Here is a 57,671-nt window from a genome sequence, read left to right on the forward strand (position 1 = left end):
ATTTCACTTATCCAGGACCCATTCCTTTTTCAAAAGAAACGGCAATTCTGATGATGTGTGATGCTTGTGAAGCGGCATCGAAGAGTATAAAGGATCCAACGGCTATTTTGATTGATAATCTTGTTGAAAAGATTATTAACGGACAAATGAGTAATGGGCAGTATATGAATTCTGATATTACTTTTAAAGAGATACAGACTATCAAAAAAGTGATCAAGAAGAAATTGAATAATATATACCATCTCCGAATTGAATACCCTGAATAGTTCAATTCATTAATTTAATATTTGATAATGGATAAGCTGAAATCGACATTTTTATTTCTCGTGTTTTTTTGTGCTGATATGTTTCTTTTTGCTCAGGATATTGAAATCCCGTCAGACACAACTGTAGTAACAAATCATAATGTTACGATTAAAGGGCAAAAAGTGAGTTATACAGCCACCACTGGTACACAACCTGTTTGGGATGAAAATGGAAAAGCTATTGCCACCTTATTTTACACGTATTACAAGAGAAGTGATGCGGGTAATGCTGCTAAAAGACCCTTGGTCATATCTTTTAATGGCGGCCCTGGTTCAGCATCTGTATGGATGCATGTGGCTTATACCGGACCCAAAGTATTAAACATTGATGAGGAAGGCTATCCTCAACAGCCTTATGGGGTTCATGATAACCAACATTCAATATTGGATGTAGCTGATATTGTCTATGTAAACCCAGTTAATACCGCCTATTCCAGAACGATACCATCAAGTGGAGAAGAGGTGAAAAAGGAAACATTTTTTGGTATCAATGCGGATATTAAATATTTAGCTTCGTGGTTAAACACCTTTGTAAATAGACATAATAGATGGTTGTCGCCTAAGTTTCTAATAGGGGAAAGTTATGGAGGGACAAGAGTTTCTGGCCTTGCATTAGAACTTCAGGAAATGCAGTGGATGTATTTAAATGGTGTAATTCTCGTATCACCTGCAGATTATAAGTTTTTTGAATCAGATCCTGCCATTTCATCAGCCTTGAATCTTCCGTATTTTACGGCAGCAGCCTGGTATCATAAGATGCTTCCTGAGGCATTACAACAGAAAGATTTGTTAGAGGTGCTTCCTGAGTCTGAAGACTATGCATTGAATCAACTTATGCCAGCATTGGCCAAAGGAGGTTCATTGAGCCGAGAAGAGAAGGAGCAGGTAGCTCAAAAGATGTCCTATTTTTCAGGTTTGTCAGAGAAATCAATAATGGAGCATAATTTGAATGTGCCAACGAGTTTCTTCTGGAAAGATTTGTTGAAAGAATCTTCAGGTAAAACAATAGGGAGATTGGATTCTAGGTATTTAGGAATTGATAAAAAGCTGGCCGGTACCAGTCCGGATTATTCTCCAGAGCTGACCTCATGGCTGCACTCCTTTACACCGGCCATAAATTATTATATACGAGAGCATTTGAAATTCAAGACAGACATTAAGTATAATATGTTTGGAAATGTTCATCCATGGGATAGAAGAGACAATAAAACACGTGAGGGGCTGAGAAAAGCAATGGCTCAGAATCCTTATCTGAATGTTTTGTTTCAATCAGGCTATTACGATGGGGCTACTACCTATTTCAATGCAAAATATACCATGTGGCAATTGGATCCAAGCGGAGTTTTGCAAGACAGAATGAGCTTTAAAGGATACCGAAGCGGGCATATGATGTATTTGAGAAAAGAAGATTTAGCATCTGCCAATCAAGATTTAAGAGATTTTATTGAAAAATCTTCTCCCAAAGGTAAAGCGGCTAAATATTAAGCTCTTTCCGGTTATTTGAGTCTTCCTAAACGGATTAGTTAGAAAGAAATAGAATTCTTATGAGCTCAATATTATGTATGGATCAAAATGGGTTGGTTCATTTTTTTTATATTTAGGCTATTGTAAACTAGTATGATGAAAAAATTATTATTTGTTCTATTTATTATTTCTTTGAACTTTGTAGCATGTGAACCTGATAAACCTGAGCTGGTTATATTGAATCCATTGGAAGTAAGAGCAGAGTTTTCAGAATTCCTTGATTCTTATTATGATGGGAGCCTGGCTTTAGATCCTTTGAGCGCTACGGCAAAAGGGGATCACAGATTTAATGCCGCATTCCCTGATTACTTATCTAAATCGTATAAAGACAGCAGTATTGCATTTTATAAAAAGTATAAAAAACTGGCTGAGAAATACGATAACCAATATTTGACGGCAAATGATACCATCAGCAAAGCAATTCTATTATGGGATTGCAATGTTAACTTACAAAGTTTAAAATTTCGAAGTGAATTGTTTCCCTTAGACCAAATGTGGACCAGAAACTTTGTGATGGGCCAATTTGCAAGTGGGGTCAGTGCACAGCCGTTTAAGACAGTAGAAGATTATGAAAACTGGTTGCAGCGCATAGACGGATTCGTAATTTGGTTACAATCTGCAGAGAAAAGAATGAAAGAAGGGGCAAGTTTAAGATTCGTTTTGCCTAGTTCACTTATTATAAAGGTTGTTCCTCAAATAAAAGCAATGTGCGTTAGCAATGTTGAAGAGCATTTGTTTTATGCGCCTGTAAAGAATTTTCCAAAATCATTTTCGGAAGAAGACAAAGAGCGTCTTAAGATGGAATATGAAAAGATGCTTTCAGAAAAACTAATACCTGCCTTTATAAACCTCCATGACTATGTAAGCACGGATTATTTGACTGCAGGAAGAAATTCCAGTGGGATTGATGCACTTCCGAATGGCAGAGCTTATTATAATACATCCATTAAAAAGTATACTACAACCAATTTAACAGCAGAAGAGATTCATCAGATTGGTCTGGATGAAGTGGCAAGGATATTGTCTGAAATGAATCAGGTTAAAGAAGAATTGGAATTTGAGGGAGATTTGATGGCGTTTTTTGATCACGTGAGAACATCAAAAGAGTTGATGCCATTTAGCAAACCTGAGCAGGTGATTAATCATTTTGAAGAAATTCATCAAAAATTAAAACCGCATTTAAAAAGACTTTTCAAAGAGACACCGAAGACCGAGTTTGTCGTGAGAAGGACAGAATCATTTAGAGAGTCTTCTGCCAGCGCGCAGTATAATGCAGGTTCGTTAGAAGATAACCGCCCAGGAATATTTTATGTACCCATACCTGACGCCAGCAAGTACAATATTCAAAGAGATGAATCCTTATTTTTACATGAAGCAATTCCAGGTCATCATTATCAAATCGCTTTGGCTCAGGAAAATGATTCCTTGCCAAAGTTCAGAAAGAACCTATGGTTAAGTGCTTATGGAGAAGGTTGGGCACTTTACACTGAGGCGTTAGGTAAAGAAATGGGAATGTATAAGGACCCTTACCAATATTTTGGAATGCTTGGGGCTGAAATGCATCGGGCAGTTCGGCTGGTTGTTGATACCGGGCTACATTCTAAAGGATGGACCAGAGAACAAGCCATTCAATATTCTCTAGATAATGAAGCGCTTTCAAAGGATGTAATTACCAGAGAAGTAGAACGCTATATGGCCAATCCGGGTCAGGCGCTATCCTATAAAATAGGTCAATTAAAGATTCTTGAATTAAGAGCCAAAGCAGAAGTGGAATTAGGAGATGAATTTGATATTAAAGAATTTCATCATATGATTTTAAATAAAGGAAGTCTTCCATTAGCAATTCTAGAAGAATCAATTATGCAGTGGATAAAAGAAAGCAAACAAGTAAATAAAAGCTAAATGTCAAAATCAATTAAAGTTTGGATTACCATACCACTCATGTTTTTTTGCATGGTTATGAGTAGTCAAACCAGTTTTGAGGCAAATGATGCGTATCCTTTTGGTCGCGCTAATCCTGATGCCCCTGAACAGATCAAGGATTTTGAGAAATTGATTGGCCTGTGTGATTGTCTTTCGGAATCAAGAAATCAGGATAAATCTTGGAATGAACCGGTTAAAATGACCTGGAAGTTTAAATATATAATGAATGGAATGGGGGTTCAAGATGAAACTTTTAAAGATGATAAAAGTTATTCAGGAAGTATTAGACAATTTGATTCTGAAACCGAAAAATGGTATGTTCATTATTACTCACATCCGAAAATTTCAAAACAGCTTTCGGTTTGGGTAGGTGGAAAAACAGAAAATGGTGATATCGTATTGTATAGAGATAGTACAGCTCCAAATGGAACAGAGGGATTTTATCGATTGACATTTTATGAAATAAGTGACAGTGGATTCAATTGGGTAGGAGAATGGACTGATAAATCAGAATCAGTCGTATATCCTACATGGAAAATAGCTTGTAAAAAGCGATTGTAATCAATTTTCGAGTCGTATCCACTTAAAAAAATGATATAATCAGCTCATAATTAATGTGCTATCATTATATTTTTTTAAGAGAAATTCAATAAAAATCAATTTTTATCGTTTATAAAGGACGTGTTTTGATTTGGTATTTCAAATATTCACAAGACTGGTTCTAACAAATCAAACTAGTGATTTAAATGCTAAGTCATATTGTATAACGAAAAGACGGGAAAATACTGTGTTAATGTTTTTTGCAGTTTCGATGATTTTTTATACTTTTCCACGTCTTAAAACAGTAACAAAATTTATATGAAAAGGAGTGTTAATATTAAGTATTTTCTACTTATTATTTTCTTTGTGTTTAATAGTTTTAGTGTATCTACTTCGATAAGAGATAGTTCTGATGCAGTTGATACTGAAACTAGTTTAAATCGGGATGTGCCATTGGTATTCTATCCGGAGGAAAACACATTGAAGGTGAATGAGAAATTAGACTCTTTATTTACTCGTTTTAATAAAAGACATGACTTTCACGGCAGTGTAATAGTAGCTCAAAAGGGAAAAGTCATTTTCAAGAACCATTATGGATATGCAGATTTTAAGGCAAAATCTAAGATAGATGATACTTCTGTATTTCAATTAGCCTCAGTTAGTAAGCAATTTACAGCTGCTGCTATTCTTATCCTTTATGAAGAAAACAAGCTTGACCTTGATGATAAAGTAATAAAGTTTTATCCAAATTTTCCATACACAGAAGTGACTATAAGACAATTGTTGAACCACACTTCAGGCCTTCCTAAATATTTTTGGTTAGCTGAACATAAATGGGAACAAGATCATGCACCTTCGAATAAGGAAATGATGGAGATGTTGAGCCAACATGATGTTCAAAGATTCTTTAGTCCGGGAGCAAATTTTGACTATTCTAATACAGGTTATTTTGTACTGGCATCGATAGTTGAAAAAGTTACAGGTACTTATTTTGGTGATTTTGTTGAGAAGCAAATCTTCAAACCGCTTCATATGAAAAACACCTTCGTCTATAGATACGAACAAGATGCTATTAAAGAAGGACAACTTGATGGATACAGGATTTACAGAAGAAGATGGCACGCAAAGATAGGTGGCACTGTTAATGACGCTATCGTAGGAGATAAAAACGTGTACTCAACAACAGAAGATATGTTTAAATGGGTACAGGGCTTGAATTCAGGTAAAATCATTTCGAAAAACACCTTGGATGAAATGTATACTAAAGGTGAAACAAAATATAATAGAGCGGTTCCTTACGGTTTTGGATTCAGAATTAAAGAAGCTGATTCTAAGAAGATCGTATATCACAATGGACGTTGGAATGGATTCAGTACATCTTTAATGCAGTATCCCGAAGAAGAATTAGTTGTGATCACCCTTGAGCATTCAAATTATAATTCAATGAAGACCCTTAATGAAAAGGTTAAAACTATCGTTGATGATAATTTTAACCCTTCGTTAAACTAATATTTTAGATTGAGAATCTATATATCTAAAGTCACTTCAACTTGTTTGTTTAGAATATCTTCAATAGTTTCTCTTTCCCTAATCAGATAATCTTTTCCTTTAAATACTAATACTTCAGCAGGCCTGTAACGAGAGTTGTAATTAGAAGCCATTGAATAGCAATAAGCTCCTGCGTTTTTAAAGCTCAGAATGTCTCCCTCTTTGATTTCACATATTTGACGATTCGTTCCAAATGTATCCGTTTCACAGATATATCCTACCACTGTGTAAAACCGCTTTTTACCTTCAGGATTTGATATGTTTTCGATATGATGATGCGAATCGTAGAACATGGGGCGGATCAAATGGTTTAAGCCGCTGTCTATACTTGCAAATACGGTAGAAGTGGTTTGTTTTACAACATTAACATGAACAAGGAACTGACCTGCTTCAGAAACAAGGTATTTACCTGGTTCGAACATCAATGTTAGATCGCGTCCAAATTCTTTACAAAAATCATTGAAGCGTTTAGACAGTTTTTCTCCTAACTCTTCAATGTCAGTGTGAATATCTCCTTCTTTATAAGGAACCTTAAAGCCACTGCCGAAATCAATATATTCAAGGTTTTTAAACGACGCAGCAACATTAAAGAGAATTTCAGTTGCCCTCAGAAATGCGTCAATATCATAAATGTCAGATCCTGTGTGCATGTGTACACCGTTTATAAGCATGCCTGTATTTTCAACTACTCTGTGGATATGAGGTAATTGGTGAATTGAAATTCCAAATTTTGAATCAATATGACCAACTGATATTTTTTTATTACCACCCGCCATTACATGAGGATTCATTCTGATGCAAACAGGAACTTCAGGATATTTTTGACCAAATTGTTCAAGGATAGAAATATTATCAATATTGATCTGCACACCCAAATGCATGGCTTGTTCAATTTCATCAAGTGAAACGCCATTAGGTGTGAAAATAATATCCTTTGGATCAAAACCAGCTTTTAATCCTAATTGCACTTCTTGAACTGAAACAGTATCCAATCCGGCATTGAGAGAATTAAATATTTTTAAGATGCTGACATTAGATAAGGCTTTTGTCGCATAATTAATTTTCAAATTTTTAACCGATGAAAAGGCATTTGTCAACTTATTATATTGAGAAATTATTCTTTCGGCATCATAGACATATAGAGGGCTCTCATATTTATTGGTCAATGATTTTAGAAATTTGTTCGTCATGGAAATCTGTTTTAAGAAGGCAAAAGTAGTATACTGTTAGGATTATCAAAATTTTTAATAAATAATAACAGATACTTGTATTCCGTGTAATTTTAAAATGCTAGTATTTTTGAGCTGTTAGTTCTGCAATCTTTACAATTACCTTTGAGGCTTTGATCATTGATTCTACTGGAACATATTCATAGCGTCCATGGAAATTATGGCCACCTGCAAAAATATTAGGGCAGGGTAGTCCTTTGTATGATAGCTGAGAGCCATCGGTTCCGCCTCTAATTGCTTTGATCAAAGGTTTTATCCCTAGGTCTTTCATGGCTTGTTCAGCTATATCAACAATATGCATAACTGGTTCAACTTTTTCACGCATATTGAAATACTGATCCTTAATCTCTATTTCTATGGCCTCAGAACCCAATTTGTCATTAATACTTTTAGCTGCAGCCAGCATCTGTAACTTTCTTTGCTCGTATAGTTCCAAGTCATGATCTCTAATAATATACTCAAGCATCGTTTTTTCTACTGAACCTTTTATGTCAGTTAAATGGAAAAAGCCTTCATAACCTTCAGTTTCCTGAGGGATTTCATTTTGAGGTAAAGCAGAAATGAACTCATTGGCAATTAGCATGGAGTTTACCATTTTACCTTTAGCATAGCCTGGATGCACAATTTTTCCATGAACGGTAACTACGGCACCAGCTGCATTAAAATTTTCATATTCTAATTCCCCAACCTGACTTCCATCCATAGTATAGGCCCATTCTGCATTAAACTTATCCACATCAAATTTATGAGCGCCAAGGCCAATTTCCTCATCCGGTGTAAAGCCGATTCTAATTTCACCATGCTTAATTTCAGGATGTTGTATTAAGTATTCCATCGCTGTTACGATTTCAGCAACGCCAGCCTTGTCATCTGCACCTAAGAGGGTGGTGCCATCAGTAGTGATTAGAGTCTGACCTACGTATAACAGTAAATCATCAAAATAGGAAGGTGAGAGCACAATGTCTTGTTCCTTATTCAGAATGATATCCTTGCCATCATAATTCTCGTGAATTTGAGGTTTTACATTGGTAGCGGTGTAATCAGGACTTGTATCAAAATGTGAAATAAACCCGATAACCGGCACTTTGTGCGCCACATTACTTGGCAAGGTGGCCATGATATAGGCATGACTATCTATGCTTATATCTTGTAATCCAATACCTTTCAGCTCTTCAACCAGGTGATTTGCAATATCCCATTGTTTTTTAGTACTTGGTGTTGTATCGCTTGTAGCGTCTGATTGGGTATCAAAGCTTACGTATTTTAAAAATCGATCTGTTATATTTTTCATGTTTGAGTCTTTACTCAAAAATAATTATTCTCAGACAGATGGCTAAAAAAAAAGACTGTTATTTCTAACAATCTTTTTTGGTTTAATGTTTTGGATTAGCGTTTTGGGCAAACCTTGATATGGCTGATAAAATAGCTGACATCATACCACGGAATGTCGGTGATGTTATACGAAGAGGTATTCAATCCACTCAGTGAAAAATCAAAATCTGCATTATCAATTGATTCCCGTCCATTTTGATCTAAGGGATAAGGCGACTCACCGACGAAAAAATTAAACTCCTCTATCATAAGATCCGAATTGGTCAATACGACTTTGATATTAGCATATGGGATCCCATCACCTCCAGAGATATGAATTTGCAAATAACCAACTTCCATGCTGTTTTCAATATCACATTGAAAGGCACTTGCAAAGATTGGATACCTATAAGTGATGCCAAGTGGTTCTGTATGTTGCTCGTTGAAGCCTATGTAATTCGTCCAGCCCCAGCTGTTGAAATCTTCATAAAAACAGATGGCATTTCCTTGGTTCTTTTTGTCAAAGGCATAGGCATCCATGCAGCCATTTGGATCTATCCCATCATTTCCGGACCCAGCAGTATCATTTCCATTAGTATCGGAATTGCCTTCAACTTCGTCGTCAACAATTTCATCGGTTGTTTCTTCATCCTGATCTTCAGAATTTGTTTCATTCTCATCAGATTCACAATCCATATTACAAATATCCAAATACCAGCCCCATCTATTTCCGTCAAATGTGTTGTCTCCCAAGCCAAAGGCGGTTTCATTGGCGGTTTCGCTGCCATCTGAGATGAGTACAACCACAGCGTGTGTTATAACTGAAAAGCAATCATTTAATTCATTCAAGGGTATTCTAAAAGGGTGTTCATTAACAAGGCCATGATCACCATGGTATGGGAAATGACCAATTTTAGGATTTCCGCTATTAGTAAATGGGGCATCATTCATATCTCCCACAAATAAATGGGATTCTTTTAGCTGCCAATCAGTGGATGAGAGGTCATAAGTTATAACGAGTTCCTCATTTTCTTTTCTGATGAGAATTTCTCCAACGTAGATATCCTGGCCAGCCAGAAGGTCTCTTCTTATGGTTTCATCACAATCGATTTCCTCAATTTCCTCTTGATCGAGGACAATATTTAAAGGATCGTTTGCACTTTTAAAGGTTGAATTTTCTGATTCTGTTGATTTGAAAGCACCAATTTGATCTTCTTGTTCACATGAATATATTACAAGGAACAACAATACCAAACCAGCAGTGATACTAGTTTTCTTTTTCATAACTTTTGTTTTATTATTTGTAGGAGAGAATAAAACGACTCATAGCAATAATAAAACGCAAAAAGAAGCTGTTTATTTTAATCCAGAAATTTCATATCACCAAAAATGCTGAAAGAAGCGCATATTCGTTCACTTACAAATTCATCACCATATATTTTTGCAGTAAAAATATAATACTCATCAACTTTGTGTTGTACGTAAACTTCAAGATAGTGCCAGCTTAAATCATCGCCTTTTCCGGTAGCGATATGGTAATAGGCTGGTTGACCTAAATACTCTCCAAAACCAGATTTTACAGGAACTAATTTTAGATTTCTTGTTGCATTTTGCGCCACCCTGACTTCAAAATCTTTGTTGAGAACTAATTCACCTTGTCGCCAGGCTATATCCAAAATAAAAGTTTCCCTGAGTGCTTTGGTTGTGTCTGCTGTATAAAGTGCTGATTGATATTCATCGTAGTAAAGTTCTGTTTTCCAACTTATTGGTACATCAACTTCGAAATGACCCAGAACATCTTTATAGTTTTTCGTTTGGGTGTATATTGAAGGGGTTTCACATTCGAATTCTCTCTCAAACTTACTCTTTTGACAAGAGATGAACAATAGGCTAAAAACTATCGGGGTAAATAAATATTTCATGGATTATTGTAATTTAATCTTAACTATTTTTTCATGGGTTGACAGCCAGGCTGTTTCTTCATTTATAAATCTAAGGCTGTAATATCCTTTTTCTTCAATTTTTTTCCAGGTCTTGGCCATATCATTAGAGAGGTACATACCTTCAGTAGATACTGCCATGATTCTTTTTCCTTTCCCCTTAGGTATAAATTGGACACAGCTAATATAACCAGGAAGTTCACCATCTGCTATTAAGGTCCATGACGCACCACCATTATCGGTCACTGCTTTACTAGCCTTTCCGCTTTTCTTGTTTTCCCAATCTCCCCCCATAATAATACCAGTGTTATTATCGTAAAAATCAGTACTAAAGATTCCTGTCATTTTACCTCCTTGAATTATGGGCGTTTCAACAACATTCCAATTTTTACCGAAGTTATGGGTCTTAAAAACGCGTGCCTTAGCCCCACCGGTAACAATCCATGCATTTTTCTTAAAGGTAGCAATATTCGTATTACTCGCAGCAAAAGCAGCTTCACCTTCAGCTATTTGGGGCAGTTGTTCACAGGGAATTTTTGTCCAATTATTTCCACCGTCATTTGTTAATAGAATAGACAAACATTCATCGGTGGGATCTCCCATGGCTATGCCTTTATCTTGGTCAAAAAAAGTAAGAGTATCATAAAAGACTTTTTTATGAGATTCTTGATAAACTAATTCATATTGGCCTAAAGGCGCGGAGGGATCAATTTTATAAATCAAAGCAGGGTTCTCAATACTTAATAAAAAGATAGCAGTTCCATTATACCCAATAGATCTGAATTCAGGAAATTTCCCTTCATGGCTTATGGAGTCAATTTCCAGTTTTTCATTAATAATTCTACCATATTTGCCTCCAGAGCCTGCAAACCAGAGTGTGTTTTCATTGATAACTTCTATAGCCCTAACACTTGTGTTGGTTATTTTGAATTTGGCTAGAAACGCAACTTCAACCTTATTTTGTGCAATACTTGAATTCAGAATGAATAGTATTAAAACTGATAGATAGATACTTTTTTTCATCAATTTTGGCTTATTTTTTCCAAAAGTAATTTTTTTATATTTATCAAACTATACTAAAAAAAAATAAATGAAGGCATTAGTCATTTCTGGAGGAGGAAGTAAAGGCGCGTTTGCAGGTGGCATTGCTCAATATTTAATAGAAGAAAAGAAACAGAACTACGATCTGTTTGTAGGAACTTCAACCGGTAGTTTAATGCTGACTCACCTTGCGTTGGGAAAACTGGATGAGTTAAAAGATATTTATTCTAATGTGGATCAAAAAACCATATTCAGCAATTGCCCGTTCAAAATAAAAAAATATAAAGGGCATACCATTGTTGGAATAAATCATTTTAATACGGTAATGAGCTTTTTAAAGGGTAGTAGGACTTTTGGCGAAAGTCTTCACTTAAGAGAAATGATCAATAAAACGGTAAAGGATAGTTATCTCAGAAAAGTAAAGGGTCAAAATAAAAGAATATTGGTAACGGTTTCAAATTTAACATTGAATCAAGTAGAATTTAAGGATTTAAATGAGCATTCTTTTGATGATTTCAGAGATTATATATGGGCTTCAAGTAATTTTGTTCCGTTTATGAGTTTACTTGTTAAGAATAATTATGAGTACGCTGATGGTGGCTTTGCAAATTTGGTTCCGATAAGAGAAGCCATCAGGCAGGGGGCAACAGAAATAGATGCCATCATTTTAGAAACTGAAGTGACGCAGCTCAATAGAATGCCATCTAAAAATCCATTTAGTCTTATGATGAACCTGTTTAACTATATGCAGATCCATATTGAGAAATACAATATTTCAATTGGTAAACTTGCGGCTGATAACAAAGATGTGAAGCTCAATTTATATTATACACCTACTGTTCTGACAACAAATACCTTGGTATTTGAAAAGGAGAAAATGCGTAAATGGTGGACAGATGGACTTAAGTATGCCAGAGAAAAGGAAAACTAAATTATTTTTAAATTCCCCATTGAATTTTTAAAATATATGTTTACATTTGTGCCTGATTTTATTAAAATGAGAACAAACACTTTACATCGTCATCATATTCATACTTGCACTCAAGCGAGCTAAATATGTTGTGATTAAAGTCAAAATATTTAAAACCCGTTTGAGCATTCAGGCGGGTTTTTTTATGACCAAATGCGATGCTCAGACATAACTAACAAAAATGGAAAGATTAAAAATAGCAATACAAAAGTCGGGAAGATTAAATGATGATTCCCTTAAGATTCTTAAGGAATGCGGTATTTCAGTCAGTAATGGTCTAGACCAATTAAGGGCAACTGTATCTAATTTTCCAATGGAAATTCTTTATTTAAGAAATAGTGATATTCCACAATATTTAATAGATGGAGTAGTAGATATCGCCATTATTGGCGAGAATTTATTAGTTGAAAAAGACGAAGGAAGTATAGCTGTTTTAGAAAGGCTTTCTTTTTCAAAATGTCGCGTTTCACTGGCAGTTCCTAAATCTTTTGAATATAATTCGATCAGTGATCTGGATGGAAAAAAAATAGCGACTTCGTATCCCAACACCTTGAATCTGTTTTTAAAAGAAAAAGGTATTGAAGCTGAGTTGCACCAAATTTCTGGTTCTGTTGAAATTGCACCTAATATAGGATTGGCTGATGCCATTTGCGATATTGTTAGTAGCGGAAGTACTTTGTTTAAGAACAATTTAAAAGAAGTAGAAGTTATTGCAACCTCTGAAGCAGTTTTAGCGGTTTCTCCAACGATTAGCAAAACCAACCAAGAAACTTTAAAAAAATTAAGATTTAGACTTCAATCGGTATTGAAAGCGAGGAACTTTAAGTATATATTAATGAATGTTCCGAATGAAAATATTGAAGAAGTAATTACTATTTTACCAGGAATGAGAAGCCCAACGGTTCTGCCTTTAGCAGAAAAGGGATGGAGTTCTATACACACGGTAATAGAAAAGAATAAATTTTGGGAGGTTATAGATGAGTTACAGGCGCTTGGTGCAGAAGGTATTTTGGTTGCTCCTATAGAAAAAATGGTCATATAATATTCATGTCATGAAAAAGATATTTGACCCCAAAAGAGCTACTTGGCCTAAAATATTAGAAAGGCCCACCCAAAGTTACAGCGACATAGAGCCAATTGTGAAACAGATTTTTGATGAAGTTTCTGTTGAGGGTGATACTGCTTTAAAAAGGTATATTAAAAAATTTGACGGGGCAGACTTGGATAGTTTGAGCGTCTCACAAATTGAAATTGATCTTGCTAAAGAGAATGTAAGCGAAGAACTAAAGAATGCGATTGCCCTGGCTAAATCGAATATAGAAGCGTTTCACACTTCTCAAGTAGTTCCATCGAAAAAGACAGAAACAACCAAGGGCGTAATTTGTTGGCAAGAAAAGCGTGCGATAGAAAAGGTAGGCCTCTATATACCAGGTGGCACGGCACCCTTATTTTCAACAATCTTAATGTTGGCCGTTCCTGCTCAAATTGCCGGTTGTGAGGAGATCATTATGTGTACTCCAAGTGACGCTAATGGAAATGTTCATCCAGCCGTTTTATACACGGCAGATTTATGCGGGGTTCAAAAAATATTTAAAATTGGTGGAATCCAGGCTATTGCAGCCTTGACATTTGGTACAGAATCGGTTCCTAAAGTATATAAATTATTCGGCCCAGGAAATCAATATGTAACAGTGGCAAAGCAAATGGCACTGAAATTTGACATGAGCATTGACCTGCCTGCCGGACCAAGTGAATTGTTAGTCTATGTGGATGATAGTGCCACAGCGAGTTTTATGGCAGCTGACTTGCTATCACAAGCCGAACATGGCACAGATAGCCAGGTCATATTGGTTTCCAGTTCTGTTACAAAATTGGAGGAAATAGAAAGTGAAGTATATACACAATTGGCTAAACTTCCTAGAAAGGATATAGCCAAGACGGCTGTAGCTAATTCAAAACTGATTTATTGTAGTGTGCAGGATGACGCTATTGATTTGATTAATTCTTATGCGCCGGAACACTTAATTATCAGTACTGTCGACGCGCAGAAAATTTTGCCTAAAATCAAAAATGCCGGTTCAGTTTTTGTGGGAGACTATACACCTGAAAGCGCAGGAGACTATGCTTCAGGGACCAATCATACACTTCCCACAAATGGTTATGCAAAGAATTATAGCGGCGTAAACCTCGATGCGTTTCAAAAATCAGTAAGTTTTCAGGAGATTTCAGAGAATGGTTTATCGCTCATTGGAAATGCTATTGAGATCATGGCCGAAGCTGAAGGGCTTTATGCTCATAAAAATGCGGTAAGTTTGAGACTCGATAAAATTAAAGATAAATCATCCGAATAGCCTTATGTCAAAAAGAGAGTTAGATATTTTGAAAATGGCAAGACCTTCTATAAGGAGTCTGAAACCCTATGCCTCAGCCAAAGATGAATTTAAGGATTTTGATCAGGAATTGATTTATCTGGACGCCAATGAGAATCCTTATGAAAACGGTTTAAATCGTTATCCTGACCCACATCAGTTAGAATTAAAACAAAGAATATCCCAAATTAAAAAAGTTCCTGTTGAAAATATGTTGCTTGGAAACGGCAGTGATGAGATCTTGGACATGATCTACAGAGTGTTTTTTGAACCTGCTCAAGAAAATATCATTATAAACACGCCAACTTTTGGCATGTTTAAAGTCTTAGCTGGTATAAATAATGTGGGTTGTACAGAAGTCTTAATGACTGATGATTTTCAGTTAGATGTGGCATCTATAAAGAAGGCGGTAAATAACGACACCAAAGCAATATTCATATGCTCACCAAATAATCCAACAGGGAATGTGATAGCCGAAACAGCTATATTGGCACTCCTTGAATTAGACGTTCTGGTGGTTGTTGATGAAGCCTATATTGATTTCTCTGACACTTCAAGTTGGTCTTTAAGACTTAAGGACTACAACAACCTCATTGTGACCCAAACTTTTTCTAAAGCCTATGGCTTAGCAGGTATCAGACTTGGTGCATGTTTTGCGAATACTGAGATCATTGAACTCTTGAAAAAAGTAAAAATGCCCTATAATGTAAATGTCTTAACACAAAGGACTGCTTTAAAATATTTGGAAAATGAGAAGTTAAGAGAACAGGAAATATTTGAAATAAAGGAAAATCGGAATAAATTATCCAAAGCTATTTTAAAAATAGGTTTTGTAAAAAAAGTATATGCATCTGACAGTAATTTTATTTTGGTAAAAGTTGATGATGCAAACAAAAGGTATGGTCAATTGATTGATAAGGAGTTGGTTATTAGGAACAGAACCAATCAGCCACTATGTGAAAATTGTATCAGAATTACTGTAGGAACGCCCGAGGAGAATAAGTTTTTATTAAAAAGTATGGCGTATTTAGACGCTGATAAAATGATTGACTAATGAAACGAGTATTATTTATAGACAGAGATGGAACCATGATTAAGGAGCCTGCTGATGAACAAATAGATAGTTTTGCAAAACTTAAATTCTATCCGAAGGCATTGTTTTATTTGTCGAAGATTGCGACAGAGCTTGATTTTGAGTTGGTAATGGTCACAAACCAGGACGGGCTGGGTACAGAAGTTTACCCAGAAGATACTTTTTATCCTGTTCATAATTTTATTATGGAAACTTTTGCTAATGAGGGTGTGGTGTTTGATCAGGTATTTATTGACAGAAGTTATCCTAAAGATAATTCCCCAAACAGGAAGCCTAAAACAGGTTTGTTAGACTCTTTTTTTACCGATGCCTATGATCTTGCAAATAGCTTCGTCATAGGGGATAGAATGACTGATATGGAGTTGGCTAAGAACCTGAATTCAAAGGGTATTTATATCAATGATAAATCGAGTTTAGGTGAAGGAGAAACCACGGTTTCTGACGATGAAATAAGTGCATTTATAGCATTAGAAACAAAAGATTGGAAAGAGATTTATGAATTTTTAGTATTGAGCGAAAGAACAGCTGAGATCTCAAGGAAAACTAAAGAGACAGATATTTATATCAAATTGAATCTGGACGGAACCGGAATCAGTAAGATTGATACAGGCTTGTCATTCTTTGATCACATGCTTGATCAAATTTCAAGGCATGGAAATATGGATCTGGAAATTAAAGTTAAGGGTGATCTTGAAGTAGATGAGCACCATACTATGGAAGATACAGCCATTGTCTTGGGTGAAGCTTTTGCTCAGGCCCTTAGCGATAAGAGGGGTATGGAAAGATATGGGTTCACACTTCCAATGGATGACTGCTTAGCACAAGCAGCTATTGATTTTGGTGGAAGAAACTGGTTGGTTTGGGATGCAGAATTTAAGAGGGAGAAAATAGGTGACATGCCTACTGAAATGTTTTATCATTTCTTTAAGTCTTTTACAGATGGAGCTAAGGCCAATTTGAACATAAAAGCTGAAGGTCAAAATGAGCATCATAAAATTGAAGCGATCTTTAAGGCCTTTGCAAAGGCAATAAAAGTTGCTGTCAAAAGGGATGCAGAAAAAATGATTTTACCAAGTACAAAAGGATTATTATAAAATGAAAATCGTCATCATAGATTATGGAGCAGGCAATGTGAAATCTGTTCAATTTGCGCTTGAAAGACTTGGTTATGAAGCTATTTGTACGAATAATCCAGAGGAAATTATAGCAGCTGATAAGGTGATTTTCCCAGGAGTTGGAGAAGCACAAAGTGCCATGAATGAAATTGTAAAATTTGGTTTGGATACAGTGATTCCAAACTTAAAACAACCGGTTCTGGGTATATGTTTAGGAATGCAATTGATGTGTGACTATTCTGAAGAGAATCACACTGAATGCTTAGGAATTTTTCCTGTTAAGGTGAAGAAGTTTGAAGTTGAATATAAAGTGCCGCATATTGGTTGGAATCAAATTACAGGGCTTAAAAGTGATCTCTTTAACAAAGTAACAGAGAATTCATACATGTACTATGTGCACAGTTATTATGTCCCTGAAAGTGAATACACAATCGCCAGTACTGACTATGGGATTGTCTATGCAGGTGCCATTAAAAAAGATAATTTTTATGCTTGCCAGTTTCATCCTGAAAAGAGTGGGGATATGGGTGAGCAAATATTAAAGAATTTTATAAACATCGTTTAAAATGAGGATCATTCCAGCTATTGATATTATTGATGGAAAATGTGTAAGACTTTCAAAGGGAGATTACTCAACTAAAAAAATATATAATGAACATCCATTAGAAGTGGCTAAAGCTTTTGAAGGAGTAGGGATCAAATATTTACATCTGGTAGATCTAGATGGTGCGAAGAGCAAAGAAATTGTCAATTATAAAATTTTGGAGCAGATAGCAAGCAAAACAAATTTAAAAATTGATTTTGGTGGCGGATTGAAGTCTGATAAAGATTTGAATATCGCCTTTGAATGCGGAGCCAACCAGGTTACCGGTGGCAGCATAGCGGTAAAGGATCCTGAAGTATTCAAATCATGGTTAAAGGTTTATGGAGCAGATAAAATCATTCTTGGAGCCGATGCTCATGATGAGAAAGTGGCTATATCCGGATGGTTAGAGTCTTCAGATAAGGAGCTAATCCCTTTTATCGAAGGCTATAAAAATGAAGGAATCAATTATGTGATTTGCACAGATATATCAAAGGATGGGATGCTAGAGGGCCCGTCATTTGAGCTTTACAAAAGGATTTTAATGCAAATTCCAGAGATTTCATTAATTGCTTCAGGAGGAATTTCGCACTATGATGAATTAGCTAAGTTGGCTGAATTGGGTTGTGAAGGAACCATTATTGGTAAAGCGATTTATGAGAACAGAATTAGTATGCAACAATTGGAAGCGTTTATACTTTCAAGTTGATTAAAATATAAAGCTCATAAGAGCAGTAATAAAAATGGTAAGTAAAAGAATTATTCCTTGTTTGGATATCAAAGACGGACGGACTGTTAAAGGCGTCAACTTCGTTGGATTGCAAGATGCAGGGGATCCTGTAGAATTGGCAGACCGGTATTCAAGAGAAGGTGCAGATGAGCTGGTATTTCTGGATATTACAGCAACTAAGGAAAAAAGAAAGACCCTCTTGAAATTGGTTGAGAAAGTGGCCAAAAAAGTAAATATTCCATTTACTGTAGGGGGAGGGATATCAAGTGTTGAAGATGTCAACATGTTATTACGAGCAGGGGCCGATAAGGTTTCAATCAATTCTTCTGCGGTTAAGAATCCTGAGTTGATCAGAGAACTGGCCAATAAATTTGGGAGCCAATGTATTGTTTTAGCAGTAGACGCTAAATGGATCAAAGGGAAGTGGAAAGTATTTTTGGTAGGTGGCCGTATAGAGACTGAATTAGAGCTGTTTGATTGGGTTAAACAGGGTGTCGAACTTGGTGCAGGAGAGATACTTTTTACATCAATGGATCATGATGGTACGAAAAATGGTTTTGCCAATGAGACATTAAGACAATTATCAGAAATGGTTAAGGTACCAATTATTGCTAGTGGTGGCGCTGGCCAAATCCAGCATTTTTGCGATACTTTTGTTGAAGGGAAGGCTGACGCTGCCTTGGCAGCAAGTGTGTTTCATTATAAAGAAATTGAGATTAAGGATTTGAAGTTAGCATTAAAAAATCAAGGAATAAACGTAAGATTATGACAATTAAATTTGACGAACAAACGGGCTTAGTTCCTGCAATTATTCAGGATGCACAAACAAAAAATGTACTGATGCTGGGCTATATGAATCAAGAATCATATGATAAGACAATTGATTCTAAAATGGTTACATTTTACAGTAGGAGTAAGGGAAGACTTTGGACCAAAGGAGAAGAAAGTGGTAACTTTTTGAAATTGGTCAGTATTAAAAATGACTGTGACAATGATAGTTTGCTGATATCAGTTTTGCCACAAGGGCCAACGTGCCATAAGGGAACAGATACTTGCTGGGCAGAGACAAATGACGCTAATTTTGGGTTCCTGACTACCTTGGAGGCAGTGATCAAAAGCAGAAAGGATAATCCCTCAGATGAGTCTTATGTAGCTTCTCTATTTAAGAAGGGAATGAATAAAATAGCACAAAAGGTTGGAGAAGAAGCTGTAGAAGTCGTGATTGAAGCAAAGGATGATAATGAAAAATTATTCTTGGATGAATCTGCTGACCTATTATTTCATTATTTAATTTTGCTTCAAGCTAAGGGATATACCTTAAGCGATATAGAAAAAGTATTAAAACAAAGGCATAAATAATCGAATGGACCAGCGACCTGTAAAATCAGTTTCATTTACGTACAATTTAAAAGTTGAGGCCCGGCATATTGACACGTTGATGCATGTTAATAATGTGGTGTACCTGCAATGGGTTAATGATATCTCTGAAAAACATTGGGATATATTAGCAAAGAATGGTTTAAAAGAAAAATATGTTTGGGTAGTTTTAAGACATGAACTAGATTATCTTAACGAAGCTGTTTTAGGCGATGAACTTACATTACATACCTATATAGGAGAATCGAAAGGAGTTAAATCGGTTCGTCATGTTGAAATTTCTAAAGGGGAAACCTTGCTTTTAAAAGCCGCATCAACCTGGTGTTTAATCGATGCCAAGACATTGAGGCCAACCAGAATTAAAAACGATATTTTGGATATTTTGAACTTAGATTGACAGGAATTTTCAATTCTATTTTACCGTTTTTGAAGAGATGAGGTCTTGTAGGATGATTTCAACACCTAATTCATTATTGCTTTTTGTTTGAAATCTTGCCGCTTTTTTTACATTGTCATGTGCATTAGACATGGCATAACTAAAAAAGGCCTGATCAATCATTTCAAGGTCGTTGTTGTAATCGCCAAAAACCATCGTTTCATTCTTTGAAATCCCATATTTGTCTTGCAATATCTTTATCGCTCTGCCTTTATTGGCGATAGGATTGGAAATGTCAACCCAGTTTTGACCTGAAATTTTAATCTGAAACTGGTTATCTAAGTGTTTTACTACAGGATATATAAACTTTTCAGAACTTTTGAAATGATATATAGCAACTTTAAATATCTCGTCAATAGGTAGTTGTGAGAAATTTTCAAGTACAGTAAATTGAGTGTAATACTCCTTTAGAATATTGATAAATTTTGTGTCGTTTTGTTCAATATACGCTGCCTTTTTGCCGCATAAGACAGTGTAAAGCCCTTTGGCTTCTTGCACTGCGGGAAGCAATAATTGAACATTTTCATCACTAAGGTATACGGAATCTAATTCTGTTTCCCCTTGTTTAATATAGCCGCCATTCTCCGCAACGATGGTAATTTCCTCAGAGATTGAATTCAACTTGTCTTTAATGCTACTGTATTGTCTTCCACTGGCAGCAACAAACTTTACATTATGAGATTTAAGTTGTTCATAAAGATCAAAAAATTGTCTGCTTACTTCGCTTTTTGCATTGAGAAGGGTACCATCCATATCGGTAACCACCATTTTAACATTAGAAAGATCCATAGTAACTATTAACGATTCAAGTCGCAAAAATAATGCTATCCATTCTTTTACAGGGTAATAAATGATTATTTATTCGCATAAGTTTTTAACGGTGTTTAAAAATTCGATATTGAATTTATATTCGCCCAAATAGCCTGACAATCAAAATAAAGGATTACTTTTGCACTTCCAAAAAAACAGATATGCAATCAATAAGAAATATAGCAATTATCGCCCACGTTGACCACGGAAAAACTACCCTTGTTGACAAGATCATTGATCAGGCAAAAATACTTGATGATAGAAAGGTTCGTACAGACCTTCTATTAGATAATAATGACCTTGAAAGGGAAAGAGGAATTACCATTCTTTCAAAAAACGTTTCAGTGAACTACAAAGGTGTTAAGATCAATGTGATCGATACGCCTGGTCACGCGGATTTTGGTGGAGAAGTAGAGCGGGTTTTGAAAATGGCTGATGGTGTGTTACTTTTAGTAGATGCTTTTGAAGGACCAATGCCACAGACAAGATTTGTATTGAGCAAGGCGCTTGAGCTAGGTTTGATGCCAATTGTTGTTGTGAATAAAGTTGACAAACAGAACTGTACACCTGATTTGGTTCAAGAAAAAGTTTTTGATCTTATGTTTGCGCTTGATGCCACAGAGGAACAATTAGAATTTAATACAATATATGGTTCAGCAAAAAATGGCTGGATGAATACTGACTGGAAAGAAGAAACGGATAATATTATTCCTTTACTGGACGCTATTATTGAAAATATTCCTGAAGCACCTTATAGAGAAGGTACTCCTCAAATGCAAATTACTTCATTAGACTTTTCGTCCTTTACAGGAAGAATTGCTATCGGACGTGTATTTAGAGGCGATCTTGTAGAAGGAAAGGACTATATGCTTTGTAAAGCAAATGGCGTTTCAAAAAAGGTTAGAATTAAAGAATTACACACATTTGAAGGACTTGGAAGGGCGAAGACTGATAAAGTAAGAAGTGGAGACATTTGTGCCATTACCGGTCTTGAAGGATTTGAAATTGGTGATACTATTGCCGACCTTGAAAACCCGGAAGCATTGCCAAGGATTGAGGTTGATAAGCCTACCATGAGTATGCTCTTTACCATTAATAACTCTCCATTCTTTGGAAAGGAAGGTAAATTTGTTACCTCTCGTCACCTAAGAGACAGACTTTTTAAGGAAACAGAAAAGAACCTTGCATTAAGAGTTGAGGAAACTGATACTGAAGATAAATTTATCGTTTTTGGGAGAGGTATTTTACATTTATCGGTTCTTATTGAAACCATGAGAAGAGAAGGCTATGAGCTTCAGGTTGGTAGACCAAAGGTTATTTTTAAAGATATTGACGGCGTTAAAAGTGAACCTTTTGAAACGCTCGTAATTGATGTGCCAGAGGCATTATCGAGTAAGGCTGTTAATTTAGTGACGATTAGAAAAGGAGATCTCCACGTTATGGAACCAAAAGGAGATTTACAACATCTTGAATTTGATATTCCTTCAAGAGGATTAATAGGTTTGAGAAATAAAATTTTAACTGCAACTCAGGGTGAGGCGATTATCAATCACAGATTAAGAGGTTATGATGCTTTTAAAGGTGAGTTTAGTGAAGTTGCCAATGGTGCCATCGTTGCATCTGAACCTGGTAAAGCTACGGCATATGCTATTGACAGACTTCAAGACAGAGGTAAGTTCTTCATAGATGCAAATGATGAGATTTACAAAGGTCAGGTAGTTGGTGAGAACAGCAGACAAGAAGATATGGGTGTGAACCTTATAAAAGGAAAAAAATTGACCAACGTTAGAAAATCTGGAACTGATGAAGCTTCCAAGATATTTCCTAAAGTTGATTTTTCTTTAGAAGAATGTATGGAATATATCAGGGATGATGAATATCTTGAAGTTACACCGTTAAACCTAAGAATGAGAAAAATAGCATTCAAATAAATTAACAAATTTATGGCCCTTCAATAAGAGGTTATTTAATTGTTAAAAAGTGAATCGTTTTTTTCTAAAAAAGTTTAAAATTGTAAATTGCTCAGCAAAAATGATGAGAATGAAATTGAAATATTTGTTCATATTGATCTTAGGGATTGGTATTTTTTCGTGTAGTGACGATGATGATTCAAATGTAGATGATCATGACCCGGTAGCACAAGCTATAATAGATGATGAAATCTTAATCGAATTTTTGAAGACACACTATTATACTCCAGAGAAAGAAATTGATACGATTTTGAATGGAGAGACTCCGTTATATGATATCGTAACAACAGATCAAATGGAGTATAATGAGATTGATTATAAGATGTATTACTTTATTGATCAGCAAGGAGTAGGGCAGCAATCTACCAGAAATGATTCTGTGCAGATTTTGTATCGAGGTTTTTTGTTAGACAGCCTTATGTTTGATCAGAATTTGAGTTATACTGCTACAAAATCATGGTTTTACTTACCTCAAACCATACCTGGGTTTAGATATGGTGCCAGTTATTATAAAGAAGGAGAAAAGGTTATATATCCAGATGAATCTTTTGGTTATGAGAATACTGGAAATGGCGTATTTTTTATGCCTTCCGGATTAGCTTATGCTAATATTGGAACAGTTAGTATTCCACCAAACAGCCCGATTTATTACTTTTTTGATTTGGGTAAGGTGGTTGAGGCCGACGGGGATGGAGATTTGGTTTCAAACAATGATGAGGATGTAGATGGAGATGGTGACGTTTATAACGATGATACCGATGGAGATCTAATTCCTGATTTTCAGGACATTGATGATGATGGTGATGGCGTTGTTACCCTGTTGGAGGATACTGATGGTGATGGTGATCCACGAAATGATGATTTTGATGGCGACGGTATTCCGAATTATTTAGATTCAGATAGTTAAACTATAAAAACAAAGGTTGTGATTTTATCACAACCTTTTTTATTTAGCAATAATTGTACTGAGCTCCTTTATAACCAGATCGACTTCTTTTTTAGTATTGAATCTGCTAAAAGAAAACCTTACAGAAGTGTGTTTGGCTTCATTTTCGTTCAGAATAGCTGCAAGGACGTGTGAACCTTTACTGCTTCCACTTTGACAAGCGCTGCCACCTGAGGTAGCAATTCCTTTTAAATCAAGATTGAACAACAACATGGGTTTGTCAATAGGAAACCTAACGCTTAGAATGTGGGGTGCACTTCTGTCGATATCTGCTGAAAGGCCGTTGAAAGATACTTCAGGTATTTCACGAACTATGCTATTGATAAAATATTCTTTTAATTCTAAAAGTTTCGCTTTATCCTCTTCAAAATGATCCATTGCCAAGGATAAGGCCATGTTTAATCCTGCTATGCTATGCGTATTCTCAGTTCCAGCTCTTGACCCCATTTCTTGCTCTCCACCATGAAGAATAGGTTTAATGATATGACCCTTTTTTACAACAGCAAATCCGACACCTTTCGGCCCGTGAAATTTATGGGCACTGGCAGCTATAAAATCAATAGGTGTTTCTTTTAGATCTAAATTGACATGTCCGATTCCTTGAACCGTATCAGAATGAAAGTAGGCTCCCGCTGCTTTACAAATTTTGCACACACGATCGATATCCAATATATTTCCCAATTCGTTATTGACTTGCATTAAACTGACCAAAGTTTTGGTATTTGAGCTTTTCAGCTTGGTTTCAAGCTCCTCATAACTAATTTCTCCTTCACTGTCAATTGATAAGAATTCTTTCTCAATGCCAAAATCTTTATGTAGCATATCTATGGTATGCAAAACCGCATGATGCTCAATGGAAGAACTTATAATACGTTTTACCCCTAAATTTTTTACAGCATTATACAGAATCAAATTATCAGCCTCACTTCCTCCGGCCGTAAAAATTACTTCAGACGCCTGACAATTTAAATATTTCGCAATGTTTTTTCTGGCTGTTTCTACAACGGCTTTCGCCTTTCTACCAAAATCATGTGTTGAAGATGGGTTTCCAAAGTTATTTTGTAAATGGTCAATCATTGACTTGATAACCTTTGGATCAAGTGGTGTAGTCGCTGCGTTGTCAAAATATATTTTTTGCATGTGACAAAAGTAATTATTTTCTTAGTTCTAATGTTTTATAATGAAGACAAATCCTTTACTTTTGCAGTTGAAGAAGTGTTTTAATCAGTTTAAGCAAATTGAATCATTTAAGATGAAGAAAGTACTATTGTTATTGATAATGTTTTTAGGTTTTTCCTGCGATGATGGAGATTTGGATATCTCTAGCTTCGAATTTGAGGATGAGGTGAATCTTTGTGGAACAAAGGATTATACACTTTATAGGTTGAGTACAAATGAACAGAGAGAGGCCTTGATTGTAACCCTTACAGATCAGCAAATCAGAAAGGATGAAGACATTGTTTTACCGGTTAACGTGACCGCTAGCGGTGCTTATACAGTAACGTATCGATTGTTCGATGACCAGTTGACAGATGATTATTTTTGTGCATCTGTCCCACCGGTAGAACCTACTGTACTTAAAGATTGGAGAGGCGTTTCAGGAACAATATTCGTAGAAAATCAGCCCATATATGACACTGACGGGGAAACTATTACTGGTTGGAGGCATTATATAGTCTTAATTGATGTGGTATTGGAGGTAGATGACCAAGAGCTTAAACTTGATGAGACCTTTGTATATGGAACGCTTGATACGGGTCCTGCATAATAAGTTTTGTTATTTTTTGTTTTGGTAAATGATAACTTCAGTTGCCCCCTGACCATATTCAGTATAGGAAGCATCATGAAAGTCAACTTGATACTTCTTGAATAAACTTTTTAATTCACTTTTTAGCACGCCAGCCCCACGTCCATGAATAAAAATAATCTTTGGATGCTTCTTAGAAATTGCGATTTCAAGCTCTTTCTGAGCTACTTTTAGCTGTAATGAGAGCTTGTCAAAGTTGGTCATTCCGATTTCATTTTCAATAAGTTCGTGAATGTGTAAATCGACTTCCTTGATGAAATTCCCTTTTTTTACCTTGAATTGTGCCTTGGGTTGTACGCTTTTAATAGTCATGTCTTGTGGAGAGGAATGACTGATTAATTTGTCCCAGTCCTTATTGATAATGAGTTCATTGGGCTTATAAGTATATTCAAAGCCATCTTCACAAACAATAGTGATCAACTGGAATTCTATCTTAGTGATGACTCCAGTTAATGTATCGCTGATTACCCCAACGTGGTCACCGATTTTGAATTTGTTATTGGCTTTCATGAGAACAAATATATATTGAAAATTATTGTAATTTTAATTCCTTGATCAATTAAATCAATTCATGGGTTTTATTTCATTTTTGGAAGATAATATGCTGTCATGCCAATGGAAAAGTATGGGCATGGAATGTATGGGATGTGGCTTTCAAAGATCAGTTATTTTCTTATTGAAAGGAGATTTTACAAATGCATTTCTAAGTTATCCGGCAATTTATTCTCTTATTTTGTTAATCACCATGCTGGGTTTGCATTTGAAATTTAATTTTTCTCAAGGGCACAAAATTTTACAATGGCTTTTTATCTTTAATTTGATCATCATCATTGGCAACTATATTTTAAAATTAATCTAATCTCAATTTATGTATAAAGAAAAATTACCTTATTCGCAGAGCGCCTTAATTCTTGGCATTTTTTCAATAGTAACCGCTTGTTGTTGCTGGGGAATAATCGGTATTATTTTAGGAATTATTGGACTTAATAATGCCAACAAAGCAATTCGAATTCACAATGATGATCCTCATAGTTTTGACGGTATCAATAATGCGCAAACAGGTAGAACAACAGCGATAATTGGAATTGTTGTTGGGGTTGTATCAATGCTTTGGCATATTTATATTTTAACAACTGGTGAATATCAAGTATTGTTTGAAGAGTTTAATAATATGTCTGATGAATATTAACATATTGTAAGCAACTCCATCAAAAGCATGATAGTCAATTGATTATAATCGTTAATAAAACGACTTAATAATTGCTAAAAAATTGATTGGAGCTTTGTTTTCAAGTCAAATATTTCTCTATTTTTACGCTATGATAATAAATGATTCGAATAGGCACAAAGGCTTAAGAAACCAACTGGTTAGTACTATCAGAAATAAAGGAATTAAGGATAAAGCAGTTCTTGATGCCATTTCTAAAGTGCCCAGGCATTTATTTATGGATTCAGGCTTTGTTGATTTTGCTTATCAGGATAAACCATTTCCAATTGGAGCAGATCAAACGATCTCTCAACCTTATACTGTAGCTTTTCAAACTGAATTGTTAGAAGTTCAACCAGGACAAAAAATTCTTGAAATTGGGACTGGTTCGGGGTATCAGACAGCAGTACTTATTGAATTAAAGGCTGAAGTTTATAGTATAGAGCGACAAAAGGAATTATACACTAAGGCAAAGAAATTTTTACCTAAGGTAGGCTATGTACCCAAAAAATTGGAATTCGGTGATGGTTATTTAGGAATGCCTGAATACGCTCCTTTCGATAGTATAATTGTAACTGCAGGAGCGCCATATTTGCCTAAAGCACTATTAGGACAGCTGAATATAGGAGGAAAGCTGGTTATTCCGATAGGAGATAACGTACAAGTGATGACCGTATTTACAAGAACCTCAGAAAAGAAGTTTGAAAAATTAGAATATGGAGATTTCAGATTTGTTCCATTGTTAAAAGAAAAGAATTAATTCCTGCTTAATTTGTTTATGGAAACTACACAATTGAATAGCCCTCTTGTTCAAGTTCAATGGTTAGCACAAAATGTAAAGAATAAGAATGTAGTCGTTCTCGATGCAACGCTTCCGAAGGCAGTGGTTGGCGATAGCGATGGAGGAGTTTCAACTCATCGTATTCCGGGAGCTCGATTCTTTGACATAAAAAATACTTTTAGTATCACTACCGCAGCCTTTCCTAACACAAGAATTGATGGAGCTTCTTTCAATGAAAAGGCTAGATTACTTGGAATTAACAAAGACAGCGTGATTATAGTTTATGATGATCACGGTATTTATTCAAGCGCCAGAGCCTGGTGGATGTTTAAGGCCATGGGGCATCATCAGGTAGCGGTCTTAGATGGTGGCCTAAAATCGTGGTTAGAAGCGGGGTATAACACTGAGGAAAAAACAGAAATCAGGATTGAAAAAGGAAATTTTGAAGGTATTTATAAAAAGGCATTTTTTAAAGATTCTCAAGATGTTTTGGCTATTCTTGACGATGAATTGGAGGTTGTTGTTGACGCCAGGGCGTCCGATCGCTTTGAAGGCCTGGTTGAAGAACCCAGAGAAGGTCTAAGGAGTGGTCATATTCCTAATGCCGTGAATCTACCTTATACCGATTTGTTGAAAAATGGAAAGATGCATGAATTAACGGAGATTCAAAATAAAATTAAGGATAAATTTTCTAAAGATAAAAATATTACTTTTTCATGTGGCTCTGGCATTACAGCTTGTGTGCTAGCTCTAGGAGCGGAATTAGCAGGGTTCAAAAACCTTTCAATCTATGATGGCTCATGGACAGAATGGGGGAGTATCGATACATTACCTATAGAAACAGGCAAGTAAGATTAAATCGCTTTTAAGCTCAAATCCATATTGCTAACAGAGTGGGTGAGTGCTCCTGAAGAGATATAATCAACTCCGCAGTCAGCATATTTTCTAGCAGTTTGGAGGGTTATTCCACCTGAAGACTCCGATTCACATTGACCCGCAATCATTTGTACCGCTTTTTCAGTGGTCTCATAATCAAAATTGTCAATGAGAATTCTATGGATACCCTGATGATCAAGAATCTGTTGGATCTCATCTAAACTTCGGGCTTCAACAATTATTTTAAGATCTAATTTATTTTTTTCTAAGTAGTCTTTTGTTTTTTTTATCGCCATATCAATACCTCCGGCAAAATCAATATGATTGTCTTTGAGCATGATCATGTCGTACAGGGCAAACCTATGGTTAACACCGCCTCCAATCTTAACAGCCCATTTTTCGATCGCTCGAATTCCAGGTGTTGTTTTTCTGGTGTCAAGAATTTTGGTTTGCGTACCTTTTAGTTCATTCACAAATTTATTTGTCTTGGTTGCTATGGCGCTCATACGCTGCATGGCATTTAATACCAGTCTTTCTGCTTTTAAAATGGATTGGGAATTCCCAGTGACAAAAAACACAATATCTCCAATGCTTACCAAATCTCCATCTGCTATAAAAGTTTCTACTTGCAACTCAGGATCAACTTCATTAAAGATCATTTTTGCAAATTCAACGCCTGCGATAATACCATTTTCTTTAACCAATAATTTGGCTTTACCTTTTGCATCCTTAGGAATACATGCAAGGGAACTATGATCACCATCGCCAACATCTTCACGAATTGCGTTTTTTATAATACCCTCAAGTTCTTTAGCAAATTGACTTTTACTGATCATTATATTGTGATTAAGAAGTACAAAAATAAGTCTTTATATTTACCGAAACAATCACTTCTATGAAAATCAAATTACTGGCCATTGGAAAAACTGATGATAAAAATCTTCAATTATTAATTTCTTCTTATCAAGCCAGACTCAAACATTATATCAAATTTGAATTGGAGCTGATTCCGGATTTAAAGAATGTAAAAAATCTTTCTGAATCAGAGCAGAAAGAGAAAGAAGGGGAATTAATTCTTAAAAAAGTAAATCCAGCGGATCAACTCATTCTCCTTGATGAAAAAGGAGTCATGCACACTTCAAGGGAGTTTTCAAATTTCATGCAAAAGAAAATGAATTCAGGAATCAAACAAATGGTTTTGGTTATTGGTGGTCCTTATGGCTTTTCAAATGCAGTGTATCAAAAAGCCCAGGGGAAAGTTTCGTTATCCAAAATGACTTTTTCACACCAGATGATCAGATTGTTTGTCGTAGAACAAATTTATCGTGCATTTACCATCCTTAAAAATGAGCCTTATCATCATGAATAATAATTTGACTTTTAGATGATGCTTGATAAGTTGCAAGAACTCATCATTCATTTTTGAATAATTTAGATAATCATCTTAGCTTGGTTATTTGATTGTCAGCAGGACAATTCTTAATGTTTTGTTTTATAAAGGTCAATATTTTTGATTATTTTTACTTAGGTCACATTCATTCTAAAACGCCATAAAACATATGTCAATTGCTGCTGATAATTTAATTAAAAGACTTCTTAGAATAAGTTTATTTTCATGTCTTGTTGTCCAACTTTATGCCTGTCAGGAAGAGGTGAAAGAGGAGGTAGATACGCAACGAAACCAATTTCAAAGAAACATTACACATTCTATACCAGATTCATTGTTAATAGGGAGTAGTTATTTATCCGTTTACTCTCAGGTTTACAATGAAACTGAGCATAAAACGTACAACTTGACGGCTACTGTAAGTATTAGGAATGTGAACAAGAGCGACACGATTTATATCGATAATGCAGAATATTTTAACACAAGGGGGCATGCTATACGAAAATATTTCAAAAAAACCCTGTACCTAGCGCCTATGGAAACTGTTGAAATTGTTATCGCTGAAAAAGACAAGGAAGGGGGGACAGGTGCCAATTTTCATTTTGATTGGAGGATGAAACCTTCGTCTAATGAACCCTTATTTGAAGCTGTTATGATTTCATCCTTTGGGCAAGGGCTTTCATTTACTACGCAGGGTAAAAGAATAAAAACAGGTAGATGATAGGAATGAAGGATACCATAGAGATCAAGAATTATATATTTTTTGACATCCTCGCTTCATAGATTTGACGCTGCTTTCTAATCGAAATACAATCAGAGAATTATCTTTCCGTATATTTAGAGAAATAAGTTGATGCAATTTTAAAATGATAAGACCATGAAAATAGTAAACGTAACAGTCGCAGGAGGAGGAACTCTTGGGTCCCAAATAGCATGGCAGACGGCTTTTAATGGGTTTAATGTAGTTGTCTACGATGCATTCGAAAAAGGAATAGAGAGAAGTAAAAAGTTTCACCAGAGTTTTGCAGATTTGTTTTTAGCGACACGAGGCGCCTCTCAAGAAGAAATAAAAGCTACTTTCAATAGGTTAAACTACACTACAGACTTAGCTGAAGCTACAAAAGATGCTGATATTATAAGCGAATCTGTACCTGAAAGCATAGAAATAAAACGGAATTTTTATGAGGAGCTTGCCAAAGTCGCTCCTGAAAAGACGATTTTTACAACGAACTCATCCACTACTTTGCCCAGTGATTATGCAGCGTTTACCGGGCGTCCGGAAAAGTTTTTAGCGCTGCACTTTGCCAACGGTATTTGGGATGCCAATGTGGGTGAAGTTATGGGGCACGAGGGAACGGATCCTGAAATATTTGATCGTGTATTGGAGTTTGCTAAAGAAATTGGCATGGTACCAATACCAATTAAAAAAGAACAAAATGGATATGTATTGAATTCTTTATTGGTCCCATTGCTGGATGCTGCAGCTGACTTATTGTTTAGAGGTGTGTCTGATGCAGAAAGCATAGATAAAACTTGGATGATAAGTACAGGAGCAAAAGCAGGGCCGTTTGGAATAATGGATGCCGTTGGAATGGAAACGATGTATAATATTGGTATGCTATGGGGTGAAAAACTAGGGGATCAAGATAAAATTGACAGATCGAATTGGATCAAAACTAATTTTATAGATAAAGGTAAAATGGGACTGAGTAGTGGCGAAGGGTTTTACAAGTATCCTAATCCCAAATATTTAGATGTTAATTTTTTAAAGTAATATAATTCATATCATAAGTGTTATTGTACAAAAGTTTAAGTTTAGAATAAATGAATTGGTTTAAAATAATTTATGAAAAGTAATAATTCTAGAGAAAAATGGATTCAGGCTGGTTATTTCCTTTTTGCTGAAAATGGCCCTAGTAATTTGTCCATACAAAAACTTGCTGCAATTGCTTCGCTTCCAAGAACGAATTTCTATTATCACTTCAAAGATAAAGATGAATTGATTGACAATTTGATTGAAGTACACTGCACTATCACAGAAGAATACTTGAAAGTGATAAGGGAAGAAATAAAATATTTTTTACCTGACTTACATATTATTAGCATGCGATATCCGACAAGTCTTAAGTTCTTTAGACAATTTTTTTTGAATAGACATATATCAAAATATAATGACCTTTATATAAGTCTAAATAGAATGGCAAATCCAATACTAATTCCAAAAATGCTTAGTTATTATGATTCAAGTATTAGTTACGATATAGCAGAGCCTTTATGGATGACTGTTTTAGATACTTGGTATTCAAGGTTGGATGTTGACAACTTAAGTGTTGAACACTTATGCGAGAAAACAGAAACTATCATGAAAACAGTATTCGATTTTTCAAACAGATAAACTTTTATTTATTTTATATAATTGATATTTAATTAGTTACACAATATTGCACAGGTGTGTCTAAAACATATTGTTTAATTTATTTTAATTTTGGTTAAACAAAATAAACAAAATGAAATTAATTAAACCATTATTCATCTTCTTAGCTTTTTCAATTATTTGTATGAACCTTTATGCACAAGAGCAAGAAGTTGAAGATTTACAAGAAGATTTAGCCAAAGAATTAGCAAACCCTTTAGCAAATTTAATCACTGTACCCATTCAAAACAACCTGAATATAAATCAAGGTTTTGATAATGATAAAAATGTAAACGTATTAAACTTTCAGCCTATTATCCCTTTCGCTAATGGTAAATTTATAACGCGAACCATTATCCCCGTTGTTTCTATACCCTCTGATTTATTTCCGTCTTCACCCTCATCATCAGGGGTAGGCGATGTTGTTCTTACTGGTTTTTTTGTTCCTAAAAGTAAAGGGCTTATGTGGGGATTTGGACCTGTACTAGAATTCCCAACCGGAGGAAGCACTAGGGGAAGTGAAAAATGGAGTGCAGGACCTTCATTGGTTGCTCTAACTCAAAAAGGAGATTGGACCTTAGGAGCTGTATGGAATCATACATGGTCATTTGCTGGAGAAAGCGAAAGAGCAGATGTAAACCGTATGTTATTAAACATATTCCTTGTGAAACAATTAGGAGGTGGTTGGTATCTTAATTCTGTACCAATTATTACAGCAAATTGGGAAGCTTCAAAAGGCAACCAATGGACTGTGCCTGTTGGTCTAGGCGCTGGTAGATTACTTATGCTAGGAGGTAAATTCCCTTTAAATGTTCAAACAGGCTTATACAACAATGTGGTTAGACCAGACTATGGCGCTGAATGGCAATGGCGTTTTCAAGTACAATTTATATTACCAAAAAGTATGTTTGGTTTTTAAGATTAATAAAGATTTTCTATTTTTAAATTTAAGTAATATGAAAAAAATATTCAATATTATTCCCATATTGACACTATTAATAATGGTATCATGTGGCCAAAACAAAAAACAAGAAACACCAACAAAACAAAGTGAAAGCCTAAAAGAGTTGGCTTATGATGCATTTGTTTATGCCTATCCTATGCTGGAGCAATTGAAAGCTATGGATCAGATGTTTAAATATATGGGATCAAAACCCAATGTGTTAGACATGAATTCCAAGTACCCTATGGAAAACATTAACCAGCCCATTGTTGCCACCAACCTTACCTCTATGACAGGTGGTGGTTTTATAGATATTTCTGGAGGCCCTGTTACTCTTGAAATTCCAGAAATAAAAGATCGCTATGTTGTATACCAATTTATTGATGTTTTTACACACAACTTCTTTTACTTAGGTACTCGTGCCAATAATGGAGATGCTGGGAGGTTTACTTTTTACAACGAAGGACAAGAGTTACCAACTCACTTAAATAGCAAACCTGTATTAGTAGAAGGAGATCATTTTGTACTGGTTTGTCGTATTGACATCAAAGATCGCTCAGAACTGGAACATGTTGTAGCACTGCAAAATGCCATCAAAATTATTGATGCTCCAAAAGAATTAAGGACGTATCCAAACTATGATAAGGAAAAAGCATATTCTCCTTCATTTGTTGAATACGTCAATTCCCTGTTAACCGAAGTGCCTAGTTCAGAAAAAGAACTTTTTAAAAAGTGGGAGGCAATTGGCGTTATGGCGGATGTTAATTTAAATGAAGCTCAACTAAAAGAAGTACAGGCTGGTATCGACTCTGCTTACGCAGCCATTACTAACGAATCTAAAAATCTAGAAATAGGTAATGGTTATTTTTCTGCGACTGAGGTTTTTGGAACGCGTGAATTTTTAAACGGGAACTATATGGCAAGAGCTGCAGGTGCCTTTTTTGGTTTGTATGGAAATTCTAAAGAAGAAGCAAACTATTTTATGCTAAATACTGAAGGTGAAGGGAAAATTAGCTTTAGTAAAGAAGAATTACCTCCATTAACAAATATTGGTTTTTGGTCTATAACTATACATGATGAAAACATAATGGTGAAGAAAAACGAATACGATTCTTATGTTTTAACAACCGATAAAATGCAATTTGAGGAAGACGGATCATTAGTTTTGAGTATATCATCTCAACCAGAAGAAGGGAATTGGTTGTACACGCCAGGGGGGAAAATGGTGATTCTTATAAGAGCTTATCAAGCAGATCCAGATAAAATTGGAAGTTATATTCCTCCAGCTTTCGTGCAAAATAAATAATCACAACACTAGAATACGATAACAATGAAGAACCTAACAAAAACAATCAGTGCATTATGCCTGGTACTTGTATTGGCAAGTTGTGGAAACACAGAAAAAAAAGAAAAACAACAAAAAGTTGATGAGCTTACAAACGTAGTGCTTACCGAAGCACAAATTGAAAACATCGTAAAGCGCAGTTACCAGTATGTTGCATTATATAATCTAATCAACAAATTTGCGATATCGCAAGGTGGCTGGAACACAATAAATGCAGATACTAAACTAAAGGATCATACTATGACGGATCTTGCACGTCCGAATAACGACTCTTTTTACACTGTTATTATGTTAGATTTAAGAAATGAACCTTTTGTTGTTAATCTACCTGCATTTGATTCAAAATATGTTTCACTAATGGTGGTTGCATATGATCACTATGTAAACGTACCAAAATCAACAACTCAAGGAGATTTTCAAAAAAATGAAAAGATTTTATTTTATAGTGATCACACCCTAAACTACAATGGTGATGCTATAGAAGGTGTAGATGACATATTTAAAGCTGATGGTGATTTTATCGCTGTTGTCTTTAGAGTTATGCCACACGCTGTAGAACCCCTCAGGTTTAAACACAATACAGCTAAAATTCAAGAGATTGGATTCAAGGGTTTATCAGAATTTAAGGGTGAAACACCTAAAGAACGCGATGCAATAACTTTTCCGCAAGTTGGTAAAATAGACTTAGATATTTTTGAAAATAATTTTGTAGAAGTGATGCAATTTGTAACCAACCATTTATCTTTTGATAAAAGCATTGAAATGGACCAAGAGTTTTTGGCTAGTATGAAGTTATTAGGTATTGTACCCGGTAAAGTTTATAATGTAGAAACGGCAATCAGCATTGATGGTAATAAGTTTAGAGCCGCAGCTGATAAAGTGCGTTTGGAAAATTTAGCCAAAACTTCTCAGGCAGCTGATAAAGAATTGGCGCATAAAATATTTCTCCCTAAAGGTGAAACAGATTTAAGCGCTCTATTACCTGTTTCTATAGCAGGCCCAATTGGTTTGCCGATGCGAGAAGCTTATTACCCACCTGTTATTACTAAGGATGGATCTTCAATGAACGGTTTGAACAACTATATCATAAAAATGACAAAAGAACAACTCCCTCCTGCCAATGCCTTTTGGTCATTGACTTTATATGATAAAACCCATGGGTTTTTTATCCCTAATGAATACAAAAAATACAGTGTGGGTGAAAATGGTGGCATGAAACTCAATAAAGAAGGTGGTATAGAAATATATATATCCCCTGAAAAACCAGAAGGAGTCCCTTTTGAAAACTGGTTGCCTTCACAAAAAACAGATGAAGAGATAACTGTTCTTTTAAGGATATATGGACCACAGTTAGATAAAATAGATACTTGGAATGCTCCTTTTGCTGAGAAGCTTTAAAACTAATTTTTAAGAATAAGCATGGAAATAAATTTCATATGAAAAATATATTTTTAATGGTCTTTCTTTCACTGGTGGCAATGGCTTGCACAGAAAAAAGCGATAAACCCGCTAGCAGCAATAATGAGGCCTTGTTAAAGGAAAAGAAACAGGGTGAGATCGTGCTTAACAGAAGAATCATTCCTGTATCACAATTGGTTAGTAAAGAAATGCAAGAAAGTCTTCGTTCAATAAAGCCTCCAGCGTATGAATCTATGCAAGCCTTCCCTCAAACCAACGAGGAATGGGTAACTTTTATTGAAGCTAAAGATAAGGTGACCATTGAAAACGCTCATAAGTTGGCTGAAATGCTATCTATAACCGTGGAGAAGAAAGAGATTAACGGCACAGTAGTTAGATACATTTCGCCTCCAAAAATTGCAGATAAATACACAAATAGTTATTTTATTAACATCCATGGAGGAGCCTTTATTTTGAATGGTGGTGATGCCTCGTATACTGAAGCGATGCTTATAGCAAGTAGTTTACAAATACCTGTTATTTCCATTGATTATCACATGCCACCAGAACATCCTTATCCTACCGGATTAAATGATGCTGTGGCTGCTTATAAAGGTATATTAGAAAAACACCCAAATCACAACTTATTTTTAGGCGGAACTTCTGCAGGTGGAAATATTACAATGGTTACAACGCTGAAATTAATAGAAGAAGGTGTTGAGCTACCTAAAGCTCTTTTCCTTGGCACTCCTGTAACCGTTCTAAATAAAAAAGGAGATTCGTTTTATACCAACGAGAACCTAGATAGAGTTTTAGGAACATGGGATGGATTTCTTGCAGCATCTTTTAAATTATATGCCAATGGTGTTGATTTAGAAAGCCCTTATCTTTCTCCTCTTAATGCTAATCTTTCTGGGTTTCCTCCTTCTATTTTAGTTACCGGTACACGCGACATACTATTAAGTTCAACGGTAATGACTCACCTTAAATTACGAGATGCAGGCTCCACCTCAGACCTTATGGTCATTGAAGGACAATCTCATGGTGACTATATGCTAGCTGCTAAAAGTCCTGAGTCAAAATCGGTATATAGGGAGCTTGATAAATTTCTAACACAGTACATAAATAATGAAATTGAATAAAAACTGCTGATTAAAACAAGGCACTAAAAACAATAATACTAACTAAAAACAATTTAACTATGAATTTATTATTTGAATCATTTGATCTAATTACATTTCTTGTCGGTCTAGGAGTCTTAGCCGCTTTAATGCTTTTAAATGAGTTTGCCAGAAGGTATAAGTACGTCGCATTAACCCTTTTTATAGTGATTCCTATTATCTTTACCATTTTTGTCTGGCCTAAAACGGCTGTTGCTGGATCGAGTGTTGGGTCTTGGTTTCATTGGGCCAAATTGTATTCTGTCCTAGCCGCGGCATTATCTTGTTTGGCAATAAGTTATTGGAAGAAAGCCGCTGCTAATAAGTATGTTTTGATGCTTCCTGCAATTATTTTGGCGATTAATATTGCGGAGGCGGTCTTGCGAGATTTTGAAGTCTATAGTATTCATGGTATGGACCATGGGATGCTGCTCAATGGAGGTCCATGGAATATCATGAACGGAATCGCTGGTATCTTAAATATCATTGCTATTTCTGGTTGGATGGGTATTTTTGCAAGTAAAGGAAAAACCAAAGACGTTATCTGGCCAGATCAGATCTGGGTATGGGTTATAGCTTATGATTTATGGAATTTCGCATATACTTATAATTGTGTTCCTGATCATTCTTGGTACGCAGGTTTACTGTTACTTTTAGCCAGTGTTATTCCTTTCCTTATCATCAAAAAAGGAGCTTGGTTTCAACACAGAGCTTTCACCTTGGCCTTTTGGATGATGTTTGTAATGAGTTATCCTGCATTTGTTGATACCTCAGCTTATGCGGTTAAATCAACCAATAATGACACCATGCTTTTTATAGTTAGTTTTATCGCATTGTTAGCCAATGTAATTTTGATAGGTTATCACGTTTATCGTATCATTAAGAAGAAAATTAATCCGTTAAAATCAGAAGTATATAGTGATACGGAGGCATACAAGACTGTTATAGCTGAAAATAGTTAATATATTTAATTTTAAGGGGTGTCAGGTGGAATATGAGAACTAATATTTTACCTGATGCTTTTTTTTATATAGAATGACTATGATTACATTTAGCTTGTATTATGAATCTATAATCCATTATGATCAAGCTTTGATGTATCGTGGATGAAGATAATTTTGAAACGCTAGACTAATTATAACTCATAATTAAATTGTAATTTTAAGCGAACTAAATGCAAATAAACCAAACCTCTCTATGATTGAGCTTGTTTCAACCTTTATTTTTCTCTTTGCAGTTATTGATCCGATAGGATCTGTTCCGGTATTTATTGCTGTTACAGATGGTTTAAGCGAAAAAGAAAAAAGAACCACTGCCTTTAAAGCAGTACTTGTTTCATACGGAGTGCTGCAATTTTTTATCATTGCAGGAGAACTCATTCTTGATGCGATTGAAGTACCACTGCCGGCTTTTCAAATTGCCGGTGGAATCGTACTATTTCTTTTTGCCCTTACCATGATTTTTGGCGATAGTAAGCCAGATGAGGAGATCAAATCAGTTAAAGACCCTAACGAAATAGCAATATATCCTATGGCAATGCCCTCGATAGCCAGTCCTGGGGCCATGCTTGCGGTTGTATTATTGACAAAGAATGCTGAGTACAGCATATTTGAACAGGTACAATCAAGTCTTGTAATGGTCGTCGTGTTGGCAATTGTTTTAATTCTATTATTACTCTCCACAAAAGTTCACAAATTAATTGGATCGGCAGGAGCCAGTATTATCAGTAGGGTGATGGGTTTGATTTTGACAGCAGTAGCAGCAGATAATATTATTATGGGTATCAAAGAATCTTTTGGTTTGATGATGTAATAAGTTGATTTGTAATATTTTAAAATGAATAATTGAAAGTAAAACTTCTAATAATATATTAATGAAAAATGCTTTAGTAGATCAACTAAGATTTGTTTTATTAGCTGTTTTAGTGATTTCTTCTTATTGGAATATGAGTGCTCAAAGTACTGATTCCTTAGACATCTCAATTGATTCAGTTTATACTGCGCAGGACAGTGCAAAGATCGTATCGTTTAATAATCCACTGGAAACGACTAATAGATCTAGTCCCCGGGCTGTATTGATGAACTTCATGGAAAACATGAATAGTTCTTACACTTTTTTGATGGATGCAAACGAAAGGAACCTTGAAATTCCGGGATACTTTATTGCTGATGAGGTGAAGGAGGATGTGAAGAAGGCTGAATTCTTTTTTGAAAGGGCGACCTATTGCATGGATCTTAGAAAATTTCCGCCATCATTACAGAAAGATTTGGGTTATGGCAGAGCCATTATGCTCAAAGAGGTCTTAGACAAGATTAATCTGCCTGATTTTGAGGAAGTTCCAGATTATCAAGATGTTGAAATAGATTTGGAAACCAAAAAAAATCCCAAATTATATTCATGGAAAATTCCAAATACTGAAATCATCTTGGTTAAAGTAGAGGAAGGCATACTTCAGGGAGAATATATGTTTTCGGCTGAAACAGTTGAAAAACTGCCAAAATTTTATGATCAGGTGAAGAACCTCCCTTATAAAACGGACCGTGAGGTTACGGAAGGTTTTTATGATTTTTACATCAGTACGCCTGGATTGCTCATGCCACCCAGATGGAGCGAATACTTGCCGGAATGGTCAACCAAAATGTATTATTATCAAACCATTTGGCAATGGCTCGCCATGTTGATTTCTGTTCTTGTCGCATTTGTAGTGATTAGAATTCTGAATAGAATTTTGATTTTAGAAAGTGAGAAGGTTTCCTTGTTGATTCGAAAATGGAGTAAAGCCATATTTTACGCATGTTTGATTGTTATTACAGTTTTTTTGAACAAGTTTCTAAATGAACAGATCAATATAACAGGTACGACCTTGGTTGTAACAAAGTTGTTTCTGGAATCAATATTCTGGTTCTTTGTATCCTTACTTACTTATAACGTTATTCAGGCTGTTGCAGAAGTGATCATTAACGCTCCTAAAGTAGCGAAGATAGGTATTGAGGCGACCTATACAAGAGCAACTTTTATGGTTGGCGCCATATTTATATCCGTTTTTATAATAGTTATAGGCTTGTCCCAGATTGGTGTTTCAATTGTACCGTTGCTTACGGGTGTTGGGATAGGAGGTTTGGCTATCGCTTTGGCGGCGCGGTCAACCTTAGAAAATGTAATAGGAAGTTTTACCATATTTGCCGATAAACCTTATCGTGTAAATGATAGGGTAAATGTTCTCAATTATAATGGTACCATTGAATCCATTGGAATCAGGTCAACACAAATAAGATTGCTTACGGGACCCTTGGTTTCTATTCCAAATGAGAAAATGGCATCAGTTGAGATTGAAAATATTCAAGCCAGGCCATTTATTAGAAGAGATTTTGACATCAGAATGAAACATGGCTCGCCTTATGAAGAGGTTGAGAAAATTGTTGGGATGATACGAGATATATTATCAGTGCCTGAAGGTGAAAAAAATCATCCGAACCAAGCGATAAATAACGCTGATTATCCACCTCGCGTATTTTTTAATAATATTAGTGCTGATGCCTTTAATATCTCTGTATTATACTGGCACTTCCCACCAAATCATTGGGAATTTATGGAGCATGCTGAGGGTGTAAATATTAAAATTATTCGACAATTAAATGAAGCAGGTATCGAATTTGCGTTCCCTACGCAAATGTTACATTTAGATGATGTAAATAATAAAACTATTGATCTTGATGACGATAAAATCGATCAAAAAGAAAATAATAATTGATACTTCGTATATTTTAAACCTATTATAAGTAAATGACAGGGTTTTTTGCAATTTTAGATGATATCGCGGTTTTAATGGATGACGTAGCTGTAATGGCGAAAGTAGCCACCAAAAAAACGGCTGGTGTACTGGGTGATGATTTGGCTGTTGGGGCCGAAAAGGCATCTAGTTTCAGAGCATCAAGAGAGTTGCCTGTACTTTGGGCCATTACAAAAGGTTCATTTATCAACAAGCTGCTTATTTTGCCTTTTGCGTTTTTGTTAACCGCCTATGCGCCTCAATTGATCACACCCATATTACTAATTGGCGGTGTATACCTGAGTTTTGAGGGCGTAGAAAAAATCGTTCACACTTTTTTTCATAAAAAACTAGAAGAAGAAGACAATGTTCAAACCTTAACTGAAGACGAATTGCTTGTCGTTGAAAAGGCGAAGATTAAATCTACCATTATAACTGATTTTATTTTATCCTTGGAAATCATTATGATTGCCTTAGGAACGGTAACAGGCAAACCTATAATGGAGCAAATAATGGTGGTATCTATTGTTGCAATTATTGCTACTATTGGAGTCTATGGCATCGTTGCTTTGATGGTCCGCATGGACGATATGGGTATGAAATTTATACAGATGGCAAGAGGCAAAAGCCAGTTTGTAAAGTCTTCTTTAGTTATTATGGGAAAAGGCCTGGTATATTCTCTCCCAAAATTGATACAATTGCTAGCTGTTGTTGGAACCATAGCTATGTTGCTTGTTGGAGGCGGTTTATTTGTTCACAATATTCAGGAAATTCATGATATGTTACACGCCTTACCAATTATCATTGCTGAATTGTTAATGGGGTTGATCGTGGGGTTTGTAGCTTTTGCTTTGGTTAAAGCTTTTAAGAAGATTAAGATCATGTTGGTCGGTGCATAGAGCTTTTAAGGTACAGCCTTGTTAAAAATATAGCCACATAGGAGTTTAAAAGTAAATGACCATAGATTTTAAATATATTTATTCAATGAAATCTCAACCTGAAAAGAATTATAAAGAAATTAATAGAGCATCCTGGAACAATAGGGTAGATGCTCATATCAACTCTGAATTTTATGATATGAAAGGTTTTCTATCAGGAAAATCGTCGTTGAATTCTATTGAAATTGGATTCTTGGGAGACATAAAGGGCAAGCGTATCTTACATCTTCAATGCCATTTCGGGCAAGACACGATTTCAATGGCCAGAGAAGGTGCAATTGTAACAGGCGTAGACTTGTCAGATAAAGCTATTGAAAAGGCTAAAGAAATTGCAGAAAAATGCAAGGTTGATGCAACCTTTATTTGCTGTGATATTTTCGATTTGCCCAACCATTTAGAGGAGCAGTTTGATATTGTTTACACAAGTTATGGAGTGATTGGTTGGCTACCTGATCTGGATAAATGGGCGAGAATAGTTTCCCGATTTTTAAAGCCAGATGGTCATTTTGTATTTGTGGAGTTTCACCCGGTAGTCTGGATGTTTGACGATGATTTTGAAAAAATTGAATATAATTATTTTAACGCCGGAGCCATGGTTGAAACTGAAGATGGAACTTATGCTGACAGAGAGGCTCAGATAAGCCAAGAATGCATCGTTTGGAATCACAGTCTTAGTGACATAATACATAACCTTATTAAAAACGGGCTACGCATAGATTTACTTAAAGAATACGATTATTCACCGTACAATTGTTTTAAACACACCATTGAATTTGAGCCTAAAAAATATAGGATAAAGCATTTGGAAAATAAAATTCCTATGGTATTTGCCATTAAGGCGTTAAAGGCACAGTAATAGTCAGCAGCTATTGGAACAGGAAATAGTAATAAACTCAAGCGCTTGCGCGTGTAGTGATGACTATCGAGGTGATGAGAGTTCTTCAATGCCTCAAGAAACCTCTTTTAGAACCTCTTTTTGCAGTTGAACCATGTATGTTGCCACCTCCCCACTTTAAACCGCTCTTTCTTTGGCTGAAAGTTGGGTAGCTCTCCACGCTGTTTTTTTTAGTTTGTTTGGAAGCATCACTATGGGCGAATTCTTTATCATGTGATTGGTAGTTCTTTTGCTTATTCAATTTTTTTTTTCGATCAAAATAGTCAACGATAAAGAGTGGAAGTGCTACGATCGATAATAGTCCAATCCCAAGCGGGAGAGACCAGTGAATAAAATTAAGTTCAAATTTGAGACCAATATAACTGATTATTACTAGGAAAGCGCCGAGGTAAGCTGATATGTATATCGCTTTTTTCATTGTTAACAAACCACTTAAAGCTTAAAATTACAAAATACGCTCTTTCAATCCAATAAAATCGACTGATTTAATCCCAAAACTTTACAACCCTTTGTATCATCCAAAAAGCTGCAATTGAACCTATTGCGTAGGCAGGGACCTTTTTTACATAAGCTGGCCATTGCTTTTTGAGGTTTAGAATTTGAAGCAGCAGCAAGACAACAACCACAAACATGATTTGTCCTAATTCAACTCCTACATTGAAGAAAGCTAAGGCCAAAGGAATATCTTGTTGTGGGAGTCCAATTTCAGATAAGGCACCTGCAAAACCAAAGCCATGGAGCAGGCCAAAACTAAAGGCAACAATCCAGGGTTTACGACTTGTTAAGGTTTGTTTCCCTTCCATATTATGTACTAATTCTACGGCCAGAAAAACAATACTTAGAGCTATAACAGCTTCAACCGGTGCTCCAGGAAAACTCACGTAACCCAATGCCGCAAGACTTAATGTAATACTATGCGCCACCGTAAAGGCTGTAATTGTTTTTATTATTTTCCATTTGCCCTGCGTAATTAAAATGAGTGCCAGTACAAATAATAAATGATCAATGCCTAATAGAATATGTTCTATTCCCAGTATGGTATACGTCTTGATCACATCATATGAACTGGTTTGGCCAGGTATGATTTGTGAATCCTTGTCGGCTTGTAGCATGAAGCTTGCTTTTTCACCGTTTAGATAAGATATCGTTACCAAAACATCAATTAGGGTCTTATTTAGACCTTGAATAGAAAGCATCTGACCTCTCAGAGGCTCTGTTGAACTAATACTGTAGTAGTAAATAACTGATCCGGGAATCTGATTTGGATTCTTAAGGGTTTCAATAGTAAAGGATTTCGGAAAAACGGGTTGAATCCTGGGCACTGCATCCCCCATACTAGGAACCTTCCAAAATACTTCATAACTTGTTTCTGAAACCTGTATGATTTGTAAATAAGCCGGCCTTATTTCATGTGCCTTGACCAAGGAAGGTGTCAAAATCAAAAACATTATAACCAGAAAGAAAGACTTCAGTTTTATTTTGTGATCCAGTTTATCCATCAATATTGTTTACTTCATTATTTTTAAGAAATTCAATAAAACTATCATCGAACTTATCAGGATTCAAATCATATTCTATATTGTAATTTTTACGAAATTCTTCAAAAATCATTTCATTCATCTTTTTCTGGTTTTCGTATTCAAGATCACGAAGTACATCAGCCTGTATATCATTAAAAGGGATTGGTGCTGACTCTTTTTTGTCAGCGATAAAAACGAGGTGGTAACCAAATCCCGATTGGATAGGGCCTGTCCATTGGTTAACTTCGATTTTTTCAAGTTCATCAGTAAAATTTAATCCTAACTGACGATTCAACTCACTTTCATCTACTGACTTAAAATAAAAAGGGAATGGCATCTTATCACCTAAATTTTCGGCCATTTTTGGGTCCTGCTGCGAAATACTTTGCAGCATGTTTTTGGCTTCTGCTTTAGGATTATTATGATAGTCAAGACTATAAATTATTTGATATAATTCGTATGAATTTTGGCTCATATAAGATTCGATATTATCTTTATAAAAAGCCAGTATTTCATCATCATTAGGCTCGTTTAAACTCGCAATGTCACTGGATAGAAATTGCATTTTTTGCGACAAGCGTCTTTTAATTATTTCATCATTATGATCAAGATTCATCTTAAGTGCCTCTTGATAAAAAATTTCTTGTTTGATGTTTTGAAGTATCAAACTCTTTAATTCTTCATCAGTTGGTAACCGCTTCCATTGCATTTCCCAACTTGCAATGATATTGTCAACATCAAAATCATTGATCACAATAGTTTCTTCATTAGTCTGATCATTTGAAACGATTCCATAGATAATGAACAAGCCAATGCCCATCAATAAAAAATGAAACAAGGGTTCTTTCAATAATTTTTTCATATTGATCTAAAAATTTGATGACTTAAAAATAAGATATTCATGATAAAGATCTCTCTTAAAGAATCTTTTATTTCTTGGGACTATACCAAATAGGACTGGACCAGGCTCTTTCAACTAAGGTCTTCGGGACCGTTTTGGGAAATTTGACACCTTCTCTTATTTCATCATATAAATTCCAGCGGGCAGTGGGTAATTGCAATACTCTGGCATAATAAAACGCTTTTTGTGAGGCATCGAAATCGGGATCTGTCCAAACTGTCAAGAGTTGGGTACTGCCTTTGTCTCTATTAAAATCACCTGTTTTTAAATCTACAGTTACATTTAAGGGGCTAACGGTTCCATCAGCTTTGATCTCTCTACTGTCAGAAACGGCCACATTATAGATTTTTTCTTTCATTTCTCCACGATCCATCCATCCTTTTATGATCTGAATTCGATCCAGCCCCGGACCTATAGGATCTTTGACTGCCCAAACTATAAATTGTGGATTTTTTCCAATAGCGTTGGTTAAGTTTCCACCCATTGGAACGCCTTTGGCATAGCCATCTTCAACAAAGGTATTGTCACTATATGTAGTGTTAAAATCATAACCACCAAAAAGGCGCACTTTCATTCTGGGACCACTTGTGGCAAATGTTTCTTTATTGTATAATCCATCCCAAATGGCCTCACGAGTGTTGGATTGTGCCCAAACACCTGTCAGCGCTCCGGGATTAATGTCGTAAGCCGTTGCCCAACCATCGATTGCTTGCTTGGTGCGATTTTCAGCAGTTTGATCTGCATAGCCGTGACTGCCAACAGCGTAATTATCTTCTTCTACATTACTTGGTGTTCCATTATGATTATCAGTGCCGCCAACAAATCCATATTTAAAAGGGTTTACACCCAATTCTTCTTCATATTTAAGACCTCTTTCCAAACCGTAACGAACATAATTCCTCTTTTCAAATTTCCGTCCACTATAATCTTGAATAGAATAGGCCATCTCAAAATCAGCAAATTCATCATTTGGCCAAAATAGAGGATGTACTTCAGAGTTTCCTTTAATCTGCATCATTTCTATTAAGGGTTCCATTTTTTGACGCATATTGGCATATTTCTGACTTATCGGATTTCCTTCAATATCTGTTTCGGGAAACATCATGCCTTTACTTCCGTTTGAATTATGGGGGATGGCTAATAAGGTTGATCCTTGATCTATTTGCAGCTGCATCCAGGCCCAAAGCTTTTGAGGGTCCCTGCTGTCATTAGCACTGAAGGGGATTTCAGGAAGAATGGTATCTCTAAAAATCACATTGCGATGCAAATTACCAGCGTCAGGAGCCGAAGTCCATTCGAAGGCATGAAGGGTTGTAAATTCGCCTGGTCTGTTGTATTTTTCTGTGGCGATAAAATTCTTACGCCAGCCTGACATGGTTGATGCTTGTCCCTGATAAAAATCCGGGTGCGAAGACCCTCCCGTTCTGGCAGGTGTAATCACATATTTTACAAATAAGGCCATGGCATCTTCATAATTGTCGGCTTCGCGCATTTGCTTGGCTACGGGATCATCGTAACCAGGTGTACCTTCATTCATTAAGGTATAGGTTTCACCAAGATATTCGGCATGATCGGAAATCGCACAAAAATCCAAAGGTCGTTTTAATTTATGAGGGCTTCCATTGGCAATCACTTCTTCTCCAAGGGCAAAACGATACGCATCTTCCGGCGTCAGTCGATTACCTCCAATAAAAGCATCCATAGAAGAGCTCGTATGTACATGAGTCTCTCCAAAATAGGCATTTTTAAGTGGGTTTATTTTGATTTCTGCTTGTTCCATGGTCTCAGAGGATTGAGGGAGTTCCTCTGTTTTGGGTGTTTTTTTACTACAGCCAACAAAAATGACCAAGAACAATATCAGGGGGAAAAGTTTCATCGTCTTATATAGAAACTTATTCTTATTTAGTCTAGTGATTCGATAGAATACTAAAGTAAATAATTTTCTCACTAAAAAAGTTATCATTTGTTAAGTTGTTGTTTATTTAATTTTTTCTTAATTCTAGAAAATGAAACAGCGGTAATACCCAGGTAGTTGGCCACATATTTATCATATGCGTCTTTCAGAAAATCAGGATTTTTTTCTAATAAATCGAGGTATCTTTCTTCAGAATTCATGGTAATCATGCTATTCACTCGATAAGTCAATCTTAATATGGCTTCTTTCAAACTATTTAGATATAATTTTTGTACTCCCTTGTGTTCATCTGCAAGTTTTTCAAAAGATCCTATTGAAAACATTAAAACCATGGTCTTATCCATGCTCATAATTGTTAACTTTTGTGGTTGACTAGTGAATAAAGCTTCAGCATCCCCTACAAATATGCCTTTAGATCGCAACAGGATATTCTTTTCCTGACCTTCATTGTCTATGACAAAACCTCTCACGCTACCTTTTAGGACAAGGAAGGCCTTTTTCAACATGTTACCACCATTTAGGATAATGGTCTTATTTTTATATGTCTTGAATTCAGAAATAGCCAAAAGGCTTTGTAATTCACAGTCTGACAAATCTGAAAAATAAGGCCTGATCGACGATGTCAATTCATTGATTTCCATGTAATCGTATTTGGTTCTAAAATAAAAAAAAGATCCCATGTTCTGAGATCTTTTTAGAGATAAAAAAAATTATAGTGTTAAGGCGTGTACCAAATTGGTGATGTATAGGCTCTTTCAGTAGTTGTCATCGGAGATTCCTTTGGCATTTCAACCCCAAACCTTTTTGCATCATAGGCTGTCCATCGAGGAGTAGGAATTTCAATAACCCTGGCATAATAAAAAGCTTTTAGTTTTGGATCAAAATCAGGATCCTTCCAAACAGAAAGAAGTTCTGCCCTTCCGATAGAATTTGACCAGGTTGCATTCTTTACATCTACAGTATTACCAACGTCTGGAAGCATTCCATCCTTGCCAGCTTTTCTCTGATCCATATCACTCCATACCACATTATATACTTTTTCATGGGTTTTACCCGACTTGTCTAACCATCCTTTAACAATCTGAATCCGATCTAAGTTTCCACCATATGGATCTTTTAATGCCCCAACTAAGAAGCTTGGAGATTTTCCTTTAGGAGCTGTATACATATCCCCGCCCATAGGAACACCCTTTGAATACCCGATTTCAGCAGGTAATCTATTGAGGGCATCCTCTTTTGTAAAATTCCATCCACCAAAAAAGCGAACAAGGATCCGAGGACCAGTAGTGGCATAAACTTCTTTTCTGGCCATGGCATCGAATAGCGCTTCCCTTGTATTTTCTGTAGCCCAAACACCAGCATAGCCAGAGGCTACCAATTCCCAATCCATTACTTTATTTCCTTCGAATTCAGCTACAATCCCAGTTGCTCTATGGCCACTTGGCTCATTTCCAGAATGTTTTCCAAAGAAATTGTCTTCTTCAGCCGTTGCAAGACTCGTGTGTGAATCAGTAGATCCTACAACTCCAAATTTATATGGATTGACACCTAAGCTCTCTTCCATTTTTAATCCGTTCTTTAAGGCTTCCCTGGCATATTCATATTGCAGCATGTCATCGGTCTTAGCCACACTTAAGTTAAGATTACCTTTTTCCCAGTTTTCATAATCTGCAAATTCATCATTTGGAGAAAGTAATGGATGTGTCTCACCATCTCCTTTAATTTGCGTGATTTCATATAATGGCTCCCACTTTATTCTCTGTTTGGCATAATTACCATCTAAGGCCTTGCCGGTGGCCGGGTTCACTTCAACAGGAAACATGATGCCATTACTTAAGTTTCCGTTATGGGCTAAAGCAAGAACATCTCCACCTGTTTTTTCTTCATAGCGTTCCATCCATTTCCATAGATCTTCAGGATTAAAACTTTCACTTGTGGTATAAGGAAGCATTTGTTTGGCTATATCTCCATTGTTACGATAGAGTACATTTCTGTGTAAATTATTTCCGTTTTCTGTAGAGGTCCATTCATAGCCTATAATTGATGTAAAGGTTCCTGGATCATTATATTTTTCAGCTGTTTTGATATATCGTTCCCACACCGATTGACTAAAATCTTCGTCTAAAAGAATAGGAGGGATCTTACCTAAGGCAAAGCTATTGATGATATCCATTGTAGCTAATAATGCCGTTTTACCTCCCTCATTTACGCGATTGTGCCAATCTTTTACAACTGGGTCTTTCATCAAATTAGGATTACCTTTTATGATTTCATTCATGGCACCCATTCCATCTGAATGGTCAGCTACAACAAGCCAGTCAAGAGGCCTTGATAGTTTAATCTTTTCACCATGTGTTGCTGTTATTTCTTCTCCACGAGCTAGTTTATAAGCTTCTTCAGGCCCCAGGACAGTCCCAAAGGCTCTGGCATCCAATGAATTACTTGTGTGTAAATGCGTGTCGCCCCAATACACCTGTGTGGGGAAATGCCTTCCTGCATAAGGCGAATACCCTTTCTTTTTATGGATATTTTCACCTTCTTTCATGTCCATTTTCATTTCGCCTACTTGTTGACCAAAAGTAAAGAAAGGAATGATCAAAAGGATCAAAAATATAGATTCAAGATTTTTCATAATTTACTTAAATTAAGATTAAGAGTTTGTTCTAATATGTAGGTGAATACCAAATTGGAGAAGTATAGGCACGCTCAGTAGAAAAAAGAGGAACTTCATCTGAGAGCTCTGCACCAAAATTCAATTTGTCATATAGGGTCCATCTGGGAGTTGGGATTTCAATAACTCGAACATAGTAAAAAGCTTCCAGGGCCGGGTCGAATGACGGATCTGTCCATACTTTTTTCAATTCAGTTGCTCCAATGGAATTATCCCAGGATCCGTTTTCAAAATTTATGGAGTTTCCAACAGATGGAACTTTACCATCTTTGCCTGCTTTTCTTTCACCGCTCCACACCACATCATATACTTTTTCTGCCAGGCTTCCATCCTCATTTCGCCAGCCTTTTACAATCTGGATTCTGTCAAGACTTCCTTGATCCGGGTCCATTAGGGCGTAGACCATAAATGTAGGAGGTTTACCCTCTCCTTTTGACAGATCACCTCCCATAGGTACTCCTTTTTCATAACCCAGTTTAACCATCCCATTTGAAAGGTCTTCATCAGAGTAATCCCAGCCACCAAAAAATCTCACTTTCATTCTTGACCCTGTAGTTGCATAGGTTTCCTTTCGCATCATCGCATCCCATAAAGAGGCCCTGGTGTTTTCATGTGCCCAAACGGCTGCATATCCTGAGGCAATAGTTTCCCAGGTTGCTACTGTTCCTTTTTCAGAATGAATAAAAGGGTGATTCCATCTGTCTTTTCCGGGTTCAACATTCGATGCTTTTCCAAAGAAATTATCATCATCTGCAGTAGCAAGTGAAGTATGAGAATCCGTACTGCCTATTAATCCAAACTTATATGGGTTGGTTCCAAGTTCATATTTGTATTTTAAACCGAGTTTGAGCGCTGAACGAGTGTATTCGTATTGTAACATGTCATTTGTCTTTGCCTCACTCATGTCAAGATTTCCCTTATCCCAGTTTTCATAATCAGCAAATTCATCATTAGGTGAAAGGAATGGGTGCGTTTCTCCATCTCCTTTTATTTGAGTTGCTTCGTACAAAGGTTCCCATCGAGCTCGCCTATCAACATAATTTTTATCATAGACCTCGCCAGAAACAGTTGTTTCGGCAAACATCATTCCATTACTTAAATTACCATTATGAGGAATAGCCAAAACCTTTCCTCCTGTGTTCTTCTCATAACCTTCCAGATTATCCCACAATCTTTCGGGATCAGAACTATCTTCATTGGTAAATGGTAATTGTTTAATTGCCACATCTCCGTCGTCACGATAAATAACTACTCTATGTAAGTTATTTCCTTTTATAAGTGATGTCCATTCATAGCCAATAAAGGCAGTGAATTTTCCTGGATCGTTATATTTTTCGGCAGCATCCACTACATTTTTCCAAACAGGAGTCATCATGCTTACATCGTTTGTTTTAAAAGGCATTTTTCCTTGTGAAAAAGTTTTAATGATATCTATGGCAGCTTCCCCGCCATTTCCTTCATCAATCATTTTCTTCCATTTCACGGATTCTTCGTATTGCATCACATGATCTTTTCCGTCCATAAGGTCCGGGAAGAATCCCATTCCGTCAGAGTGATCTGCAACAACCAGAAAATCAAGAGGTTTTAATAATTTAGTTTTAATTCCAGTTGAGGATGTAACTTGGTCGCCTCTGGCAAACTGATAAGCCTCGTCCATTCCTATTCGATTACCAAAAGCTCCGGCATCCATTGAGAGGTCTGTGTGAAGATGGGTGTCTCCAAAATAGACCTCAGTAGGATATTTATCGTTAGCTTTCGTTTCGTTAATCGATTCTTGATCAAATTCAGGAATATCCTTTTTTTGTTCTATTTCACAAGAGAAAAGAAGTAATAAACTAAAAATAAACAGGAGATTTTTCATGACATAATGGGTTAGGGGTCTAATCACTTTAAATTTAAGAAAAAATATTAAGAAAAGAAGGTTAGAATGAATTCCTTTTAAATAGTATATGAATCGGGTTTCTTCTTATTTCATCTGATAATTTAAGTTTTCTCATGCAATGAATAAGTAAATAAAAGAGGGGATTTATGCTTACTTTTGATGCTCCCTGAAATTGTAAATTATGAAACTCGTATTTGCTACCAATAATAAACATAAATTAGAAGAAGTTAAAAATCTTTTAGGAGATTCATTTAATCTCATGACGCTAAATGAAATTGGTTGTCATGAGGATATCGAAGAAACGGCAACAACATTAGAGGGAAATGCTAAAATTAAATCAGATCATGTAAAGCTGCATTATGGTTATGACTGTTTTGCAGATGATACTGGTTTAGAAGTGGAAGCATTAAATGGGGAACCAGGCGTTTATTCGGCCCGTTATGCAGGTGAGAACGCTACTTTTGATGATAACGTTCAAAAAATGCTCAAAGCCATGTCTGGATTTAAAAATAGAAAAGCAAGGTTTAGGACAGTCATCTCCTTAATTCTAAATGGAGAACAATTATTTTTTGAGGGAATTTGTGATGGTCATATAGAAGCATCATGTTCAGGAGAAAAGGGATTTGGATATGACCCTATATTTAAACCTCTAGGCTTTGACAAAACTTTTGCAGAAATGGATATAGAAACAAAAGGGCGTATTTCTCATCGTGGTTTAGCGGTTCAAAAACTGGTAGCGTATCTTACAAAACAAGTTCAAACCTCAAGATTAAAATAAGGTAATTTGACCTTCATCTTCCTCTTCATTATCATCTGAATCAGTATCTGATTCTTCTTTTTTATTTACATCCGGGGCCTTAATAATTTCCTCCTCGACCAACTCAACTTCTTCAAGGACAGGTTCATCATAAGCTAAAGGCTCAAGTAAATTTATGTCTTTTATTTTCTCTGTAGTTAGTTGGTTTCCAAGTGCTTTAATCCCTTTTACTGCAATAAATTCTTCAAAGTTTATAATTTCGTTTTCAAGACTTCTTTTAGAATAAATGACTTCTGCCATCGGTCTGTAGTCCATGGCAACAATCATCAATTTTGATGAGGGATGTTCCGTAATAAATTTTTCTTCCCGATCCGGATGCTCTATCATAAATCTTTTGACATAATAGCGTTCTCTTTCACCATCATAATAAACCACTGAAATGGGTTTATTAGGTTTCCATTTTTCCAAGACGATCATGTCAGAATCAAAATGGGTATTCAGGTTTGGAATGATTGTTTTTAAATCGCCTTTTTGGTTGATGATGAGCAAGCGGTCATCCGCCGTAAATTCACCAATCAAATCACCTCGGTCATCTACATTAAGGCGTTGAACCGTTTCATCAAACCATATTTTTCTTGGTTTTAAGGTAGAAACCCCTTTTTCTTTTAATTCAATTTTTCGAATGGGGTATTTTGAAACCATATTTCCTTTACTGCCCCTTCCTTTAATACTCAGATCAGCGAGGTCAATATCCCATTTCAACTTTTTAATAAGCCCAACAGGTCTAAGGTTTATAGTTACCACTTCAGCCTCTCCATTTGGATTCGCTGTAAAGTAAAGTAGCTTAGAACCTTTTGCACCTGTCGTTAGATCATATTCTTTATCTCTGGTGATTGATGTTACTGAAAAACGTTTCATAAAAGAAACACCTGTTTTACCATCCTTGTAAATCAAGTTATAAATAGTTCTTTTATCATTCTTCTTGAAAACAGCAGCATGAATGATGTTTTTACCTACAAATGTTTTGCTATCCACCTTAGTGACAAGCATTTTGCCATCATTTCTAAAAACGATAACATCATCTATATCAGCACAATCTGCAACAAATTCATCCTTTTTTAAGCTTGTACCAATAAACCCTTCGGCGCGATTCATGTATAGTTTCGAATTACGCATGACTACTTTTGTCGCAACGATGTCTTCAAAAATTCTGATATCAGTTTTTCTTTCTCTTCCTTTACCAAATTTTTCTTTGAGATCTTTAAAATAGTTAATTGCGTAATCAATAATATTTGCCAAATTATTCTTTACAGCCGCGATTTTTTCTTCAAGACCTTCAATAAACTGCTTGGCCTTATCAATATCAAATTTGGATATTTTCTTAATTCGAATTTCAGTCAGTCTCACGATGTCATCCTCTGTGACAGCCCTTTTCAGATGCTTAATATGTGGCTTTAAGCCCTTGTCTATTGCTTTGATAACGCCTTCCCACGTTTCTTCTTCTTCAATATCACGATAGATTCTATTTTCTATAAATATTCTTTCCAATGAAGAGAAATGCCATTGCTCTTCTAATTCGGCCAATTGGATTTCTAATTCTTTGGTCAGCAGGTCAACCGTATGATGCGTTGAATGTTTAAGAGCATCTCTTACTCCGATAAAGATAGGCTTGTTATCTTCTATAATGCAGCATAGAGGAGATATGGAGACTTCACAATTCGTGAAAGCATAGAGCGCATCAATAGTTTTATCAGGTGAAACACCACCAGGAAGTTGAATCAAAATTTCTACATCTCTCGCTGTATTATCTTCAATTTTTTTGATTTTTATTTTTCCCTTCTCATTGGCCTTAAGAATTGATTCAATTAAAGAAGAGGTGTTGGTTGCATAAGGAATTTCAGTAATGACAAGCGAAGTTTTATCTTTTTGAGATATCTTTGCCCTAACGCGCACTTTACCGCCACGTTTGCCTTCATTATAATTACTTACATCAGCAATCCCACCAGTAAGAAAGTCTGGGAAAATAGAAAAGCTTTGACCTTTTAGAATTTTAATGGAGGCCTGAATTAATTCATTAAAGTTATGCGGTAAGATCTTAGTAGAAAGACCAACAGCGATCCCTTCAGCGCCTTGTGCCAGTAGCATTGGAAATTTTACCGGTAAATCTATAGGCTCTTTACGTCTACCATCATAGGAGGCTTGCCATTTTGTAGTTTTCGGATTAAAAACCACTGTAAGTGCAAATTTTGACAATCTGGCTTCGATATACCTCGAAGCGGCAGCGCGATCACCGGTGAAAATGTTACCCCAGTTACCCTGCATGTCGATCAAAAGTTCTTTTTGGCCTAGCTGAACCATTGCATCAGCAATACTAGCATCCCCGTGAGGATGGTATTGCATGGTATGTCCAACAAGGTTTGCTACTTTGTTATAACGACCATCATCAAGATCTTTCATAGACTGCATGATCCTTCTTTGAACAGGCTTGAATCCATCGTTAATACCCGGAACGGCCCTCTCCAGAATTACATAAGAAGCATAATCAAGAAACCAGTCTTCATACATACCACCAATCTTGGTGATTGTTTCTTCGTTTTGATCGTTATTTTCTTCTATCTCTTCGTATTCAGCCATTGGATGCTTAAACTAACAATGATTTGATTTATGACTCTTCTATAATATCTAATTCAACTTTGAGATTGTTGATGATGAATTTTTGTCTTTCAGGGGTGTTCTTGCCCATATAAAATTCCAGGAGTTTCTCAATCGATGTTTCTTTATTGAGCATTACCGGATCCAAACGAATATCTTTTCCAATAAAATGGATAAATTCGTCAGGAGAAATCTCACCTAATCCTTTAAATCTGGTTACTTCAGGTTTTCCTCTTAGCTTATTCATCGCAGTTTGTTTTTCATTTTCAGAATAACAATAATGCGTTTCTTTTTTATCTCTTACCCTGAATAAAGGGGTTTCTAAAATGTATAAATGTCCTTCCTTGATAACCTCCGGGAAAAACTGAAGGAAAAATGTAATCAATAATAATCGGATATGCATACCGTCAACATCTGCATCTGTCGCAATGACTACGTTATTGTAACGAAGGTTTTCAATGCCGTCTTCTATGTTTAAGGCTGCCTGAAGCAGGTTGAATTCCTCATTTTCATAGACAATTTTCTTACTCAACCCATATGAATTAAGCGGTTTTCCTTTTAAACTAAATACCGCTTGTGTATTGACATCTCGAGATTTGGTAATCGATCCACTAGCCGAATCTCCCTCAGTAATAAAAAGGCTGCTTTCTAAACGATCATTTTTTTTCATGTCGTTTAGATGAATTCTGCAATCTCGTAATTTCTTATTGTGAAGACTCGCTTTTTTAGCGCGTTCTCGTGCAATTTTTCTGATACCAGATAATTCTTTACGCTCCTTTTCTGCCTGCACTATTTTTCTTTGGATATGCTCCGCAGTTTCAGGGTTTCTGTGTAAATAATTATCCAGCCTCCTTTTAACAAAATCATGAATAAAGGTTCTGACAGTTGGTAAGCCGCCACCCATTTCAGTTGAACCTAGTTTTGTTTTGGTTTGACTTTCAAAAATAGGTTCCATCACCTTGATACTGATGGCACAGACTACAGATTTCCTTATGTCTGAAGCGTCAAAATTCTTACCAAAAAATTCTCTGATTGTCTTGACAATAGATTCTCTAAATGCATTTTGATGTGTACCACCTTGAGTTGTATGTTGTCCATTCACAAAAGAATGGTATTCTTCACTGTATTGAGACTTGCTATAAGTAAGCGCCATTTCAATGTCATCTTCCATTAAATGGATAATTGGAAACAGTTTTGATTCTTCGTTGATGTTTTCGTCCAACAAATCTTTTAAACCATGTTCAGATCTGTACTTTTCACCATTAAAAATAATCGTCAATCCGGTATTCAGATAGACATAATTCTTGATCATCTTTATGATATACTCATTTCTGAATTTGTAATGAGGAAATATATCCAGATCAGGAACAAAAGAAACCTTGGTGCCTTTTCTTAAGGTAGAAGCTTCTTGTGGCAGGTCATTTATGAGATTGCCTTGTTCAAATTCAGCGATCTTACTGAGGTTGTCTCGTACCGATTGTACTTTGAAGTAGGAGGAAAGGGCATTCACCGCCTTGGTACCAACACCATTCAGTCCTACAGATTTTTTAAAAGCTTTTGAGTCGTACTTACCACCAGTATTCATTTTAGAAACAACGTCTACAACCTTTCCCAATGGAATCCCACGACCAAAATCTCTAACCGAAACCTGGTTATTTTTTACAGAAATTTCTATTGTTTTTCCTGAGCCCATAACGTACTCATCAATAGAATTGTCTAGTACCTCCTTGATTAAGATATAGATACCATCATCAGGAGCCGATCCATCGCCCAGTTTCCCAATATACATACCCGGACGCATGCGAATATGCTCCTTCCAGTCTAAAGAACGAATATTGTCTTCTGTATATGAAGTTTGGTCTGACATTAAGAATTTTGGATTAACTAGCGTCGCTAATGTAGTAATTAAGGCCTAAATATAAAATAGTAGTTTAAATTTTTATTAACACAGTAATTAAAAGTTTCTTTGATATATTATTTGTTATTTTTACTGAGACTAAGCCAAAAGAAACGATGAAAAAACACATTCCAAATCTATTTACACTACTGAATCTGTTTTCAGGCATGATTGCCGTGATTATGGCCGCAACAGATGAACTTATTTTGGCCGCCTTTTTTGTTTTCCTGGGTATTTTCTTTGATTTTTTTGATGGATTTTTTGCAAGGAAATTTAAAGTAGAAGGTGAATTAGGAAAGCAACTTGATTCTTTGGCCGATATGGTTACTTCTGGGGTCGTTCCAGGAATTATAATGTTTCAAATGATGCTGTACGCCACCAAAGGAAAGTGGTTTATGGAATTGAGTTGTGAAACCGGAAGCTGGCAGGATTATCAAGAAACTTATTATTATTTTATTCCTTTTTTGGGATTGATCATCACATTAGCTGCCGCATATAGATTGGCAAACTTCAACATAGATGAGAGGCAAACCAGCTCCTTTATAGGATTGCCAACTCCTGCATTTTCAATTTTCATCATGTCAATGCCTTTGATTTTGTTTTATTCTGAGAATATGTTTTTTATTGAGTTGCTTCAGAATATCTATGTTCTTGTGGGGATCACATTAATTGGAAGTTATTTGATGAATGCAGAAATTCCTCTTTTTTCTTTAAAGTTTAAAAACTATAAATGGAGTGGAAATGAAGTGAAGTACGTTTTCCTATTGGCAACAGTTGTAATGTTATTCTTGTTAAAA

At 35.8% G+C, this 57,671-nt stretch carries 55 protein-coding genes (2 of these 55 running past the window's edge); 37 read left to right on the forward strand and 18 right to left on the reverse strand.

Annotated elements, in window-relative coordinates:
* From QWY87_RS14000 to QWY87_RS14020, 5 genes are all read left to right on the forward strand, one after another.
* Window positions 1–266: the end of an HD family phosphohydrolase gene (locus QWY87_RS14000; RefSeq protein WP_290292308.1), read on the forward strand. The gene continues 1,792 nt to the left of window position 1, outside the view; only the last 266 of its 2,058 coding nucleotides appear in the window; its start codon lies beyond the left edge, outside the window; the stop codon is at window positions 264–266.
* Between the two features lie 27 nt (window positions 267–293).
* Complete coding sequence (locus QWY87_RS14005) at window positions 294–1,790, forward strand: S10 family peptidase (RefSeq protein WP_290292310.1); 1,497 nt, start codon at window positions 294–296, stop codon at window positions 1,788–1,790.
* A 135-nt stretch (window positions 1,791–1,925) separates the two neighbouring features.
* Entirely contained in the window at window positions 1,926–3,731 is a 1,806-nt protein-coding gene (locus QWY87_RS14010) for a DUF885 domain-containing protein (protein WP_290292313.1), read from the forward strand.
* Window positions 3,732–4,313 carry a hypothetical protein gene (locus QWY87_RS14015; protein ID WP_290292315.1) on the forward strand — a complete coding sequence of 194 codons (582 nt, stop codon included), beginning with the start codon at window positions 3,732–3,734 and terminating at the stop codon, window positions 4,311–4,313.
* Between the two features lie 297 nt (window positions 4,314–4,610).
* Window positions 4,611–5,801: a serine hydrolase domain-containing protein gene (locus tag QWY87_RS14020; protein ID WP_290292318.1), complete on the forward strand. Its 1,191-nt coding sequence runs from the start codon at window positions 4,611–4,613 to the stop codon at window positions 5,799–5,801.
* A gap of 17 nt (window positions 5,802–5,818) precedes the next feature.
* Here the strand turns inward: QWY87_RS14020 and lysA are convergent, their stop codons facing one another.
* The 5 genes from lysA to QWY87_RS14045 form a co-directional block, all read right to left on the reverse strand.
* Window positions 5,819–7,030 (reverse strand): diaminopimelate decarboxylase, encoded by a 1,212-nt coding sequence (lysA, locus tag QWY87_RS14025; protein WP_290292320.1) that lies wholly within the window; start codon window positions 7,028–7,030, stop codon window positions 5,819–5,821.
* A gap of 100 nt (window positions 7,031–7,130) precedes the next feature.
* Window positions 7,131–8,360 (reverse strand): peptidase T, encoded by a 1,230-nt coding sequence (gene pepT, locus QWY87_RS14030; RefSeq protein WP_290292323.1) that lies wholly within the window; start codon window positions 8,358–8,360, stop codon window positions 7,131–7,133.
* Between the two features lie 95 nt (window positions 8,361–8,455).
* Window positions 8,456–9,664, reverse strand: a complete 1,209-nt coding sequence (locus tag QWY87_RS14035; RefSeq protein ID WP_290292325.1) for a hypothetical protein — start codon at window positions 9,662–9,664, stop codon at window positions 8,456–8,458.
* A gap of 77 nt (window positions 9,665–9,741) precedes the next feature.
* Window positions 9,742–10,302, reverse strand: coding sequence for a hypothetical protein (locus QWY87_RS14040; protein WP_290292327.1), 561 nt, complete (start codon window positions 10,300–10,302; stop codon window positions 9,742–9,744).
* Window positions 10,303–10,305: 3 nt separating this feature from the next.
* Window positions 10,306–11,343 (reverse strand): sialidase family protein, encoded by a 1,038-nt coding sequence (locus tag QWY87_RS14045; protein WP_290292329.1) that lies wholly within the window; start codon window positions 11,341–11,343, stop codon window positions 10,306–10,308.
* Between the two features lie 67 nt (window positions 11,344–11,410).
* Between QWY87_RS14045 and QWY87_RS14050 the strand changes: the two genes are divergently transcribed.
* The 10 genes from QWY87_RS14050 (at window position 11,411) to QWY87_RS14095 (ending at window position 19,995) form a co-directional block, all read left to right on the forward strand.
* Entirely contained in the window at window positions 11,411–12,292 is an 882-nt protein-coding gene (locus tag QWY87_RS14050) for a patatin-like phospholipase family protein (protein WP_290292332.1), read from the forward strand.
* A 220-nt stretch (window positions 12,293–12,512) separates the two neighbouring features.
* The gene (gene hisG, locus QWY87_RS14055; RefSeq protein WP_290292335.1) at window positions 12,513–13,373 is read left to right on the forward strand and encodes an ATP phosphoribosyltransferase; all 861 of its coding nucleotides are present in this window, start codon (window positions 12,513–12,515) and stop codon (window positions 13,371–13,373) included.
* A 10-nt stretch (window positions 13,374–13,383) separates the two neighbouring features.
* The gene (hisD, locus tag QWY87_RS14060) at window positions 13,384–14,682 is read left to right on the forward strand and encodes a histidinol dehydrogenase (protein WP_290292338.1); all 1,299 of its coding nucleotides are present in this window, start codon (window positions 13,384–13,386) and stop codon (window positions 14,680–14,682) included.
* Between the two features lie 4 nt (window positions 14,683–14,686).
* Window positions 14,687–15,754 carry a histidinol-phosphate transaminase gene (gene hisC, locus QWY87_RS14065; RefSeq protein WP_290292340.1) on the forward strand — a complete coding sequence of 356 codons (1,068 nt, stop codon included), beginning with the start codon at window positions 14,687–14,689 and terminating at the stop codon, window positions 15,752–15,754.
* On the forward strand, window positions 15,754–16,887 hold the full coding sequence (gene hisB / locus QWY87_RS14070; RefSeq protein ID WP_290292341.1) for a bifunctional histidinol-phosphatase/imidazoleglycerol-phosphate dehydratase HisB: 1,134 nt from the start codon (window positions 15,754–15,756) through the stop codon (window positions 16,885–16,887). The genes hisC and hisB overlap by 1 nt, the downstream gene beginning before the upstream one ends.
* A 1-nt stretch (window position 16,888) precedes the next feature.
* Window positions 16,889–17,473, forward strand: coding sequence for an imidazole glycerol phosphate synthase subunit HisH (gene hisH, locus QWY87_RS14075; RefSeq protein ID WP_290292344.1), 585 nt, complete (start codon window positions 16,889–16,891; stop codon window positions 17,471–17,473).
* Between the two features lies 1 nt (window position 17,474).
* Window positions 17,475–18,200 (forward strand): 1-(5-phosphoribosyl)-5-[(5-phosphoribosylamino)methylideneamino]imidazole-4-carboxamide isomerase, encoded by a 726-nt coding sequence (gene hisA / locus QWY87_RS14080; RefSeq protein WP_290292346.1) that lies wholly within the window; start codon window positions 17,475–17,477, stop codon window positions 18,198–18,200.
* Between the two features lie 34 nt (window positions 18,201–18,234).
* The gene (gene hisF, locus QWY87_RS14085; protein WP_290292350.1) at window positions 18,235–18,990 is read left to right on the forward strand and encodes an imidazole glycerol phosphate synthase subunit HisF; all 756 of its coding nucleotides are present in this window, start codon (window positions 18,235–18,237) and stop codon (window positions 18,988–18,990) included.
* Window positions 18,987–19,580 carry a bifunctional phosphoribosyl-AMP cyclohydrolase/phosphoribosyl-ATP diphosphatase HisIE gene (hisIE, locus tag QWY87_RS14090; RefSeq protein ID WP_290292352.1) on the forward strand — a complete coding sequence of 198 codons (594 nt, stop codon included), beginning with the start codon at window positions 18,987–18,989 and terminating at the stop codon, window positions 19,578–19,580. Before hisF ends, hisIE begins: the two co-directional genes overlap by 4 nt.
* 4 nt (window positions 19,581–19,584) lie before the next feature.
* Window positions 19,585–19,995: an acyl-CoA thioesterase gene (locus QWY87_RS14095; protein WP_290292354.1), complete on the forward strand. Its 411-nt coding sequence runs from the start codon at window positions 19,585–19,587 to the stop codon at window positions 19,993–19,995.
* Between the two features lie 15 nt (window positions 19,996–20,010).
* On the opposite strand, the gene QWY87_RS14100 is transcribed toward QWY87_RS14095, so the two are convergent.
* On the reverse strand, window positions 20,011–20,823 hold the full coding sequence (locus tag QWY87_RS14100; RefSeq protein WP_290292356.1) for a Cof-type HAD-IIB family hydrolase: 813 nt from the start codon (window positions 20,821–20,823) through the stop codon (window positions 20,011–20,013).
* A 182-nt stretch (window positions 20,824–21,005) separates the two neighbouring features.
* Here QWY87_RS14100 and typA point away from each other — a divergent pair, with 182 nt between their 5' ends.
* Together typA and QWY87_RS14110 are read left to right on the forward strand one after the other, a co-directional pair.
* Entirely contained in the window at window positions 21,006–22,775 is a 1,770-nt protein-coding gene (typA, locus tag QWY87_RS14105) for a translational GTPase TypA (RefSeq protein WP_290292357.1), read from the forward strand.
* Window positions 22,776–22,884: 109 nt separating this feature from the next.
* Window positions 22,885–23,721, forward strand: a complete 837-nt coding sequence (locus QWY87_RS14110) for an FKBP-type peptidyl-prolyl cis-trans isomerase (RefSeq protein WP_290292359.1) — start codon at window positions 22,885–22,887, stop codon at window positions 23,719–23,721.
* A 39-nt stretch (window positions 23,722–23,760) separates the two neighbouring features.
* On the opposite strand, the gene QWY87_RS14115 is transcribed toward QWY87_RS14110, so the two are convergent.
* Complete coding sequence (locus QWY87_RS14115) at window positions 23,761–24,900, reverse strand: cysteine desulfurase family protein (RefSeq protein ID WP_290292362.1); 1,140 nt, start codon at window positions 24,898–24,900, stop codon at window positions 23,761–23,763.
* 112 nt (window positions 24,901–25,012) lie between these two features.
* Here QWY87_RS14115 and QWY87_RS14120 point away from each other — a divergent pair, with 112 nt between their 5' ends.
* On the forward strand, window positions 25,013–25,528 hold the full coding sequence (locus tag QWY87_RS14120; protein ID WP_290292363.1) for a hypothetical protein: 516 nt from the start codon (window positions 25,013–25,015) through the stop codon (window positions 25,526–25,528).
* A 9-nt stretch (window positions 25,529–25,537) separates the two neighbouring features.
* Here QWY87_RS14120 and QWY87_RS14125 read toward each other — a convergent pair whose 3' ends face one another.
* Window positions 25,538–26,077, reverse strand: a complete 540-nt coding sequence (locus QWY87_RS14125) for a Smr/MutS family protein (RefSeq protein ID WP_290292364.1) — start codon at window positions 26,075–26,077, stop codon at window positions 25,538–25,540.
* Window positions 26,078–26,138: 61 nt separating this feature from the next.
* Between QWY87_RS14125 and QWY87_RS14130 the strand changes: the two genes are divergently transcribed.
* The 4 genes from QWY87_RS14130 (at window position 26,139) to QWY87_RS14145 (ending at window position 28,407) form a co-directional block, all read left to right on the forward strand.
* Window positions 26,139–26,426, forward strand: a complete 288-nt coding sequence (locus tag QWY87_RS14130) for a DUF2752 domain-containing protein (protein WP_290292366.1) — start codon at window positions 26,139–26,141, stop codon at window positions 26,424–26,426.
* A gap of 9 nt (window positions 26,427–26,435) precedes the next feature.
* Window positions 26,436–26,756: a CCC motif membrane protein gene (locus QWY87_RS14135; protein WP_290292367.1), complete on the forward strand. Its 321-nt coding sequence runs from the start codon at window positions 26,436–26,438 to the stop codon at window positions 26,754–26,756.
* 130 nt (window positions 26,757–26,886) lie between these two features.
* Window positions 26,887–27,534: a protein-L-isoaspartate(D-aspartate) O-methyltransferase gene (locus QWY87_RS14140; RefSeq protein WP_435389557.1), complete on the forward strand. Its 648-nt coding sequence runs from the start codon at window positions 26,887–26,889 to the stop codon at window positions 27,532–27,534.
* 18 nt (window positions 27,535–27,552) lie between these two features.
* The gene (locus QWY87_RS14145; RefSeq protein ID WP_290292368.1) at window positions 27,553–28,407 is read left to right on the forward strand and encodes a sulfurtransferase; all 855 of its coding nucleotides are present in this window, start codon (window positions 27,553–27,555) and stop codon (window positions 28,405–28,407) included.
* A gap of 2 nt (window positions 28,408–28,409) precedes the next feature.
* Here the strand turns inward: QWY87_RS14145 and nadC are convergent, their stop codons facing one another.
* Window positions 28,410–29,267, reverse strand: coding sequence for a carboxylating nicotinate-nucleotide diphosphorylase (gene nadC / locus QWY87_RS14150; protein ID WP_290292369.1), 858 nt, complete (start codon window positions 29,265–29,267; stop codon window positions 28,410–28,412).
* Window positions 29,268–29,326: 59 nt separating this feature from the next.
* Here nadC and rlmH point away from each other — a divergent pair, with 59 nt between their 5' ends.
* The 13 genes from rlmH to QWY87_RS14215 all read left to right on the forward strand — a co-directional run bounded on the left by rlmH (window position 29,327) and on the right by QWY87_RS14215 (window position 42,640).
* Window positions 29,327–29,800, forward strand: a complete 474-nt coding sequence (gene rlmH, locus QWY87_RS14155; protein WP_290292370.1) for a 23S rRNA (pseudouridine(1915)-N(3))-methyltransferase RlmH — start codon at window positions 29,327–29,329, stop codon at window positions 29,798–29,800.
* Between the two features lie 190 nt (window positions 29,801–29,990).
* On the forward strand, window positions 29,991–30,539 hold the full coding sequence (locus QWY87_RS14160) for a DUF3124 domain-containing protein (protein ID WP_290292372.1): 549 nt from the start codon (window positions 29,991–29,993) through the stop codon (window positions 30,537–30,539).
* Between the two features lie 156 nt (window positions 30,540–30,695).
* Window positions 30,696–31,592 carry a 3-hydroxyacyl-CoA dehydrogenase gene (locus tag QWY87_RS14165; RefSeq protein ID WP_290292373.1) on the forward strand — a complete coding sequence of 299 codons (897 nt, stop codon included), beginning with the start codon at window positions 30,696–30,698 and terminating at the stop codon, window positions 31,590–31,592.
* A 72-nt stretch (window positions 31,593–31,664) separates the two neighbouring features.
* Complete coding sequence (locus tag QWY87_RS14170; protein WP_290292375.1) at window positions 31,665–32,213, forward strand: TetR/AcrR family transcriptional regulator; 549 nt, start codon at window positions 31,665–31,667, stop codon at window positions 32,211–32,213.
* Window positions 32,214–32,325: 112 nt separating this feature from the next.
* Complete coding sequence (locus QWY87_RS14175) at window positions 32,326–33,150, forward strand: hypothetical protein (protein ID WP_290292378.1); 825 nt, start codon at window positions 32,326–32,328, stop codon at window positions 33,148–33,150.
* 37 nt (window positions 33,151–33,187) lie between these two features.
* Window positions 33,188–34,480, forward strand: a complete 1,293-nt coding sequence (locus QWY87_RS14180) for a DUF1254 domain-containing protein (RefSeq protein WP_290292381.1) — start codon at window positions 33,188–33,190, stop codon at window positions 34,478–34,480.
* 24 nt (window positions 34,481–34,504) lie between these two features.
* Window positions 34,505–35,917, forward strand: coding sequence for a DUF1214 domain-containing protein (locus QWY87_RS14185; protein ID WP_290292384.1), 1,413 nt, complete (start codon window positions 34,505–34,507; stop codon window positions 35,915–35,917).
* A gap of 38 nt (window positions 35,918–35,955) precedes the next feature.
* Entirely contained in the window at window positions 35,956–37,059 is a 1,104-nt protein-coding gene (locus QWY87_RS14190) for an alpha/beta hydrolase (RefSeq protein ID WP_290292386.1), read from the forward strand.
* A 59-nt stretch (window positions 37,060–37,118) separates the two neighbouring features.
* The gene (locus QWY87_RS14195) at window positions 37,119–38,039 is read left to right on the forward strand and encodes a DUF5692 family protein (protein ID WP_290292390.1); all 921 of its coding nucleotides are present in this window, start codon (window positions 37,119–37,121) and stop codon (window positions 38,037–38,039) included.
* Between the two features lie 235 nt (window positions 38,040–38,274).
* Window positions 38,275–38,889 carry a MarC family protein gene (locus QWY87_RS14200; protein ID WP_290292392.1) on the forward strand — a complete coding sequence of 205 codons (615 nt, stop codon included), beginning with the start codon at window positions 38,275–38,277 and terminating at the stop codon, window positions 38,887–38,889.
* A gap of 61 nt (window positions 38,890–38,950) precedes the next feature.
* Complete coding sequence (locus QWY87_RS14205; RefSeq protein WP_290292396.1) at window positions 38,951–40,828, forward strand: mechanosensitive ion channel family protein; 1,878 nt, start codon at window positions 38,951–38,953, stop codon at window positions 40,826–40,828.
* A gap of 32 nt (window positions 40,829–40,860) precedes the next feature.
* On the forward strand, window positions 40,861–41,745 hold the full coding sequence (locus QWY87_RS14210) for a DUF808 domain-containing protein (protein WP_290292399.1): 885 nt from the start codon (window positions 40,861–40,863) through the stop codon (window positions 41,743–41,745).
* An 85-nt stretch (window positions 41,746–41,830) separates the two neighbouring features.
* Window positions 41,831–42,640, forward strand: coding sequence for a class I SAM-dependent methyltransferase (locus QWY87_RS14215; protein WP_290292401.1), 810 nt, complete (start codon window positions 41,831–41,833; stop codon window positions 42,638–42,640).
* 85 nt (window positions 42,641–42,725) lie between these two features.
* On the opposite strand, the gene QWY87_RS14220 is transcribed toward QWY87_RS14215, so the two are convergent.
* The 7 genes from QWY87_RS14220 to QWY87_RS14250 form a co-directional block, all read right to left on the reverse strand.
* Window positions 42,726–43,097 (reverse strand): hypothetical protein, encoded by a 372-nt coding sequence (locus QWY87_RS14220; RefSeq protein ID WP_290292404.1) that lies wholly within the window; start codon window positions 43,095–43,097, stop codon window positions 42,726–42,728.
* 67 nt (window positions 43,098–43,164) lie between these two features.
* Window positions 43,165–44,178 carry a HupE/UreJ family protein gene (locus QWY87_RS14225; RefSeq protein WP_290292406.1) on the reverse strand — a complete coding sequence of 338 codons (1,014 nt, stop codon included), beginning with the start codon at window positions 44,176–44,178 and terminating at the stop codon, window positions 43,165–43,167.
* Window positions 44,171–45,061 carry a peptidyl-prolyl cis-trans isomerase gene (locus tag QWY87_RS14230; protein ID WP_290292408.1) on the reverse strand — a complete coding sequence of 297 codons (891 nt, stop codon included), beginning with the start codon at window positions 45,059–45,061 and terminating at the stop codon, window positions 44,171–44,173. The genes QWY87_RS14225 and QWY87_RS14230 overlap by 8 nt, the downstream gene beginning before the upstream one ends.
* A 67-nt stretch (window positions 45,062–45,128) precedes the next feature.
* Window positions 45,129–46,976, reverse strand: coding sequence for a DUF3604 domain-containing protein (locus QWY87_RS14235; protein ID WP_290292410.1), 1,848 nt, complete (start codon window positions 46,974–46,976; stop codon window positions 45,129–45,131).
* Window positions 46,977–47,059: 83 nt separating this feature from the next.
* Window positions 47,060–47,695: a Crp/Fnr family transcriptional regulator gene (locus QWY87_RS14240; protein ID WP_290292413.1), complete on the reverse strand. Its 636-nt coding sequence runs from the start codon at window positions 47,693–47,695 to the stop codon at window positions 47,060–47,062.
* Between the two features lie 38 nt (window positions 47,696–47,733).
* On the reverse strand, window positions 47,734–49,647 hold the full coding sequence (locus QWY87_RS14245) for a DUF3604 domain-containing protein (protein ID WP_290292415.1): 1,914 nt from the start codon (window positions 49,645–49,647) through the stop codon (window positions 47,734–47,736).
* Between the two features lie 31 nt (window positions 49,648–49,678).
* On the reverse strand, window positions 49,679–51,547 hold the full coding sequence (locus tag QWY87_RS14250) for a DUF3604 domain-containing protein (protein WP_290292418.1): 1,869 nt from the start codon (window positions 51,545–51,547) through the stop codon (window positions 49,679–49,681).
* Window positions 51,548–51,749: 202 nt separating this feature from the next.
* On the opposite strand from QWY87_RS14250, the gene QWY87_RS14255 reads away from it, so the two are divergent.
* Window positions 51,750–52,346 carry a non-canonical purine NTP diphosphatase gene (locus QWY87_RS14255; protein WP_290292422.1) on the forward strand — a complete coding sequence of 199 codons (597 nt, stop codon included), beginning with the start codon at window positions 51,750–51,752 and terminating at the stop codon, window positions 52,344–52,346.
* On the opposite strand, the gene QWY87_RS14260 is transcribed toward QWY87_RS14255, so the two are convergent.
* The gene (locus QWY87_RS14260) at window positions 52,338–54,959 is read right to left on the reverse strand and encodes a DNA gyrase/topoisomerase IV subunit A (RefSeq protein ID WP_290292424.1); all 2,622 of its coding nucleotides are present in this window, start codon (window positions 54,957–54,959) and stop codon (window positions 52,338–52,340) included. The two genes, QWY87_RS14255 and QWY87_RS14260, sit on opposite strands and share 9 nt — an antisense overlap.
* Window positions 54,960–54,987: 28 nt before the next feature.
* Entirely contained in the window at window positions 54,988–56,844 is a 1,857-nt protein-coding gene (locus tag QWY87_RS14265) for a DNA topoisomerase IV subunit B (RefSeq protein ID WP_290292427.1), read from the reverse strand.
* Window positions 56,845–56,990: 146 nt separating this feature from the next.
* On the opposite strand from QWY87_RS14265, the gene QWY87_RS14270 reads away from it, so the two are divergent.
* Window positions 56,991–57,671, forward strand: partial view of a CDP-alcohol phosphatidyltransferase family protein gene (locus tag QWY87_RS14270; RefSeq protein ID WP_290292430.1) — the 5' portion only. 81 nt of this gene lie beyond the right edge of the window; the window shows 681 of its 762 coding nt (coding positions 1–681); it begins with the start codon at window positions 56,991–56,993; its stop codon lies off the right edge, out of view.

It is taken from the genome of Lutimonas halocynthiae, assembly GCF_030409835.1.
Classification (GTDB): domain Bacteria; phylum Bacteroidota; class Bacteroidia; order Flavobacteriales; family Flavobacteriaceae; genus Lutimonas; species Lutimonas halocynthiae.

What these genes read in the sequence shown, in the direction of transcription:
- QWY87_RS14005 (WP_290292310.1), top strand. Translation starts at nt 294, where the DNA reads ATGGATAAGCTGAAATCGACATTTTTATTTCTCGTGTTTTTTTGTGCT.
- QWY87_RS14010 (WP_290292313.1), top strand. Translation starts at nt 1,926, where the DNA reads ATGAAAAAATTATTATTTGTTCTATTTATTATTTCTTTGAACTTTGTA.
- QWY87_RS14015 (WP_290292315.1), top strand. Translation starts at nt 3,732, where the DNA reads ATGTCAAAATCAATTAAAGTTTGGATTACCATACCACTCATGTTTTTT.
- QWY87_RS14020 (WP_290292318.1), top strand. Translation starts at nt 4,611, where the DNA reads ATGAAAAGGAGTGTTAATATTAAGTATTTTCTACTTATTATTTTCTTT.
- lysA (WP_290292320.1), bottom strand. Translation starts at nt 7,030, where the DNA reads ATGACGAACAAATTTCTAAAATCATTGACCAATAAATATGAGAGCCCT.
- pepT (WP_290292323.1), bottom strand. Translation starts at nt 8,360, where the DNA reads ATGAAAAATATAACAGATCGATTTTTAAAATACGTAAGCTTTGATACC.
- QWY87_RS14035 (WP_290292325.1), bottom strand. Translation starts at nt 9,664, where the DNA reads ATGAAAAAGAAAACTAGTATCACTGCTGGTTTGGTATTGTTGTTCCTT.
- QWY87_RS14040 (WP_290292327.1), bottom strand. Translation starts at nt 10,302, where the DNA reads ATGAAATATTTATTTACCCCGATAGTTTTTAGCCTATTGTTCATCTCT.
- QWY87_RS14045 (WP_290292329.1), bottom strand. Translation starts at nt 11,343, where the DNA reads ATGAAAAAAAGTATCTATCTATCAGTTTTAATACTATTCATTCTGAAT.
- QWY87_RS14050 (WP_290292332.1), top strand. Translation starts at nt 11,411, where the DNA reads ATGAAGGCATTAGTCATTTCTGGAGGAGGAAGTAAAGGCGCGTTTGCA.
- hisG (WP_290292335.1), top strand. Translation starts at nt 12,513, where the DNA reads ATGGAAAGATTAAAAATAGCAATACAAAAGTCGGGAAGATTAAATGAT.
- hisD (WP_290292338.1), top strand. Translation starts at nt 13,384, where the DNA reads ATGAAAAAGATATTTGACCCCAAAAGAGCTACTTGGCCTAAAATATTA.
- hisC (WP_290292340.1), top strand. Translation starts at nt 14,687, where the DNA reads ATGTCAAAAAGAGAGTTAGATATTTTGAAAATGGCAAGACCTTCTATA.
- hisB (WP_290292341.1), top strand. Translation starts at nt 15,754, where the DNA reads ATGAAACGAGTATTATTTATAGACAGAGATGGAACCATGATTAAGGAG.
- hisH (WP_290292344.1), top strand. Translation starts at nt 16,889, where the DNA reads ATGAAAATCGTCATCATAGATTATGGAGCAGGCAATGTGAAATCTGTT.
- hisA (WP_290292346.1), top strand. Translation starts at nt 17,475, where the DNA reads ATGAGGATCATTCCAGCTATTGATATTATTGATGGAAAATGTGTAAGA.
- hisF (WP_290292350.1), top strand. Translation starts at nt 18,235, where the DNA reads ATGGTAAGTAAAAGAATTATTCCTTGTTTGGATATCAAAGACGGACGG.
- hisIE (WP_290292352.1), top strand. Translation starts at nt 18,987, where the DNA reads ATGACAATTAAATTTGACGAACAAACGGGCTTAGTTCCTGCAATTATT.
- QWY87_RS14095 (WP_290292354.1), top strand. Translation starts at nt 19,585, where the DNA reads ATGGACCAGCGACCTGTAAAATCAGTTTCATTTACGTACAATTTAAAA.
- QWY87_RS14100 (WP_290292356.1), bottom strand. Translation starts at nt 20,823, where the DNA reads ATGGATCTTTCTAATGTTAAAATGGTGGTTACCGATATGGATGGTACC.
- typA (WP_290292357.1), top strand. Translation starts at nt 21,006, where the DNA reads ATGCAATCAATAAGAAATATAGCAATTATCGCCCACGTTGACCACGGA.
- QWY87_RS14110 (WP_290292359.1), top strand. Translation starts at nt 22,885, where the DNA reads ATGAAATTGAAATATTTGTTCATATTGATCTTAGGGATTGGTATTTTT.
- QWY87_RS14115 (WP_290292362.1), bottom strand. Translation starts at nt 24,900, where the DNA reads ATGCAAAAAATATATTTTGACAACGCAGCGACTACACCACTTGATCCA.
- QWY87_RS14120 (WP_290292363.1), top strand. Translation starts at nt 25,013, where the DNA reads ATGAAGAAAGTACTATTGTTATTGATAATGTTTTTAGGTTTTTCCTGC.
- QWY87_RS14125 (WP_290292364.1), bottom strand. Translation starts at nt 26,077, where the DNA reads ATGAAAGCCAATAACAAATTCAAAATCGGTGACCACGTTGGGGTAATC.
- QWY87_RS14130 (WP_290292366.1), top strand. Translation starts at nt 26,139, where the DNA reads ATGGGTTTTATTTCATTTTTGGAAGATAATATGCTGTCATGCCAATGG.
- QWY87_RS14135 (WP_290292367.1), top strand. Translation starts at nt 26,436, where the DNA reads ATGTATAAAGAAAAATTACCTTATTCGCAGAGCGCCTTAATTCTTGGC.
- QWY87_RS14140 (WP_435389557.1), top strand. Translation starts at nt 26,887, where the DNA reads ATGATAATAAATGATTCGAATAGGCACAAAGGCTTAAGAAACCAACTG.
- QWY87_RS14145 (WP_290292368.1), top strand. Translation starts at nt 27,553, where the DNA reads ATGGAAACTACACAATTGAATAGCCCTCTTGTTCAAGTTCAATGGTTA.
- nadC (WP_290292369.1), bottom strand. Translation starts at nt 29,267, where the DNA reads ATGATCAGTAAAAGTCAATTTGCTAAAGAACTTGAGGGTATTATAAAA.
- rlmH (WP_290292370.1), top strand. Translation starts at nt 29,327, where the DNA reads ATGAAAATCAAATTACTGGCCATTGGAAAAACTGATGATAAAAATCTT.
- QWY87_RS14160 (WP_290292372.1), top strand. Translation starts at nt 29,991, where the DNA reads ATGTCAATTGCTGCTGATAATTTAATTAAAAGACTTCTTAGAATAAGT.
- QWY87_RS14165 (WP_290292373.1), top strand. Translation starts at nt 30,696, where the DNA reads ATGAAAATAGTAAACGTAACAGTCGCAGGAGGAGGAACTCTTGGGTCC.
- QWY87_RS14170 (WP_290292375.1), top strand. Translation starts at nt 31,665, where the DNA reads ATGAAAAGTAATAATTCTAGAGAAAAATGGATTCAGGCTGGTTATTTC.
- QWY87_RS14175 (WP_290292378.1), top strand. Translation starts at nt 32,326, where the DNA reads ATGAAATTAATTAAACCATTATTCATCTTCTTAGCTTTTTCAATTATT.
- QWY87_RS14180 (WP_290292381.1), top strand. Translation starts at nt 33,188, where the DNA reads ATGAAAAAAATATTCAATATTATTCCCATATTGACACTATTAATAATG.
- QWY87_RS14185 (WP_290292384.1), top strand. Translation starts at nt 34,505, where the DNA reads ATGAAGAACCTAACAAAAACAATCAGTGCATTATGCCTGGTACTTGTA.
- QWY87_RS14190 (WP_290292386.1), top strand. Translation starts at nt 35,956, where the DNA reads ATGAAAAATATATTTTTAATGGTCTTTCTTTCACTGGTGGCAATGGCT.
- QWY87_RS14195 (WP_290292390.1), top strand. Translation starts at nt 37,119, where the DNA reads ATGAATTTATTATTTGAATCATTTGATCTAATTACATTTCTTGTCGGT.
- QWY87_RS14200 (WP_290292392.1), top strand. Translation starts at nt 38,275, where the DNA reads ATGATTGAGCTTGTTTCAACCTTTATTTTTCTCTTTGCAGTTATTGAT.
- QWY87_RS14205 (WP_290292396.1), top strand. Translation starts at nt 38,951, where the DNA reads ATGAAAAATGCTTTAGTAGATCAACTAAGATTTGTTTTATTAGCTGTT.
- QWY87_RS14210 (WP_290292399.1), top strand. Translation starts at nt 40,861, where the DNA reads ATGACAGGGTTTTTTGCAATTTTAGATGATATCGCGGTTTTAATGGAT.
- QWY87_RS14215 (WP_290292401.1), top strand. Translation starts at nt 41,831, where the DNA reads ATGAAATCTCAACCTGAAAAGAATTATAAAGAAATTAATAGAGCATCC.
- QWY87_RS14220 (WP_290292404.1), bottom strand. Translation starts at nt 43,097, where the DNA reads ATGAAAAAAGCGATATACATATCAGCTTACCTCGGCGCTTTCCTAGTA.
- QWY87_RS14225 (WP_290292406.1), bottom strand. Translation starts at nt 44,178, where the DNA reads ATGGATAAACTGGATCACAAAATAAAACTGAAGTCTTTCTTTCTGGTT.
- QWY87_RS14230 (WP_290292408.1), bottom strand. Translation starts at nt 45,061, where the DNA reads ATGAAAAAATTATTGAAAGAACCCTTGTTTCATTTTTTATTGATGGGC.
- QWY87_RS14235 (WP_290292410.1), bottom strand. Translation starts at nt 46,976, where the DNA reads ATGAAACTTTTCCCCCTGATATTGTTCTTGGTCATTTTTGTTGGCTGT.
- QWY87_RS14240 (WP_290292413.1), bottom strand. Translation starts at nt 47,695, where the DNA reads ATGGGATCTTTTTTTTATTTTAGAACCAAATACGATTACATGGAAATC.
- QWY87_RS14245 (WP_290292415.1), bottom strand. Translation starts at nt 49,647, where the DNA reads ATGAAAAATCTTGAATCTATATTTTTGATCCTTTTGATCATTCCTTTC.
- QWY87_RS14250 (WP_290292418.1), bottom strand. Translation starts at nt 51,547, where the DNA reads ATGAAAAATCTCCTGTTTATTTTTAGTTTATTACTTCTTTTCTCTTGT.
- QWY87_RS14255 (WP_290292422.1), top strand. Translation starts at nt 51,750, where the DNA reads ATGAAACTCGTATTTGCTACCAATAATAAACATAAATTAGAAGAAGTT.
- QWY87_RS14260 (WP_290292424.1), bottom strand. Translation starts at nt 54,959, where the DNA reads ATGGCTGAATACGAAGAGATAGAAGAAAATAACGATCAAAACGAAGAA.
- QWY87_RS14265 (WP_290292427.1), bottom strand. Translation starts at nt 56,844, where the DNA reads ATGTCAGACCAAACTTCATATACAGAAGACAATATTCGTTCTTTAGAC.